The sequence below is a fragment of the Flavobacterium glycines genome, assembly GCF_900100165.1.
Lineage (GTDB): Bacteria > Bacteroidota > Bacteroidia > Flavobacteriales > Flavobacteriaceae > Flavobacterium > Flavobacterium glycines.
The window spans coordinates 173,015-214,001 of record NZ_FNEO01000005.1 but is presented as its reverse complement, the minus strand read 5'-3'; the positions used below and the strand labels follow the sequence as shown (position 1 = coordinate 214,001).

Here is a 40,987-nt window from a genome sequence, read left to right as displayed (position 1 = left end):
CATTGCTCGGATGGTGAAATTGGTAGACACGCTGGACTTAAAATCCAGTGAACAGCAATGTTCGTGCGGGTTCAAGTCCCGCTCTGAGTACTAAAACTCCAATTAGCATTTTGCTAATTGGAGTTTTTTTGTTTTTTTCTTAGATGTTTTTATTAATTCTAAAATTAATTGGTTATTTAGAAAATAAAACGTTTCTGAGATACAGGCCTGTGGTATAGATTAAAGGATTTTATAAGCTATTAAAAAATAAGAGAGCTATTAATTAAATAGCTCTCTTATTTTGTGAAATTATGATTTATGTTTAGAAAATTGAATTGTCTTTATTCTTCAAATTTTGTTTGTAAATAGTTAAGCATTTCGTTTGTAATTGGTTTTGATAAAAAATCAATTACCATAGGGAAATTTTTTGATTTTTGATGATCTTCTGGATCAATAGTAGAAGATAGAACTACGATTTTTGTAGTAACTTCGGAATATTTAGGAGTGTTGAAGATGTTTAAAAAATCCCATCCATCCATTACAGGCATGTTTAAATCTAAAAAAACTAATTGAGGAAGTTTGTCTGTTTCTTTATTTAGAATAGAATCGAAATATTGTATCGCTTCTTCGCCGTTTTTAGCAGTAATGATGTTGTTTGAAAAAGAAGCTTTTGTAATTACTTTTTTACATAACATAAGGGTAATAGGGTCATCATCGACACATAGAATTAAATCTAACATGTTATTTGTTTTTAAATGTTAATGTAATTGTAGTTCCTTTGTTTACTTGACTCTCGATTCCAATAGTGCCTTTCATAGCTTCAACTTGTGATTTTACGAGGTATAATCCTAATCCTTTACTATCAGGGTAGTCATGAAATCTTTGATATAGTCCAAAAACTTTATCTTTGTTTTTAGTGAGGTCAATTCCTATACCGTTATCTTTAAAAATAAGTTTTATTGTGTTTCCAGTTTGTTGTGCAATGATTGTTATTTTTAATAAACGATCTTTGGAGCTATATTTTAAAGAATTGGTCATAAGGTTTAATAATATGCTTTCTAAATAAGCTTTATTAGTGTTTAATAGGCTTACACTGTCAAGGTCTAATCTTAAAATAGGTTTGTATAATTCTATTTGATTAGTTAATTGACTGAATACATTTTCAAAAATATCTTTTAGAGAAATATTTTCTTTTTGAATAGATGTATTGTCTTTGATTATCATGACTTTTGTTAAGTCTTCTATGGTTTCATTTAATAAATGGGTTGATTTATTAAAGCCATTGATGATTTCTTTTAGCTCAGGATCTTCTATCGGGATGTCTTCTATAAGATTTAGGAGTCCGGTTAAATTAGACATTGGAGCTCTTAAGTTGTGAGAAGTAATGTAAGAAAATTGTTTTAAATCTTTATTGTTTTGTGTTAATTCCTTGATTAACTGTTCTTTTTCTTTTTCTTGATTTTTTTCTTCAGTAACATCTCTTTGGATAGATACCCAATGTGATAATTCGTTTTCAGTATTGTAAATTGGAATCATTGTAAAACGTAGCCAAAATTCGGTTTTATCTTTTTTGTAAGCTTTAATTTCAAGTAATCCTTCGTCTTTATTTTCAATAATTTGAAAAATTCTTTTTAATACGCCGATTTCGGTATTTGGCCCCCTTAATATACTAAGAGAATTGTTTAATATTTCTTCTGGTTTGTAACCAGTCATGCTGGTAAAAGCCGGATTGACATAGATAACTTTTGGCAGAAGATTTTTATTTAAATTAGCTTCTGTAATAACAATAGATTCTTTGGTTTGTAAAATTACGGTTTCGAGTAATTTTAATCGTAATTCTTCTTCTTTTTGTTTGGTGATGTCCTGAAGAGCTCCAATCATTCGAATAGCTTTCCCGTTTTCATCTTTTAAAAGAAATCCTCTGTCTAAGACATATTTATAGGTATCGTCGGCACATTTAAAACGATATTCATCTTGCCATTTTTCTGTTTTTTGTTCAATAAAAGAATACAGTTTTATAGACATTTTGATGCTGTCTTCCGGATGGATATTTCCAAACCACCAGCTTGAACTGTCTCCAACCTGATCTTCTTCGTAACCAAAAACAGCTTTTATTCCTTTGCTCCAATTAAGTTTGTCTTCTTGAATTTTCCAGTCCCAAATGGTGTCGCTTGTCGCTTTTGCAACAATATCGTATTTGTCATTTGATTCCTTGATTTCGTTATTGGTGTTTTCTAATCTTTCAAAAATGATTTTATTTTTTTCTTCATTATTGATTAGGATAAATCTAATAGCAAATGCAGTAAGTAAGATTAAAATAAAATCTTTTATTAAATTAAAAAGAAGGTAATTTTCAGAGTTTAAATAGAGAGAAGAAAATTTATATAAAAAAGTTGCCAAAACAACGGCAATAAGTAAGTATATTATTGTTATTTGGTTCGTTTTTCTTTTCATTAACCAAATATAATTAATAATTGTTAAAAGCAAAATTTCTGTGAAAACTTATTTGTAAAAAGTCGATTATCCTAATGTATGCCTGTTCTTTTGCAATGAGAGTAAAGTATTTAAGAAATGTTTTTTATATCAAAATAAAGTGTACCTTTGCAGCCATTAAAAATCACAGATGGAAGCTATTAGAAACATTGCAATTATTGCCCACGTCGATCACGGTAAAACCACTTTGGTTGATAAAATTATGTATCATTGTCAGTTATTTCGTGAGAACGAAAATACTGGAGATTTGATCCTTGATAACAACGACTTAGAGCGAGAAAGAGGTATTACAATTACTTCTAAGAACGTTTCTGTTTCTTACAAAGGAACAAAAATTAATATTATCGATACTCCTGGTCACGCCGATTTTGGTGGAGAGGTAGAGCGTGTTTTAAACATGGCTGATGGAGTGTGTCTTTTGGTTGATGCATTTGAAGGACCAATGCCACAAACGCGTTTTGTATTACAAAAAGCGATTGATTTAGGATTGAAACCTTGTGTGGTTATCAATAAAGTAGATAAAGAAAACTGTACTCCGGAAGAAGTTCACGAAAAAGTTTTCGACTTAATGTTTGAATTAGGTGCTACTGAAGAACAATTGGATTTTCCTGCTGTTTACGGTTCGGCTAAAAATAACTGGATGTCTGAAGACTGGAAAGTTCAAACAGAGAACATTGAGCCATTATTAGATATGGTTATTGCTAATGTTCCGGCTCCTAAAGTTTCTGAAGGAACTCCGCAAATGTTGATTACATCTTTAGATTTCTCTTCTTTTACAGGTCGTATCGCTATCGGTCGTTTGGAAAGAGGTGTTTTGAAAGAAGGTATGCCAATTTCTTTGGTAAAAAGAGATGGTAAAGTAATTAAATCAAGAATTAAAGAATTACATACTTTTGAAGGTCTTGGACGTAAAAAAGTAGAAGAAGTTATAGCTGGTGATATTTGTGCGGTTGTAGGTGTTGAAGGTTTTGAAATTGGTGATACTATTGCTGATTTTGAAAATCCGGAAGCTTTACAAACAATTGCTATTGATGAGCCAACAATGAGTATGTTGTTTACTATTAATGATTCACCTTTCTTTGGTAAAGAAGGTAAATTTGTTACTTCAAGACATATTCGTGAAAGATTAACTAAAGAGTTAGAGAAAAACTTAGCAATGAGAGTTGCTGAGACTGATTCTGCAGATAAATTTATGGTATTTGGACGTGGTGTATTACACTTGTCAGTTCTTATCGAAACGATGAGAAGAGAAGGATACGAATTACAAATTGGTCAGCCACAGGTTATTATCAAAGAAGTTGATGGTGTTAAATGTGAGCCAATTGAGGAATTAACTATCGATTTACCGGAAAATCTTTCAGGTAGAGCTGTAGAATTTGTTTCTATCCGTAAAGGAGAAATGCTTTCTATGGAAGGAAAAGGAGAGCGTATGATTGTTAAATTCAATATTCCATCTCGTGGAATCATTGGATTGAGAAATCAATTGCTTACTGCTACAGCAGGTGAAGCTATTATGTCTCACCGTTTCATTGGATACGAACCATACAAAGGGGAAATTCCTGGACGTAATAACGGTTCATTGATTTCTATGGAAAATGGAAAAGCAATTCCTTATTCTATCGATAAATTACAAGATCGTGGTAAATTCTTTGTTGATCCTAACGAAGATATTTACGAAGGACAGGTAATTGGTGAAAACACTCGTAGTGATGATATGACTGTGAATGTAACTAAAACGAAAAAATTGTCTAACGTTCGTTCTTCAGGAGCTGATGATAAAGCGAGAATCATTCCTGCTATCAAATTCTCTTTAGAAGAAGCTTTAGAGTACATCCAAAAAGATGAATACGTAGAGGTTACTCCAAAATCACTTCGTTTAAGAAAAATTTACTTATCTGAAACTGATAGAAAAAGATTTAAAATCTAAAAGATTAAATCTTCAATAAAAAAATCCCAAATTCCTATCCCGAAAGCTTTCGGAAGGAATTTGGGATTCTTTTTTAGGACTATTTTTAATTGGAATTTAGAATTTAATGAATTGGATTTTTAGTTTAAGATTTGATATTGTATTTTGACATTGATATTGAAAATTTTAAAAGTTATCTCTTCAAGCTGAAATGTCCTTTAATTTCTTTTCCATTTTCAAGTTTGACAGTAAACCAATAATCATCAGCAGGTAGCTCATTACCGTTTAATGTTCCATCCCAACCCTGACTTTGAGGATTAATGTCTTTGATGAGTTTGCCATAGCGGTCAAAAATATGAATAACAGTTTTTGAATTAAAAGTAGAGTTGATTCCTTTGATTTGCCAATAGTCATTAAATCCATCATTGTTTGGAGTGAAAAATCTTGGAATTCCTAAAATTGCAATTGATTGATTGGCAATGCCGCAACCATTTTTATCTCTAATGTAGACTTTGTGTATTCCTGCAGCAACATTTTCAAAAAGGTTGGAATCCTGATAGTAGTTGTTGCTGTCGTCTAAGCTGTATTCATAATTTCCAATCCCTTCTACTGAAACTAAAATACTGTTGTTTTCACTTAATTCATTTACTTCAATATTGCTTACGCGAGCAATTTCTGAAGCAGTAACAGTTAATGTTCTTGTTCTGCTACAGCCTTTTTGTGATGTAACCGTTACGGTATATGTTCCGACAGTATTTACAGCCAGGGTTGAATTAGTTTTGTTTGTTAAAACCTGATTGTCTTTTGTCCAAACATAGCTGTAATTAGTAGTTGGACTTCCGTCAAGTATACCGGCATCTAATGTTACAAAAAAATTAGGTAAATTATTGCATACATAAACATCGGACAGATGATTAGCATTGATATCTATATTGGGTTTTGGATTTATATTGAGTGTTACATGGGGTCCAATACCAAAACAGCTGTTATCTAAATCATTATCAACTCTCACCCATATTTTTTGTTGATTAGGAGAAAGGGTGTTGCGATAGTTTGTTGTGCTTGTTATTTCTTTTGTTTCAGATAAAGCGTCTGCTTCTGTTCCGTAATATTTAATAGAATAATTTGTTTTTGGCGAGGGTAAAATTGCTAAAATGCTGTTTGTTGCGCTGCTAAAATCAAAAGTACTAATGCCATCATAGTCGTCATTTGTTGCGTCAATATAATCATCACAATTTTCGAAAATAAGATTAAATGCAGGTGGTATTTGAGTAGCTGAAACAATTAAATCAATTCTTGCTACGGAGAAACAGGTATTGGTATTTTCAACTCTGGCCCAGACAATTGTTCCGTTATTAGCAATATATGTTAGTGGATTTGCAATTTTTTTTGTTGAATCATTTGTGTTTGCAGCCACAGCAGAGGTAAAATAGCTAAAAGTCTCATTCAAATAATTGTTTGAGATTTCATTATTTTTAACTGTAAGGTTAAAAGAGCTTTTTGCATCTAAATCATCGTCACATTGTTTAATACTTATATTATTAACTACAGGTAAATCTAAGGTGGTTAGAGCAGTTTCATTTGAAATTAAACCACATGTATTGCCTATTCTATTAATAAAAACCCGGTATTTATATCCAATCATATTTTGAATAACCGAATTAATAGTTAATGTAGAAGAAGTTACTCCTGAATAATTACTGTTGTTATTTAAGTTATTCCAATTTGTTCCGTCAGTTGAAATTTGCCATTGGTAACTGTCTCCATTTGTAGTAATTGAAATCGAATTACTTTGGTTTAAACAATGTGGTATTGCGTTAGGTTGGTTTGTAATTACAATAGGAGCAGCTGTGTTATAATTAGAATTAGGAATAGTATAGCCATTGGTACGGCTTGTTACAAGTCCTTTTCCATCAACTGTAGGAGGAAAAGAAGTACCTAAAATATGATTGCCGGTGGTATCAGTAAATCCAGCTTCAAGTACATCATAGCAAGAATCACCATCACTATCAAGGTCTCTGAAGTTTTTTATTCCATCATTGTCGGTATCGGTATTATTGCTTCCTGTTTCAACAGAATCAAGTATACCATCGTTATCACTGTCTAAATCAAGATAATCAGGAATATTGTCGTTATCAGTATCATTAGGATTAAGTTTTGTTTCGAAAATATCGTATAATCCGTTTTTATTGACGTCTGTAGTGTTTAAAGTAAAATTATTGTCTTGACTTTCTGTTAAATCAGAAACATTATCGCCGTCACTATCTTTGTCTAATTGGTCTTCTATTCCATCAGCATCGGAGTCTTTTGGAACACAAACAGCAAAAAACTTTAAAGTACTTTTGTTTGCTTCGGTATCTAAAAGATTCTTATGTGTAAAGCTAAAAGAGTTGACTAAATGAGTTAGAAATTTGAAATGCGTTGTTCCGGCTGCTAATGGTACTATTCCGTTTATTTGGAATCGGATTTCGAAAGAAGAGAATTCAGTTACACCACTTTCGTAAATGCCATCGTAATTAGTGTCTATCAATAATTCATTATTTGGATTAAGCACGGTAACAGTTTTATCAATATCTGTAGAAATGATATATTCGGCATTTGCATTTAATAAATTGGCAGAATTAGCGGTGTTTACATATTCTATTCCAAGACTTATTGGTTTAGTAAAGGCTAGTGAATATTTTACGAAATTGCCTTTTCCGGCAGGAATTTCAGAGACAAAACTTCCATCGGAATTTCCTGAAAAAGGAGCGCTGCTGACAGCGACCGATGTGCTGACTGTTCCTGTAAAAGAGTTGGAATAATCACCAACTGTAATATTTCCGGAGTTTAAATTTGAAATATTGATATTTTGGTTGCCATAAGATTCTGTGCAGTTAGTTATGCCGTCATTATCATTGTCAAGGTCAATATTGTCATTAACATTGTCGTTGTCAATATCCGAAGGGCAATTGCTAACAGGTATAATATCCGATAAAATTGTAGTTCCACAACTGGTAATACCACCTCTTACTTTGTAGTATCCTGGTTGGTTAGGGGTAAATGAATTACTATTTGAATTACTAATTGGGGTGTCATTAAAATACCATAAAAAGTTGTCGTAATTTAATATAGAGCTTACTTCTAAAACAAGATTAGGGATGCAGGATGAAACACCAATGTTTAATTTGTCCAGAGCAATTTCAGGTTTAGCATCAAATCCTGAATAATATCCGCCATAAGTTGCAGCGTTATTGGTGCCAAAATAAGAAACGTATACCTGTTGAGTAGATTTTACACTAATATTACCTTTTAAGTTGTTTAAGGAATAGCGCACATAATTAGTGTTTCCTGTAATGTCGAAAGGAGTTGCATTTATTGGGTTATTATTTATTGTAACAACGGCATCTCTTTCGGTTATAATATTCATACCTCCGGTATAAGTTATACTTCCAATAAATTCTATTTGCGGTATGTTGTCTACAGTATTTGGTGTTGAACAATTTAGTGGAGGAACAAAAAATAAATTTTGATTTGCCGGTTTGTTTGTTCCACCTATACACTGATAAGCAAATACATTTTCGGTAGTTTTTACATAAAGATTATTGTTTATAAATTGAGCTCCATCAATTGTCGTATATTCTCCGGGTTGTAGTGTATAGTTTGGTGTTGTGTTTCCGTTTAAATAAACTTCTGTTTGAGGATTATGAGCAACCAGAATAATGCGTTCTATTTCGTTAGTTCCATTTCCTTTTGTGAAAATGTATTCTTTACCTGTTTTTTCTAAAGGAACGATTTGATCAAAACCAACATCTCTTCCTGTTGGACCATTATTGCTTAATTCGATACTGTTACTTCCTCCAAAAGAACCTGAATTGACTACAATTCCTTTGTCTGATTCTACTAAAGCACCAATCATTTTGGCACTATTAGAAGAAATAGAATTTGGAAAGTTTTCTAAAGCAATAACATAAGTCTCATTTTTATTTAAATTTATAGTAATTGGCCCATTTATTATAGTGCCATCAGTTAATATAGTTCCTATTGGAATATTAGAAATGGTAACTTGTGTGTTGTTTTCAGTTGCCAGTATAGAAGCAAAATTAAGTAGCGAAGCATCATATAATGGGTTAAGCATTGCGCCCAGCCTAAAGGTTGTTCCTATGGCACTATTTCCTTTAGAAACGAGTCCTCCCGCATGATTGTATTCGCCGGTGTTTTGGTTTAAACCGGCATTAACTCTAACACTACAATACACTAAATCATCTGCTTCGATGATGAAGCCTTTGTTTATTAATTTTCCAATTATAGTTTTTGGTGTGAATAGTTGGGTGTTGATTCCTACTCCTATTTTATAAATATAAGGACTACTGTTGTTTACAGTAGCATAAATGATTTGTCCTCCTATAGCTATTATTTTTAAGTTTACATCCTTGATGCTGGGAGTAGATATGTATAAATATTGGTCTTCTGCTTTTAGAGTTTGGTTTTGGTTTGCTATCGGTGGGATATAATGTGTTCTGCTAAATTGCGCAACACAATTTAGAGTGATTAAAGTTAGGCTTAGTAAAAATATTTTTCTCATTTGATAAATTTATAAATTATTGGCGATTTTTTATCTTTTTAATGAAAAATGGCCTTTGATATTTTTGCCATCTTCAAAAATTAGGGTAAACCAATAATCATCAGCAGGTAGTTGGTAACCGTTTAAGGTTCCATTCCAATTCAGGTTTGAAGAATTAAATTGTTTTATGAATTTTCCGTAGCGATCAAAAATATTTATGGTAGCCAGAGGAAGTAAATTTAAGTTTTTTATGGTCCAGGAATCGTTAATACCATCTCCATTAGGAGTGAAATAACGAGGGTAGTCTAAAATAGTAAAAGGAAAAGGAATCGATACGTTACATTGATTTTTATCCCGTGCATAAGCAATATGGTTTCCTGCAGGAATATTTGAAAATTCAGGACTGTCTTGATATAAAATTCCATCTATAGAAAATTCATAATTTCCGGAACCTGTATATTGTATTATTGCAGAGTTTTTATTGCCTTCAAAATCTTTAGTTTGAACAGCAGTTATTATTGAAATTGGATTTTGTGTGTTATTGTTAGAAAGATTCAGAGTTAATTCGGCATAATTAGCACAATTATAAGAGTTAGTTACTTTGGCAATCAGAGTTTGTGTCAAGGACTGGTTAGTGTAATAAGCAGGGTTGAAAATAGGATTACTGTTGTCTTTCGCATCCGTTAAATTCTCATAATAAGTAACATCGCTTAATGTAGAGTTGTTATTTTTTATTTCATTATCTGCTTCGGTCAGGTTAAAAATATCTTTTCCATCACCATCAAAATCACAATGTGTTAACGTACTATTGTTTAAAACAATTTCAGGAGTATATTCAATTTTTATCTGATTTGTGGCAATACAAGTAGAAGGATTTAATGTAACTTCAACTTTATAGGTTCCGGGAGCTGTAACAGTATAAGAAGGATTGGTTGCTGAAGATAATAAAGTACCATCTTTGTACCATTTATAGGTGTATGCCGAGGATAATTTTGTGTCTATTATATAGTTATCACCAAAACAAATTGCAGTGTTTGTGGCTAATAATCTATCTGTTCCTAAGTCGATTGCCGAATTAAAACTGGCGGCTTCTATGAAAATAGCCGAATCATAATAAGTATTTCTGTCATCGGCAATGACTAATTTGATGTGATAGGTAGTTCCCGGAATAACATTGGTTTTTGCATTTAAAACTTTGGTTTGACCGGCATAATTTATAGGACTGGTATTATTTGGTGTATTGTTGAACTGACCAAAGTAAGATTCGTTTTTAGCATCACAATATTTAGTAGGAGTGAAGGTGATTTTAGGATGGATATTGATGGATGAAATTGGAATTGTTGTATTAGGTATTACAGCTAAATTTTGATACGGATTAGCAGTTCCTTTTTCTTTTATTAAAAATGCAAAACCATCAGAATAATGGCAGGGATAGTCGTCCTGGTATTCATTAGAAGCAAAAAAATAATTGAAACTGATGCTGTTTGTTAAAGGGGTAAAATCAAATTCCAGTACTGTAGCGTTTACGGAATTGCTATTTAAAGTTTGATTTAAGTCGGTATCTCCAGGCCATGAATCACTACCTCCTCCAAAAGTTCTGACAAAAGGTCCTGCTGATTGTGTGCTGCTCCAGGTACTAAGGACTATACCAGATTGAAACGGAAAATTTGAAGCACTATTTGTAAAAGCTCCATAACTGTTTTTTCCAGAGCTAAACGGATCTCCTGTGACAGATTCATTGGCTATTTGTAAACAAGAACTGTACTTTGTTAACAGATTGATTAGTTCAACAGCATTTTTGGTATCGTCTACGCTAATGGCTTGTGCCCGCAATGGCGAGCTGATGATGTTTATCAAAAAGCAGAATAATATGGCTTTGCAGACTTTCATAATCATACAAAGTTAGTATAAATATCTGTTTTTTAACAGCTTGGTTTGAGCTTGTAAAACTTAATGAGAAACTTCGTTTTCAATGAGCAAAGTAGCTTGTTTGAGTTTGTCTGAGTTGAGTGGTTTTATGATATAATTTTTTACCGTTGGATAGTTTTTTGCCATTTCTAAATCAGTAGGGTCGATGGAAGAAGAAACCACAAAAATTATTATTTTTTTAGCAAATGTGATGAGTTTGAATTCATCCAAAAACTGCCAGCCATCAAGTATAGGCATATTTAAATCCAATAAAATAACATCCGGAAGATTTGAGGGATTTAGAGCGTTTTTAATTAGTTCATTCAGCGCTGTTTGAGGGTTGTGAAACGAAACGATTTTTTCGCAAAAATTATTTTTTGAGATAAGCATACTCATTAGTTTTACGGATAGTTTATCGTCGTCAATAATGTAAGTCAATTTATTTTTCATCAAAAAATAATTTAAAAGTACTTCCTTGTCCTTCTTTACTTTCTACTTCAATTTTACCTTTCATGGCTTCAATTTGATTTTTCACAATGAATAAACCAATTCCTTTTGCGTCTTCATTTTCGTGAAAGGTTTTATACATACCAAATAACTTGTTTTTATTCTTCTTAATATTGATTCCCAGACCATTGTCTTTAAAATAAAAAATATGATAACCGTCTTTGTTTTGATGGCTTATTTCTAATTTAGGAAATCGATTTGGAGATTGATATTTAACTACATTTACCAGTAGATTTTGGAGTATGTTTTCCAAATAAGTTGGAATTACATTTAAGTTTAAATATTCGGGTATGTTATGGGTAATACTAAGTTTATTTTGAAAAGGAATTAGACTTTTTTCTAATTCGGTTTTAAAATTAATAGTTGTTTTTAGAGTGTTGTTATTTTTTTGAATGGTAATTACCTCATTCAAATTCTCAATTGTTTCTGATAATTTTTCGGTACCTTCCTTGAACATTTCAATAAAACTTAGTTTCTCGTCAGTATCGTTAGTATTTTCGATAACGTCCAAAACCATGAGTAAGTTACTAGTGTGTGAGCGAATGTTGTGAGAAACAATATGTGCAAAATTTAAAAGCTTGTTGTTTTGTTGATTGGTAACTTCTAATATCTTTTTGAGCTCAGTTTCTTTTTTCTTTGTGGCGGTTACATCTCTGCCAATACCAATGAATTTGGTACAAATACCATCATTGTCAATTATTGGAGTGATGTTTAATTCCAACCAATATTTTTTATTGTGTTTGTTGAAATGGTGAAAAACAATTTTTATTCCTTTTTTGTTCTTGATAGTCTGGTTAATCTTATTTAGGATTTCGTTATTGTTTTTAGTCCCGAAACTAAGATAATTGGGTTGTTGGCCTATGATTTCTTCCAATGTTAAACCGGTAAGTTTCATGTAGGCCTGATTGACCCAGATAGCTTTTCCTTCTGAATTTAGTATGATAATGCTATCAGTGGTTTCAGATGCAACCAATGATAGTAAATTGAGATTTTCTTCTGTTTGCTTGTTTTCAGTAATGTCTTTGATGGAATAAACTAAGTAATCTTGATTGTCAATTGTAAACTTTTTTCCGGAAGTAATTTGTACCGGTATCAGATTGTCTTTTTTTGTTTTTAAAATGGTTTCTTTTGCAAAAAAAGAAGTGTTTAAGTCAATTGAACTGCTATCTTCTGTAGGGAATAATATGGTGTAAGGAGCGCCTACTAATTCAGTTATGGTATAAGAACTAAGCTTAAGCATTGATTTGTTGCAATCTGAAATTTGTCCAGTATTAGTATCAATAATAATTAAAGCTTCATGAATATCGGAGAATACAGAAGTATATTTTTGTATAACTGATTCTAATTTGATAATTCGTTCTTCTTCTGAACTTATATCTTTAACAAAACCGTAAATTCTATTAATTTTATTGAATTCAAAATCAACTTGGCAAATGCATTCCAATTGTTTGATTTTTTTATCGGCAGAAATGATTTTAAATTTACCGCAAACCGGGATTTTATTTTCTACTGCTTTATTGATAATTGATTTAAAACCAATCAGGTTTTTTCGGTTAAAAAAGGCAGTGGTATTTTTAAAGCTGGGAATAAAATATTCTGATACTTCAAATATTTCTTTGGTTTTTTTATCCCAAAAGAAGCTGTTTGTATTTAGGTTGATATCCCATTTTCCAATTTCAACGGTTTCTTTAATATAAAAATCCTGTTTAGTTTTCATAAATAGCCATAGTAAAGAATTGTATTAAAATTTGTTTTTTCAGGATGGTTGTGGTTGAAATATAGTTTTAAAAATAATTTTAAAATAAGCTTTTGTACTTACGTATTTTGTCTAAAAAAAATAAAAATACTTAAGAAAGTAAACCCGTACAAATAAAATCGATGAACAACACTTTTTTTTAAAAGCTGTTTATAGTGTAGAAAACATACTTATATTTAGTTGTTTGGTAGTCAGTATTTAAGTGAAAAAGGTTTTGTAAAGCCTTTTTTTGATAAAGATTGATTTTTATGAACTTCTTTGTTATTAATGCTTTCAAATAAATAACGTATTTTTGTGTAAATACACTTATGCATGAGCGAGATTTCTCCATTGTTTAAAAAACCAACTTATTCCATAAATCAATATCTGGTTGAATATTTGGAACGTTTTGACAGAATTTCAAAAGTGCCCATTTCTTATGAAGATTTGTTGCGATTTTCGGGTTCTATCAACGTTTATGATAAAAATGATAATGATACCTTATGGGCAAGGGTTTTTTATAGTGAATATGAAAGAAATGAGATTGATTTAAATTTGAAGAAAATCTATTCTCTGTTGCATTCCGATGGGAATTTGGATGTTATCAGATTCTTAAATGTGGATGCAATTGACTATTGTACTTTTGGAAATTCGAAACCTTTTAGGATTAAAGTACGTAATGTTCTGAACGATAATTATGTTCATTTTTACATAAAAAAAGCCGATGCTTCCCGTATTTACGGATTAGAATTAGAACATATTTTATCTCCGGATAAAATTAACTTTTTGGTTTACAAGGACACTCTGATTGAAGAGCATATAATAGGTATTCCCGGAGATGTTTTTATGGAAACCTTACTTGAAAGTTGTACAGAAACCGAGAAATCTCAAATTGCAAAAGAATTTGTTAAATTCAATGAACGTTGTATGATTCGGCTTTTAGGAGATATGCGGGCATATAATTATGTAATTGTTCCTATTCATGATTTTGATCAGGTGGTTTATAAAATTAGAGCTATAGATTTTGATCAACAATGTTATGAGGGGAATTTCAAGATTTATCGTCCTCAGTTTTTTAAAGAAAACTTTCCGATGATTAAATTAATCAAAGATAAATTACAAAAAAGCTCCATAGAACAATACAAGCATGAGGAGCGTGCTGCTTTAGCCAAAAGAATTCTTTCTGCCGAAACCCGAATTCAAAAAATACTTCGCATTATGTCTCACGATACAATTGCTCCGGAAGCACATATTCAACAATTGAAATTAGAATTGTATCGTTATACCAATGATTTGAATTTTAAAAAAGCGACTTCAATGGGGTATGTTTTAAGTGCTGCTTTTAAATTCGTTACCAGAAACTTCAAACATCCGGATTTGTTTAAACCCGGTTCTTAAAGTTAATTTTGAAATGAAAAAAATAATATCCTTCCTTTTAATGTCTTCTTTGTTTGCTTTTTGCCAAAGAGAATCAACTGTTTTAAAAGAACTTTATGTTTTGCCGAAACATTTAAAAGAGGTATCCGGAATTGTTTTTAATGGAAATTCTAATTTAATTTGGATGCTCGAAGACAGCGGAAATGCAAATGCTATTTATGGAGTTGATGACAAAGGACAACAACAACGAAAAGTAACCATTGCTCAGACTGAAAATGTAGATTGGGAGGATATAACTAAAGATAATGAAGGCAATTTATACATTGGCGATTTTGGGAACAACGACAATGAAAGAAAAGATTTGACTATTTATAAAATTGCCAAAGATTCTTTGAAAAATGAAAGTGTAATTCCTTCTTATAAAGTCAGTTTTGCTTATCCTGAACAAACGGAATTTCCTCCTAAGAAAACCGAGTTGTTCTATGATGTGGAAGCTTTTGTCGTGTACAAAAATAATTTTTATCTCTTTACTAAAAACAGAAGTAAAGGTTTTGACGGAACAACATTCTTATACAAAGTTCCCAATCAGGCAGGATTCCATCAGGCACAATTACTTGGGCAATTTAAAGCCGAAGGCGATTTTCAAAATGCAGCAATAACCAGTGCTGGTATTAGTCCGGATGAAAGAAAAGTAGTTTTGCTGAGTCATAGTCAAATATGGATTTTTGAAAATTTTACTTCCGATAATTTTTTCTCAGGAAATGTAAACAGAATTAATTTGCATCATTTTTCTCAAAAAGAAGCTATTTGTTTCAAAGACAATAAAACAGTTTTGATTGTTGATGAAAAAACGAAAAAAATAGGAGGTAAGCTTTATCAATTGGACTTAGATTCATTAGATTAAAATCCAAATCCCAGTCCAAAAGCAATTCTGGCCTCATCATCTGCAGTTGCTTTAAAATAACTTAATCTCGCGGTCAGGGTATTGAGCCCATTAAGCCATAAACCACCTCCCAGGGACTGATGCCATTTGTTTGAGTTTTCATTGTTTAGCCAAACTCTGCCATAGTCATATCCTCCAAAAAAGCCATAAGACATTGGAACAATACTTTCTTTGATTTTTCCAAGGGTAATCCGAAGATCACTACTTTGAAAGAAAGATTGATTCCCAATGAAGCGTTGGTTTCTAAATCCTCTTAAATCATAATCCCCGCCTAATGTCGCTGCCTGATAAAATTCGAAATTATTATTCAGAATTGCTTTGGCTTTTATCAAAGTAGCCAATACAATTTTTCCCTGATGATCTATTTTATGATTGAAATTGATTTTAGATTCTAAGGTTGGGAAATTTTGTTGGCTGTTGTTAACATTCATTTTCCAATTAGCCGAAACCAAAAATCCCATTCCCATAGAGGGTAGCGAAGCATTGTCGTAATTTTCATAGGCGTATTCAGCTGTTGCTCCTGCAAATTGCTGATGATTGAAAATTTCAGGATTGACAATATTAGGAATCGAAATAAATCGTCCCGCAGTATTTTCTACATCGAAATTCTCATAAGCAAGTTGGAAACTTACACGACTACCTAATCGTCCTGTTTTTTCGATTTTAGGCGCAAATTTTAATATTCTGATGCGGACTCTGTTGTAGTCCATTCCATTGATTTCATCTGAATTGGCGGTATTATTTCCATAACCAAAATAGTTTATAGCAAAGTTGGGACTGGTAAATTGCGAGTCAAATCCGAAATTCCATTTTCTAATTAATTTGGGAGCATCCAAATGATAATTAAGCTCGAAACCATCCGTAGCAAAATAGTAATTGGCTTTAAAAATATGTTTTAAGGTATAAGGATTCTGCTTGAAATGATTCACAGTATAATTGGTTTGCAGACCTAATTTTATTCCGTCATCGGGATTGTAGCCTATTGACGGTAAGCCTGAAAACGCATTGTATTTTGGTTTTTGATAATTGTAATAATTGGTTTCATAATCATCGGTTAATAATTTTTTAGTATTAGAAGCAATATCAAAACTGTTCTTTTTGGTTTTAAAATCAATGATACTAATGTTTTTTCCGTTAGAAATGGTATAGCTGTCATTATTTTGACCTCCAATCAATTTTATTTTAATAGCCGATTTTTGAGCGTTTTGTAAATCAAAAATATCTTCGTCGTCTAAACCGTAAATCCAGATGTTTTTAGTTGCATGCTTATCAAATGTTTTGGTGGAAACTAATTCTTCCCCCTCTTTTTTTATTCTAAAAACTGAAATTGTAACTTCATTTTTAGAAATAGGTTTGATGTCAAAACGGTCTTTTTTATTAGTACCTGTGATAATGACTGTTTTTTGTAAAACCTTGTTGTATTGGCTTGCATAGTTGATTAATTGTCCTTTTCTGTTTTTCAGTTTTTCTATAATTGACAAAATAGTCTCGTCCTGAACTTCTTTTGGCAGATTTTTAAATGCTGTTTCAATATCCGAATCGGTTAAATTTTCCTGAATGAATTTTGTCTGAGCAATCCAATCTTTTTCTTCTGTATTTTTAAGTAGTGCCAAGTCTAATGGATAAGGCTCCCGGTTAAACCATTTTACATTTTTAATATCGTTTTTAAAACTTTGCATATGCCGAAGAGCAGGAATATTCATTATCAACGACAGCAAAGTGCCATCGTATTTTGAAAAAGCCTGGTCACGATCCCTGGGAATAGGTTTGTAAATTATTTTGTCTCCCATTTTGTATTCCGCCCAGCGCCATTGGTCATAATGTCTGTCCCAGTCGCCAATAAGCATATCAAATAAGCGTGCTTTGATGTATTCGTTTTCGTCAACAACGTATTTTTCGTCTTTTTGTAAATTTTTCAGAAGTTCATCAGTTCCAATTATAGCTTCAGATTTGCCAAAATTTTTCAAATCTTTTTGACTGTCCGAAGGTCTTTCTTCAACATAGTAGAGTTCGTCTCCAAAATCAGTGTTGAATTCTCCCAGAGCTTTTTGTTTTGGAATATAATACAACTGAGGATTGCTGTGAAAAATGCCAATTTGCTCTGCCAAATTACCTACCGCCAATGGCGTATAAGGGTGAGAGGTGGTGTAAAAATCATATAGAAAGTGCTCAGCATAAGTGTTTTCAAATTGATTTTCGACATATTGGTCTTTGAAAGCTACATTTTGTAAAAAGCGGCTGACACTCTTCTTTAAAGCCCGCATCACATACTCTTTGTCATCTTTTGAATCAAGTCGCAGGGATTTAGATTGATGTCCGCCACCGGCTCTTACAGGGGAAAGTCCACCATAAAGATCATCCAGACTAACAACAGGAACATCAATTAAAGTACTGTAATATTTTCGGTAATGCTTGCCAAAAAGGAAGTTATGAATCATGCTTTTGCTGGTCATCTCATTGTTGTAAATGGATGATTTTGTTGTTTTAGGAAATGAAACAGCATAATTATTTGTGATTGCTTTTTGAGGTTCTAAAAGTGTTTTTTGGAAAAGAATTTTGGGTTCATTGTTTTCAATTCCGTAAAAATCAACTACTGTTTTTCCATTGGTATATAATGTTAAAGTGGCAAAACCATTTTTGCCATAAGAAAAATCATTAGGATAAATAGCTCTTGCAGCCTCCGATTTTGAACCTGCTCCGCTGATAATTTGTTTGATATTTTCGTTTTCAATGTATTGCAAATTATGGTCGTGACCCGAAACTACAATTACATTATCCTGATTTTGTAAAAGCGTTTTTAGGCGTTTTACTAAAAGTTGGTATTGTTTGTTTTGAATATCTTGCGGACTAACTCCGGATGTTTTTCTTAAAAAATTGACAAAAGATCCAATTATCGGTAAAGGAATTTTTTGTTCTAAAGGAAATAATTGTTTTTCAAGTGAAAATTGTCCGCCATGTGTTCCATTACTCATCAATGGATGATGAATTGCTAAAATGATGGTTTTGTCTTGGTTTTTGTTTAGGATATTTTCGAATTCAGCAAAAAAGTCTTCGCGGGTTTTTATGCTGCAATTGTCATTAATGGTTGGGATTCGATCCCAATCTTCTAAAAACCATTCGCTATCAATCGTTATCAAACAAAGTTGGTCGTTTATTTTTTTATCATCAATAGGACAGCCATTAGCAGGAAGAAAAGCCTTTTTTTCGCCAAGGTAATTGTTTACTATCGTTTCCTGTTGTTTTAATCCGCTAATTCCTGAATACCAATCGTGATTTCCGGGAATAAATATGGTTTTTCCTTTAAAATTTTTAGAAAGCGCAAGTTGAAGTTTTATTTTTTTCAGCGCAATATCGTATGCGGTTTTGTCTTTTTCATCAGGTATTCCTTTGGGATAAATATTGTCTCCCAGAAATAATAAAGTAGCTTTTTTATCCGATTGATGAAGTTGTGCTTGTAAAGCATTTAGGATTTTTTGAGCATTTTCTTCATCAGCATTTCCGGCATCGCCAATTAAAAAAAAACGATGGGCAATTTTTGCTGTATCCTTGTCGTTTGTAAGAGTGTTTTTTTTCGAATCTTTTCCTAATTGCAAATGATGAGTGGCACAAGAGAAGAGTGAAAAAAAGACAAGACAGGAGAGACAAAATATTTTGATTTTTAAGAATCGCATATCCGAAAACAATTTCATAATTTAGTAGTATAAAAATTTACCTATGGATCTTATCGAGCAAGCACAAGATTTTGTTTATAAATTACTCAAAGATAAACTTTCTGATTCATTTATTTATCACAATTTGAACCATACTTCGGATGTGGTTGAGGCTGTAAAATTACTTTCAGTACAGGAAAATTTAACTGAAGAAGAGCTTGAAATACTTATTGTAGCAGCATGGTTTCATGATACGGGGTATATTTACGGAGTTGAAAATCACGAAGAAAACAGTGTGAAAATTGTTGCCGATTATTTAGAAAAACAAGGGAAAACGTCCGATTATATAGCTCAGGTAGATGCTTTAATTCGGGCAACGAAATACCATCATATTCCGCAAACTATTTCAGAAAAAATAATCAAGGATGCCGATTTTTATCATTTTACCAAAGAAAATTACTGTGACAGCTGTGAATGTTTAAGATTGGAATGGAAAATTGTCAAACAAAAACAAACTTCTGATTTAGAATGGGCTCAGGAGAATTTAAAAATGCTGACAGAATGCCATCAGTATTATACCGATTATGCTAAAGCCAATTGGCAACCGTTAAAGGAAAAAAATGTGGTTTTGATTCAGGAAAAAATTAAAAAATTACAGCAAGAGAACGAGGTGAAAAAACAAAAAAAAGATAAATCATTAAAAGTCCCTAAACCTGACCGTGGAATTGATACTTTGTTCAGAGTCACCTTGAGTAATCATACCCGTTTAAGTGGTATTGCCGATAGCAAAGCCAATATTTTATTGTCAGTAAATGCAATTATTATTTCTATTGCTTTGTCTTCGATAGTTCCTAAATTAGACAGTCCGAGTAATGCACACTTGGTGATTCCAACTTTTATTATGTTGATGTTTAGTGTGATTTGTATTGTTTTTGCAATTCTTTCAACAAGACCAAAAGTAACCAGTGGCACTTTTACCCGAAAAGATATTGAAGACCGAAAAGTTAATTTGTTGTTCTTTGGTAATTTTTACAAAATGCCTTTGGAAGAATACGAATGGGCGGTAAATGAAATGATGAAAGACAATACTTATTTGTACAATTCCATGATTAAGGATTTGTATTATTTAGGCATTGTTTTAGAAAAAAAATACAAATTACTGCGTATAACCTATACCATTTTCATGGTAGGAATCATTATTTCATTTCTCGCTTTTTTCTTTGCATTCAATGCTACACGTCTTTAATGCAAAGAACTTAGTAATTCCTTGTAAGTGTAATTTGTCTCCAAATTTTCATCAGTATTCATTACTTTGATTCGAATAGCTTTTAAACCATAAACGCCCTGTAAATCTTCGACTTCAAATTGTTCGATTTCTGATTCCAATATGTTTTTGAACTGAAGAAAATGAATGTATTTTAAATACTCAATTTCTTCATGTTGATGAGAATAGACAATGGTGATTTTTTCTTTTTGGGTGATTCTTTCTTTAGTGCCTTTAATATTGGCTTTGTCAATGCGTTTTTTGACCACTTCGTAGCGTGCGTTGTAAGTGCCGTCAACATCAAAGCGTTTTTCGTCCATTCTAAATCTAATGGAAATGGGAGAACTGAAAACTAAAATCAGCGAACTGACATCCAGATTATAAGGTAGTACTTTTTTTAGTCGATGATGTTCTAATTCCATTTTGCATAAGGTTTGCAATTGCCATAATCTAAGATTATTCAAATACATAACATCAAAAGATTGATTAGGAGTTATGGATGAACCAATGTATAAATTATGTTCGACACCATCAGTTTTAAAACGTTCGTAATAATGTGGAAAGATATTTTGAGCCTCATTTTGTTCTGCATCTAAAACATCTGCCATTTTTTTGTTGATAATGGCCATGGCTTCGTCAAACTGTTTTCGGGCATGATAAAAAAGATGTGTTTTAGCATCCAGATTCTCAAAATAGTTATCAATCAAAAAATGGTCTTCTTTATCTACAATGGATTTGTTTAATAAAGGATGAATTTCCTTTTCTATATAATTTTGTATTTGCTGTTCGGTATCGGCTTTTAATTCCTTTTCTAATTCAGCGAAGAATGAATTCAATTCAAATTTTCGTTGTTCTAATAAAGGGATTTTGTTTATGGATTTCGATTTTTCGAAAATAGCCAATAAGCTTAGCATTTGATGTTTTAAATCCTCTTTTACGGTATTGTTACGATGCTCGGATGATCCATTAATATCTATTTGGCCATAAAGGGGATACACTTCTTTAAAGACAATCTCTTTAAAATTATAGTCTTTGTTTGATTCGCTGGTTTGTAAATATTTCTGAGCTTCGGCTTTGAATTTCCAATAGACACTGGAATGAATAGCTGTATATTCACGTTGAATTATAGCTCCAATTTGATTTTGGAAATCGGTGTCGTAGCGTTCTAAAGTATTGACAATATTAGGTAGTATTAAATTGAGATTGTTAGCATTAATGCTGTTTAATTGTTTTGGAGTAGCCGAAACAAGTTCAATTATCCCAAGTAATTTTTCTTCTTTTACAATAGGTGTAAAAATGCAGCTTTTGATATTTTGTTGTAATAAAGCTTGCGCAAATTTTTCATTTCCCGGAATTTCACCAAAAGACTCCACATTTGAAATAGTAAAACATTCTTTAGCTTCCAGAAGTTTGTTTACAGGGCAGCCAAGGAAAGCGCTGCAGGATTCCATTTCATTTGCATTTTGGAGTATAAAACTTCCAATTTTGGATTTCTCATAAGGTAATTTCGTGAACTTTTTTTCATCATCGTTATAAATGCTGATACCTATTCGTAAATCGGGAATTTTAAAAAAAGATCTGAAAATGCTTTCTATTGATTTTTCATCATCTTCCGTTTTTTTGTCTCTTTTTAAAAGATTGCTTTTTAGATTTGAAATGGCAGTTTCTTTAGTAGCGTCAAATAAACTAATGACACCAAAGCCTTTTAAAACCCAGCTTTCTAAAGGGAATTTTTCCTTCCATAAAGCCACATTGTCAAAGTTATCCATTAATTCATCAATGTCTTCGATGCTTAAAATTGGAGCTTCTTTTAAAGGGTAGATTTCTACAAAATCGGCATTGTAAAGAATGCGATAATGGTACATTACACCATTAGCATCCGGAATTTCATAATATAATGGTTTGTTGTAATCAAAGTTTTGGTTGTAATAGGCATTCAAAATAAGAATACAACTAAGTACGTAGAATTGCTCCTGATTGAAATCACCAATGGTTAAATCAAAATCTCCTGCGTTTTTAAGGATTTTTTTGAATCTTTTAGTATAGTTGAAAGTCGTGTTCTGAAAAGGTATCGCAACCGCTTTAATTTCATTATTAGTGAGTGCTGTAGGGAATAAATCGGCAAGCAGGTTTCGAATAATTTTTTTATTATCAGTAATAATCGAAAAATCTTCAATTCCGGTTCTTAGTTCAGGAATAGATTCAATTTCTTTCAGTAAAGATTTTGCATAGTTAGAGCGATAATCAACATCTGATAGCGCAATTTCTTCTAATGCCTCAATTAGTTTATGGAAAGAAATTAAGGTTTTAAAGGGACTCTCTTTAAACAAAGGATCATTCATCTTACTTTTTGTTTAGTATACAAAAATAGTGAATTATCTTGGTTAGATTGTTTGTAAGGAAAGGTAGGAGTTTAAAATTATTAATGCTGTTTGGCTAAAAGTTTTTTTTGATAAAATGAAACTAAGGCTTCGTTTACTTCTTTTAACTCAGGAGTGAGGTAGGTGATGTATCCTTCTTCGTCATTCGTTAATTCCATTTTGCATACTGTACATCTATATTCTTTTAAATGATTGGTAATGTTTCTGGAGGTTACTATTTTGTGGCCAAAAATGGAGCATACAATTTTTTTACTGATAATAGTTGCTTTGATTTCTTTTAAATCCATAATAAATGTAGGTTTCTTATGTTTGGGGATTATAAAAGTATTAAAACATAGATAAAAATACTTAAAAAATCGATTAAGTACGTATTTTTTAAAAATAAATAAGTTTAATCTTTCTTTTTTGTGGTTGTTTAAAAAAAAATCTCCAACTGTTTAAACAATTGGAGATGAATTAAGTAGTGAAATCAAAATTTTTACTTGCTATGATTTTTGTTCTTTGTTGAAATATACTAAGTAATAATACATTTGTTTTTCTTCGTCCCAACCTTTTTCTACAAATTTTTCAGCGCTTTCAGGATTAATAAAATCCATTTTGATTTGAATATTAGTGTCTAAGTTGATTACGTTTTTGATTGATTTTCTGGCATCACTTACTGCAGCATTGGCAATTGGGAATGAAGTAACATCTTCAATACTGTATTTTTCTCCTTTATCAACTTTGTAGTTTTTAAATTCCGGAATCAAATCAGGATTGTCTAAAACTTCGTTTAAGAATTCAGTTTCTTCAAATTCGTCATTTTTGGCAAAATAATTCACCGAACGGTTCATGAACATTACTTCTTCTTTTTTGTCTTCGGCAGGGAAAACCACATCTTTGGCAAAGTTTTGACAGAATTTTAAATATTTTTTAGTGATGAAATTTTCATCTTCAAAAGCATCAACTGACAGGAAGTGTTCTAACCAATAACGGGCATCGTAGCGGTTACTGTCAACAGTTAGGATTTTGTAACCTTCTTCTTTTTTGTGATTGAAGATTAAACAGCCTTTGTCTAATTTGTTTAGATTGATTCCTTGTTGTAAAATCATTTCTAAATTAGATTCTTTTTCTTCAAACTGTAAAAAGTCACTTTGTAACTCACTTTTGAAAATTCCAATGGCATCAACAGCTGTGTTGTCAATATTAACGTTAGTTAAATGGGTCACATAAACTTCACCGTTTTTAATATGCGGATGATTGGATTGTTCAAATAAATGTTTAGTAATTTTTTTTGAAACTTCGTGTAGATTAGCCGGATTGTCAAAAATTTCAGTAGCGTACTTGTACATGTCATTGTAATCCAAATCCACTTCATGAGCAAATTGAAAATAGTTTTCTTCTTTTTCTCTAAAAGGTTTCAAGAAGAATTCTTTGATAAGCGGAACAATTTCATCTTGTAAGCTAAAAGGTTGCTCCGATAAAAAGATAGCCTCATTTCGGCTTTTATTTCCTACTCTGTGAATAGAAAGTGTCTCGATGTGTGCGTTGAATAAGTTGATCATTTTTTGAAGTGGCTGAGGTTCTAAGTTTCTGAGGATTTGAGTATGCTAGTTTCGTTCTTTTAATTTTTTGATGAAAGAAACTAACATACGCTCAATTTCTCGACTGTCCTCAAATATATTATTAAATTCGTTTTCGTTTAAATAGTTAATATTCTTTGCAATCTCCAATTGTGTTTGGAATTCAAATAAAGAGCCAATGGAAATATTTAAATATCGTAAGAAGTCCTGTTTGCTTTCCCGTCCAAAACCTTCTGCAATATTACTTGGAATAGAAATAGCACTTCTTCTGATTTGTGAAGTTAAGCTAAAAATTTCTTCTTTTGGAAATTGATTTGTTGATTGGTAAATTTGGGTGATTAAGGTCATTGATTTTTGCCAAATCAAAAGGTCTTTAAATGTACTCATATTTCTTAAAATTTAAATTTTATTAAATATAAGAAAAAGTTTAATAAAAAAAGTTTTGAAAAAACTTAGTAACTCAGAACCTCAGAACCTTTGTATCTCAAAAAAACTAATTCCAATTTTCTTCAAAGCCGTAATCTTCGTAGCTGTCGTCTCCTTCAAACATATCCATGTCGTCATCATCTAACCCATCTTCAAATTCATCGTAAAAATCATCTGCATTATCTGCTTCAAAATTTTTCTCTAAAGCTTCATCAGGCATTTCCCCGTGAGCGAAAAGTGTTTCGGGATAAGTAGATCCGGCAGTCTGTTCTTCTATAGCTGCAAGTTCTACTAAGAAAGTCCACATATTGATAAAATCATAGACATAGATGATTTTAGTATTTTCCTCATCTAGAATATCTGAAAGTTTATAATCACTCATGATTCGTTGTTCTCCGAGAACGTCTCCGGTATCAAAAAGTGAAATTTCATCTTCCTGATTCCAAGTGTCATCACAAGTGTAAAAAGAAGCGACTTCCATACCATCAAATCCAAAAGAATTAAAGATAGCATTGTGTAAATCTTCTAAAGTATCGTCTTCAAGTATCGCGATATCTCTGAAAATATCTTCTTCGGCGTCTAAGATTACTCTAAATTTATAAACCATAATCGTTGTTTTTGTAAAAAGTTCAAAGGTACATTTAATCCTTTTTAATCCCAATGCGATTTATGAAATTTTATCAAAAAATAAGATTTGGTTTGATTATGAATGGGTTGGTTTTATCAGACGCTTTATTTTTCTCAGATAGCGCTTGTGATAAGTACTATTAGCTGGATAGTTGCGACTTGTGGTCATGTTGTTAAATAGTAAAGCTGTAAACAACAAGATTAATACCCCGGTTAATACAGGAGATAACACATACCAATATCCTAACGCTTTTATTTTTTGAGTTCCAATAACAGCTATTAATGCCGTTGCTCCTCCCGGAGGATGGAGTGTTTTGGTTATTTGCATCATTACAATCGATAAGGAAACGGCCATAGGTGCGGCAAGATATAAGGTATCGGGAAGCAGTCGATGTACAGTTACACCTATAAAAGCAGAAATAAGATGTCCGCCAACCAGATTACGAGGTTGTGAAAAGGGACTTTCAATAATTCCATAAACTAATACACTCGAGGCTCCAAAAGAACCAATTAAATAAACAACATCCTGATGAGAAAAATGTTGACTTTGAAAATAAGCAATGAGTCCAATTCCTACGAATGATCCTAAAAAAGACCAAAATTGTTCTTTGTAATCAATTAGGGTTTCTTTATAGAGAATGTATCTGGTTTTGCGATAGCTCCTTTTTATTTTGTGAGTGGGCATGATTATTAAATTTAAATACTTGGAACAAAAGTGTACACCGTGTTGGGATAAATCATTTTGGCTGTATATTTAGAAATAAAGCAAGCGGCTAGTATTGGGAAAAACAGAGTATAATTATTTGTTAAGCCACAAACCAAAAAGATAGCGGTAAGTGGAGCATGAATGCTGGCGCTTAAAACGGCGGCCATACCAATAATCATGAAATTAACCGGGATAATTTGAGTATCAAAAAAGGTATTAAGTACAGAAGCGACTAATAAGCCTAAAAAAGCACCGATAAATAAGCTGGGAGCAAAAACACCACCATCACCACCGGAGGCAAGAGTAACAGAGGTTACAATAGGTTTTAGAAATAGAACTCCTGCAAAGCTTAAGCCAAGAGTAAGGGTTAAAGGAATTTCGTTATTGGTATTGATGATTGTTTTTATAGCATGGTAACCTTCGCCGTATAATTGAGGAAAGATAAAAAGCGAAATGCTTAAGATTATTGACCCCAAAATGATTTTGTGGTAATGTGTTTCGATTTTAGCAAATTGACTTTTGAAAAACAATACACTTTTAGTTAAGTACACGGAATTGATTCCGGCTAAAATACCCAACAAAATAAAGTACGGAATTGCTCTTAAATGCCAGGTGGTTATAGTAACAGTAAACAGGGGTTTTTCATTTAAGATAGCCAATAACCCAAAAGCGATGGATACTGCAATTAGATTGGAAATTACAAAAGCTCGGGTTACTTTTCTGGAGATGACTTCCAGGGCAAATAAGATTCCGGCAATCGGGCTGCTAAATAAGGCTGTGATTCCGGCAGCTACACCTGCGCAAATTAGTTCTGTTTTGTATTGACGGAAAACATTTTCTTTTTGATGTGCTACCGAACCGATAGTGGCAGTGGCAACCACGGTAGAAACTTCGATTCCGGTTGAACCTCCAAAAATAACTGTCAATATCCCGTTGATAGTATGCGATGGAATTTTGTAAGACGGAAGATTTTTGGTTTTAGAATTGCTGCTTTCAAAAACTTCTTTGATGCCTTTGTTTTCTTTTTTCTTAAAGAGGTATTGTCTTAAAAAGTAAATTACAGACAATCCAAAAACAGGAAAAAGAATATAGAAAAACGGATTCAAATTGGCTTGGTGAAAAAAGAGTTCTTCGTAGTATTCAGTTATTTTCTTTAAACTAATACCTAAAAAGGCAGAGAGGAAACCAATTAATATAGAAACGATAACAAGTTTTCTAGTTTTAATGAATTGATGATTTTTTTTGATTTGCGCCGTTTTGTTCATCAGAAGATTAAAATTTACAACATAATGTTAAAAAGAATTGCAAATTTACCTAAAACAAATCGAAATTTAAAAAATCAATCGCTTATTGTTATAATAAAATTAAGTTAAAAGTATTAAATCTCATAGAATTCGATGGGTAAGTCGTCGGGATCAGAAATAAAAGTAAAGCGTTTGTCGGTAAATTCGTCTATACGAATAGGTTCGGTATTGATGTTTTTAGAAATTAAGAAAGATACTGTTTGTTCTAAATTTTCAACGGCAAAAGCCAAGTGTCTTAATCCGCTGGCTTCAGGTTTTGAAACTCTTTTGGGAGGATTTGGGAAAGAAAATAATTCAATACAATAGTTGTTGTTTAGTGCTAAATCGAGTTTGTATGATTTGCGTTCGTCCCGATATACTTCTCGAATAATCTTTAATCCAAGAATCTCGGTGTAAAATTGTTTTGATTTTTTATAGTCAGAACAAATAATGGCAATGTGGTGAACGTGGCTGAGTTTGAGCATTGTTATTATTGGTTTAATTTTCGAATGACTTTTGCCGGGTTTCCAACAGCGAGAGAGTTATCAGGGATGTTTTTGGTAACAACAGAACCTGCTCCGATTACACATCCGTTTCCAATTGTTATACCGGGACAAATTATCGAATTGCCGCCTATCCAGCAATCGTCTCCGATAGTTATTGGTAAGGCGTTTTCAAGTGTCTTTCTTAGTTCGGCATCGAGCGGGTGGGTGGCAGTATAAAGTTGAACTCCGGGAGCAAAAAATACATTGGAGCCAATGGTAACTTTTGCGCAATCGAGTACAACACAATTAACATTGAAATAGACATTTTCGCCGCAATAAATATTGTATCCGTAGTCGCAGTGAAAAGGAGGTTCGATATATAAATTGGTGTCTGCATTTGGGATGAGTTCTTTTAAAATTTCTCTCGCTTTTTTTGTTAGTCTGTATTCAGTTATGTTTAAACGATGCAATAAGTTTTTAGCTCTTCTGCGATCTTTTACAAGGATAGAATCGCCTGCTAAATAATACTCTCCGTCAATCATTTTTTCTTTCTCTGTTTTCATGTTTTTATGATGGTTTTTAAGGCTATTTTTTTAGTTGTTTTTTAGTCTGAAAAAGCTAAGTTTTTTTCTTGTTTTTTCAGCTTGAAATTAGGGTGAAAAAAGCGCTGTTGTTTTGGCTTTTTTTTTGTGATTTTACTTCATGTAAATATAACTTAAAAAAACAAAGTTGAAATTTTTAAACAAAAAAAATGTAAAAAGGAATGGGTAGAGGTGTTGGTATAGGTTCCTGGTTTTGCTTTTTTTTTAAACAAAAAAGATGTCTGACAGGGGAGTTTTTAAGTGGTGAAGTGTCTTGTTTAAGGCTTCTTTTTTGAAGTGTTTTTAGTTAAAGTAATTATTTAGGTAAAATCACTTTTATGAGTTGTTTTTCTTTGTGTTTTTTAGAAATAGGGTTTTTTATATTGTTTTTTAAAAGAATCTGAATTGAAATTTTATATTTAATTCTAAGGTTTAAATTGTCATATTTAAATTACTGGAAATAAATATTTTAATATATTGTTATAGATTATTTCTATGGTTATTTTTTAGGTGTTTTTTTGGGATTTTTAGTGTTTTTTGAATGAAAACATGTTGGTTTTGCTATTTTTTTGATTTTGTAAAAATAATGATAAAATTTAATTTACATTTTTTTAATTGTATTTTATGTTTTTAGTTTTTAATTGTTTTTTTTGTGATATTAAAGTTGTTTTTTTTGAGATGGTTGACTCATTGAAAAAGACTTTTTCCAAAATCTTTTTGATGAGATTTTTATTGTCTGTTTTTTGCGTTCATTTTTTTGAGACTGAAATCGGGTGTTTTTTGGTGTGATTTTAGAAGGTTGAAAATGATGTTTTTTCTCTTTTTTAAATGTGTTTTTGGAAATGACTTTTGAAGTTTTTTTAGTGATTGCTACTAATAATTTTTTGTTAAGGGAAGTAAGAAAATGATTTAAAGATTGTAAATTCGTTAGCTTCAGAATTCAAAATAATGGTTATGAAATATTATGTTTGCTTAATGGTTGTGTTTCTTTTTTCGGTGCAAATTCAAGCTCAAAAAGTAGCTGTTTTTGATTCTTATTCTGATTTGGAAAAGGCAGTTTTGAGTGATGAGAATACAACTTATGTGGTGAATTTTTGGGCTACCTGGTGCCTTCCTTGTGTGAAAGAATTGCCCTATTTTGAACAACTCAATTCAGCGAATAAAAACCTAAAAGTAGTATTGATAAGTTTGGATTTTAAGAATCAATATGAGACAAAACTGCTTCCTTTTTTAAAAGAAAATAATATCAAATCGGAAGTAGTTTTACTCACCGATAAGGATTATAATACATGGCTTTCTGTGGTGGATAAAGATTGGTCGGGATCTATTCCTGCCACTTTAGTAATCAGTAAAAGGAAAAAAAAATTTGTTGAAAAGATGTTTTCGGACTACGAAGAATTAAATCAATATGTCAATTCAATTATTAACTAACAATTTTAAATTATGAAAAAAATTTCAGTTTTATTATTATTTGTTGCTTTTATCGTTACTGCGGCTTTTACTTCGATTGCGCCAACACCATATAAAATAGGTGATGTTGCTACTGATTTTAAATTGAAATCAGTTGATGGGAAAATGTATAGTATGTCGTATTATAAGAAAGCAAAAGGTTTTATAGTAGTGTTTACGTGTAATCATTGTCCCTTTGCTAAAAAATACGAAGACCGTATTAATGATTTGGCTAAAAATTATAAATCCCAAGGTTATATCTTGTTAGCAATTAATCCGAATGATCCCGAGGTGGAACCTGATGATAGTTATGAATTAATGCAACAAAGAGCTAAAGAGAAAGGATTTGTATTTCCTTATTTGTTAGATGAAGGACAAAAGATATATCCGCAGTACGGAGCAACTAAGACGCCTCATGTGTTTTTGTTGGATAAAAACCGAGTGGTGAAATATATTGGAGCGATTGATGATAATGTGGATAGTGCAGCCGAAGTAAAGGTAAAATACCTTGAAAATGCTATTGCAGCTTTAGAAAATGGAAAAAATCCTTCCCCTGAAATGACAAAAGCAATTGGATGTAGTATTAAGAGTAAAAAATAGAATTGTAAATTTTTAATGAATAGAAAAGAGTAGGCTTTTAGCTTACTCTTTTTCTTTTATGTATATTTTTCTAATACTAATCAAAATGGGGATTAATAATGAATAACCAATGAAGAAAGGAATGATAAATTCAGTCCATTTTAATAGTAGCATTAAACAAATTAGTAACAGCTGAAATCCTAAGCCGTATAGGGAAACTAAAGTCATGAACCAGTGTGGAAATGTCTTTAATTTTGGAGCCGAATTGTCTAGTTTTTGGATGATTTTGTCAAAACCACCATAGACTATTTTGTAAGTTTTGAATAAAATGGAAACCCATTTTTGACTTTCGCCTGCTAAAGCTTTTGGAGTTTTGTTTTCGAAAATTTGACTTGTTTTGTCGGCTCCGCTACACTTAGATCTTAAGATTACATAGTAATAGTTGTATAAAGTTCCTTGTAATTGGATACAGAAGAATGCCAGTAGTGTGGCTTTAAAACTGCTGTTGGAAATTGTACAAATGGCTGTCAGGAATAAAAAATTGAGGATGAAATCAAACAAGCTGTCTAAATATCTCCCTGTATAGGAAGGTGTTTTTTTAATTCGGGCTAATTCGCCATCTGCAGCGTCAATAATTGATTTTAATATAATTAATATGCAGGCCCAATAATGATAATTGTTGAGGATACAATATATAGCTATAAGTCCAATTATTCCAAAAAGCAACGTGAGATGTATAGGGGTAAATCGCGTGTTTTTTAGTGTATTGGCAATTTGCGTTCCTGCTGTTCTTCCATAATCAGAGAAATCAAGAAATTTGTCCTTTGCAGCCAGTTTAGACATTTATATAAATGAAATAAGGGAATGCGACAATATAGTCTATAGTAAATATAGTCAAAAAATACTACTTAGACAATCGGTGCAGGCTGTATGTCATTGCTGAAAGCAGGAAAAAAGCATTAACCTGGTGAATTAGTCCCAACCATAACGGAACTCCATAAAGCAGTGTAAAAACACCCAGAGCAAATTGAACAAAGACAAGGAAAACCAATGTTTGGATTCCTTTTTTCTGATTATAATCTAAATTGAATTTTCTGCTTTTAAAATATAAAAAGAGTATTAAAGCTACAACGACATAGGCTAGAGTCCTGTGAATAAATTGTACGCCGCTTTTGCCTTCGGTAAAACTTAATAAAAGACTGTCTTGTTCCAGGAATACACTATCGTGAATGAATTGTCCGTCACTCATTAAGGGCCAGTGATTGTGTATTAAACCTGCATTTAAGCCTGCAACAAATCCTCCGTAGATAATTTGTAATAACAAAAAGAATAACGCATATCGGGCAATGCTGCGCAGTGTTTTTTCAAAATTTCTTTTTACGGGATAAATTAAATCTAAGGCTACCCAAAAAGTATAAGCAAAGGTGATAAAAGCGGTGGTCAGGTGTAGCGCCAGTCTGAAATGACTTACATCCGGATTGTCGATTAATCCGCTTTTTACCATAAACCATCCAAAGAACCCTTGTAAACCTCCTAATCCTAAAAGGATAAGGCATTTTTTTATAGTTGCGTTGTCAAGTCTTTTTCTAATTAAAAAATAGATGAAAGGAATAATGAAAACCATTCCAATGGCTCGACCAATAAAGCGGTGAAACCATTCCCAGAAATAAATGAATTTGTAGTCAGAAAGTTGAAAATCATTGTGAATATTGATTTTTTGGTATTCGGGAAATTTCTTGTATTGTTCGAAAGCTTCCTGCCACTTGGCTTCTGTAAGAGGAGGAAGGGTATCTGTGATAAGATGCCAGTCGGTCATGGATAGACCGGAGTTAGTCAGTCTGGTGATTCCACCTACAACAACCATTAAAAATATTAATAAACATCCTGAAAGGAGCCAGATAATAACGGCTTTATTTTCTTTTTTCATTTTATGTTCGGTATTATTTTGGAACTTATTTTACTTTTTGTAAACCTAGTTTTTCGGCACGTTTTAAAACAAATTGGTAAGCTGCCTCATATTCATTTGCTATTTCTCCTTCTAAAATGGCTTCTTTTACTGCTTCTTTTAAAATACCTATCTCTCTCGATGGTTTTAAATTAAAGATTTCCATGATTTGTTCCCCGGAAATAGGAGGCTGAAAGTTACGGATGGAATCTTTCTCTTCCACTTCGACTATTTTTTTACGTACTATTTGGAAGTTTTTATGGTATTTTTTGAACTTTGCAGGGTTTTTAGTAGTGATATCGGCCTCACAAAGAATCATAAGGTTTTCGACATCTTCTCCGGCATCAAAAACCAATCGTCGCACAGCTGAATCAGTTACAATATCTTGAGAAAGTACAATTGGTCGCGAACTCATGATAACCATTTTTTGAACAAATTTCATTTTTTGGTTCAAAGGCATATGCAGGCGTTCAAATAGTTTTTTGACCATTTTTCCGCCTAAAAATTCGTGTCCATGAAAGGTCCATCCTTGTTTTTTATTGAAACGTTTCGTTGGTGCTTTACCAATATCGTGCAACAATGCTGCCCATCGTAACCAAACATCATCAGTATTAGGGCAGATGTTATCTACCACTTCGAGAGTATGGTAAAAATTGTTTTTATGGGTTTGTCCTTCAATTTCTTCTACCTGATTTAAAGCGGTTAATTCAGGGATTAAAATGTCTAAAAGTCCTGTTTTGTATAAGTGTAAAAAACCAATAGAAGGCTTGTCTGTAGCTAAAATTTTGTTTAATTCGTCTACAATTCGCTCTCCGGAAATGATTTTAATGCGTTCTGCATTTTTTGAAATAGCCTGAAGTGAATGTTCTTCGATGTCAAAATTCAATTGGGTAGCAAAACGAATGGCACGCATCATACGCAACGGGTCATCAGAATAGGTGATGTCTGGATTTAAAGGGGTTTTAAGAATTTTATTTTCCATGTCCCTCAATCCGTTAAATGGATCTGATAAATCACCAAAATTCGATTCGTTTAATGATAAAGCCAAAGCATTGATGGTAAAATCTCTTCTGTTTTGGTCGTCTTCTAAAGTCCCGTTTTCTACAATTGGATTGCGGCTATTACGGGTATAGGATTCTTTTCTGGCTCCAACAAATTCAATTTCGGTATCTTCAAAGCGAAGCATTGCTGTTCCGTAGTTTTTAAATACCTGAACTTTTGGTTTTTTGGGAAGTAATTCAGAAACTTTTAGCGCTAATTCTATTCCGCTTCCCACAGCGACAATGTCGATGTCTTTCTTAAAATCACGTCCTAAGATCAGGTCTCTTACAAAACCACCTATAACGTAGCTGTCAATATTAAGTTCCTGAGCAGCTTGAGAAATAATTTTGAAAATAGGATGATGTAAGGATTCTTTGTAGTTCATTTATTTTTTTGTGTTTTGCCATTTCGGCGAAGGAGAAATCACATAGTTTGAATTTCTTGATGGGATTTTTCCTTTGTCGAAAACAACAAATAGTAGAAAATTTATTTTCTTATAATCTTTACCTGAGAATCATTAGTTAACTTAATGATAGTTGACGGATTCTGGCAAATTTTTTCGCGATGCAAATTTACAACATAGTCTACACCTTTTATAATTTCGGGACTGATTTCTTTGAAGGATTTAGGTGTAGTTGCACCTGAGATATTTGCCGAAGTAGATACTAATGGTTTTTTCATTCGTTCTAATAATTTATAGCAAAAAGGTTCTTTTACTAATCGAACAGCCAGAGTATCGTCTGTAGCAATTATATTTTTGGCTACATTTCTAGGTTGATCTAATATTAAAGTAGTTGGTTTCTCAGATAAATCAATGATTTGCCAGGCTACTTCAGGAATTTCTTTGAAAACATTGTAAATCATTCTTTCGCCGTTTACTAAAACAATCATGCTCTTTGTTTCCTCTCGTTGTTTTAATTTGTAAATCTTCGCTATTGCTTCAGGATTCGTTGCATCACATCCAATTCCCCAAACTGTATCGGTAGGGTAAAGGATAATACCTCCTTCTTTAATGATTTCGAATGCTTTGTGTACTTCTTCGTTAAGATTTTCCATTTGTATTCAGAGTTGAGTAGTCGTAAATTCAAAGTACAAAGTAACAAATAATAATTTTGAAAATTATAGCAGTTTTGTAGTTTGAGTTTTTTTACATCAAAAGCTATTATTATGAGTTCTGTTTTAGTGATAGGAATAGTTGTATGCAATGTCTATATTTGTTTCTCTAAAAATTTAATTAGGAATGATTATAAAGATTGATTCTCATTTTCTAAAATTCGCTCCGAATTTGATGCGAATGATTGAAAATTTTAAAACTTCAGGAGTTCTTTTTGGTGATGGTAAGCGAAATACAATCAAGCTTTTTGAATTAGATGATAAAACGATTAATATCAAGTCGTTTAAAGTTCCGCATATTGTTAATCGAATTGTTTACAGGTATTTTAGAAAATCTAAAGCCAGGAGGTCTTATGAATATGCGGTTAGACTGCTGGAGAATGGAATAGGAACCCCACAACCGGTGGCTTTTTTTGAAAATTCAAATTGGTTAGGATTAAAAGATAGTTATTATGTAAGTGAACATCTAAGTGTTGATTTGACTTACAGAGAATTGATAACTATTCCGGATTATCCCGATTATGAGAATATTTTACGTCAGTTTACCCGTTTTTCTTTTGGTTTACATGAAAAAGGAATTGAATTTTTAGATCATTCTCCCGGAAATACATTGATAAATAAAGCGGAAGAAGGGCAATATAGGTTTTATTTGGTTGATTTGAATCGAATGAATTTTCATTCCTCTATGGATTTTGAGCAGCGAATGAAAAATTTAAGCCGACTCACACCAAAAGAAGAGATGGTTGTTATTATGAGTGATGAATATGCTAAATTGTATTCGTCAAAAAGTCCGCGTGAGATATTTGATAAAATGTGGTACGAAACCAGAAGTTTTAGAGAAGGATTTGAAAGAAAAAAACGATTTAAGAAACAATTGAAGTTTTGGAAATCTTAAGTTTTTTTAAATTGGAATTTGATACTTTTTTTTGATTCTATAAGAATATGTAAGTAAGATTTTATTTGCTTTTCATGCTTTTTATTATGTTATTTGCAACTGAATAATTTTAAAAAGATGCCATATGAGGTTAATACAATTTACGGTCTCAGATGGTTGGAGAGGGCATGAGCAAAAAATAGTCTATCTATATGAGGCATTTAGAGATTTTGGATATGTTGAAGAACAATGCATTGTATGCAGAAAAAAGTCCAAAATTTATGAGGTCGCAAAATCCAAAGGCTTTAATGTTGTAGGATTGGATTTTGATTCGGAATTCGATTTAAGAGTTGCTTTTAAATTGAAAAAAATATCGGATAAATTTAAATCAGATGTAATTTTTATACATAGCAGCAAAGCTCATACGATTTCAGTTATAGCTTCTTTACTTTTTAGAATGAAAACCTCATTAGTAGTTTGCAGAACGAGAATAAAGCCTATAGATACTAATTTCTTAAAAAAGTGGAAATATAATTACAGAGGAGTAAAAAAAATTATTTGTGTTTCTCAAACTGTAGTAGATGTTTTAAAAGATTCTATTGATGATCAGTTAAAATTAAGTATTGTAGGCAGTGTAGTTGATGTGAAAAAGTTCGGAAAAATTAAAAAAGACGGACAACTTCATAAAGAATATAATATTCCTTCAGATTATAAGATAATTGGTAATATAGGGGCTCTTGATCCTGTTAAAGATATTCCAACCTGGATAAAAGCAATAAAAATTCTTGTCGATAAAGGAGTTAAAGCCAAATATGTTTTAATTGGCGACGGTCCTTTGGAAAAGGAAATAAGAAACATGATTGGTAAATCAGGATTAGATAAACATGTTATTTTAACCGGTTTTAGAAATGATATTCCCAATTGTTTGCCTGAATTTGATATTTTTCTTTTTACTTCAAGTAATGAAGCAACAGGTGGTGTAATTTTAGAAAGCTATGTTTGCAAAGTTCCTGTTGTAGCGGCAAATGCGGGCGGAATTCCAACTGTTGTTCAGGACGGGGTTACGGGATTGTTAGCTGAAGCAGGGAATCCTGATGATTTTGCTGAAAAAGTAATAAATCTGTTGGAAAACAGTGATAAACAAGTTCAGTTAGCTAAAAATGCATATCAGTTTTTTCTAGAAACATCGACTAAAGAAGTCATTGCAGAAAAAATGATTAATGAGCTGAAAAGCAGCTTGCTGATTTAGTGGTTTTTATAGCTGTGTGATGATGGATTGTTTGTGGTTTAACAGCTGTATTTTTAAAAAATAAATTTATCCTTACCTTTGTCTTAATAAAAATAAATAGATGAAAGCATCAGTAATAATGAGTACTTATAATGCCGAAGCCTGGTTAGAAAAAGTACTTATAGGTTTTAGTGTTCAAACAGAAAAGGATTTTGAAATTATTATCGCTGATGATGGTTCAAGACCTGCAACAAAAGAATTGTTAGATAAATTACGTAAAGAAATTTCAATTCCTATTGTTCATGTTTGGCATGAAGATAATGGCTTTCAAAAGTCACAAATTTTAAACAAGGCAATTGTGGCTTCTAATTCCGACTATTTGATCTTTACAGATGGAGACTGTATTCCGAGAAGAGATTTTGTTGAGGTTCATTTGAATTATCGGGAAGAAGGGTGTTTTTTGTCAGGAGGCTATTTTAAATTACCTATGGATATTTCTGAATTAATTTCGAAAGAAGATATTCAGGAGCAACGTTGTTTTGATCTTAACTGGTTAAAATTACATGGGTTAAAAGACAGTTGTAAAAATAATAAGTTTACTGCCACTGGAAAGATGGCTGTTTTTCTTAATTGGATTACTCCAACAAAAGCAACTTGGAACGGACATAATGCATCCGGATGGAAAAAAGATTTAGTGGCTATAAATGGATTTAATCAGGAAATGCAATATGGAGGGCAAGACCGTGAGTTAGGCGAGAGATTGTTTAACTACGGATTGAAATCTAAACAAATTCGCTACAGTGCTATTTGTGTACATTTAGACCATAAAAGAGGATATGTAAATGAAGAGACCTGGAAGAAAAATTATGCTATCAGAGAAAATACACGTAAAAATAAAGTTGTAAGAACACCAATAGGAATTGATTCTAATATTTAATTGATTTAGTTAGTCGAATGATATTGTTAAAATATGCTGTTGTTCATTTTTCTTATATCAAAATCAAAGCAGTTTGTTTGCACTTTGAGTTTTTTTTGAGGCGAAAAATAAATAAACAAATTAAAAATACTAATGTTACTTCATTAAAGAATACTGATTTTGTTATAATAGCAAATAATTGTTTTGGCGGGCAAGTTTATAAAAGTTTTGGACTTCCTTATAATACACCTTTCGTTGGAATGTTTTTATACGGCCCTTGCTACTTAAAATTACTTCAAAATTTTAAAACGTATATAAGAAAAGATTTAGTTTTTATTCAGCAATCAATTTATGAGGATAGAGAAAAGACTTATCCTGTAGCGAAATTAGGTGATATAGAGTTGCATTTTTCACATTATACAAGTGAAGAGGAAGCCTCGGAAAAATGGTATCGCAGAAGAAATCGAATGTTGAAAAATTTTGACTTTGATAATTTTTATTTTGTTATTAGTGACCGCGAACGTGTTGACAATAAGATAATTCAGGAATTTCATAAATTACCTTTTAAAAACAAACTTTCGTTTGGAGCAAAAACAATTAACAATTTGAGTCCTTTAAAGCATGTTGCGCTTTTTGAAGCTTTTAAAAGAGATCAAATTCAGGTTCCTGGAGGAACTAAGTTGTTTAAAATTTCTTCTTTGTATTTTGACTTTGAAAACTGGATTAATAATAAAGAAATAAAAAGAACAAGATTTGTCTACTAGATATTTATTCGTGTAGGTTAAGTTTGAAATGTTCAATAAGATTTTCCATTTGTTTGACATTTTGATTTTGTCCAACATTGGCTTTCTTTAAAGATATTTCCTGAGTCCCAAAAACAGGAATAGGTTCTTTTGGAGGGTTTTGAGCCAAAGTAATTTCGGTATTATTTAAAATCGCCATAGCTTTAAACCACAAATCATCTGCTTTAGGAGTTAGTTTTAGGAATAATTCACTGTCAATAGCTATAGGAAGAAAAGCTTTTGGCGGGTATAAAACACCTTCAGAACCAATAGCTAAAACCGTTTTGTTTTTTTTGATGTCTGATAAGTTCCAGGATTTGTAAGGAAGTAATTTTTTATTATTGTCAAATTGAATTTGTCTTACTTTGAGAGCAATAATATTATTTGGATGTTTTAGATGTTCTTCCGATAGACGTTTTAACCAATTTCTATCGTAGATAAAATCATCGTCACAAGTAACAATGCATTCTTCAGGAAACTGTTCAAGTGCGTAAACTAATTTGATATGTGGGCAATTTAGTGTTACATATTTAATATTGAAAATTGAGCCTTCAAGCTTTAGTAAACTTTCAGGGACATATTTTTTATCAGATTCATTTAACCACAATATGATTTTCTTGGGTTGTAGTTTCTGATTTAAAATACTTCTTACGGTTATATGTACTTTTTTAAGTCTTGAAGGTATAGTAGTAAAAGATACAATAATATCTGAATGATTCGATTTTACATTCTTTAATTTATTTGAGTTTAATGATTTAAGATATAACTCTGAAAATAATGATAATGGTATTTCTTTTAGTTTCATAAATATAGATTGTTAAATCTTCAATTATTGTGCTTTTATAATGAATATATGTGTATTTCCTTTAAATATCTTTTTCGAAATAATATTTGAGATGAGCAGGAATATATTTTTTTATCATGACATATTTAGTCTGTATCCCATATTGTCGGTTATATACTGTTTACAGGGGATACATTTTTGGCAGGGTTTTGTGGTTGAGCCATGACAAAACCAAGTTTGGTTCATTATATCGATGAAACCATTTTCTTCGGCATACTTTTTCATGTCAACTTTTGAAATATTAGCCAGTGGAAATCTAATATTTTTAAAAATTTGCCTTCTAAAGAAATCTGTTTTCTTTGGATTTACAATCCAATTCGGATGTTGTGTTTCATCTTTGATTTCTATAAGATCTTCAAAATTGATTATTTGTACACGGTCTGCTCTGTGAAAACCTTCTTCTAAATGGTTGTATTTTTTTGATAAGCAGGCCAGCCAATAATATTGTTTAGCAATTTTACGTTGTTTTTTAATTATTTTGAAGACTATTTTTAAATAGAGATTAAAAGGAATGTTTTCTCTCTTTATTAATTTTAAAGGTAAAATTTTACCTTTTGAATTTGAAAATTTTTCTTCAATTTTAGCAGAAAGCATTTCAATGGTTTCGATTTCCTTTGTTGTGGAAGGTCTGTTTTTATCGATAACATAAATGGGTTGAAGGCAGATTCCACGATTATAAAGTTGGATAATTCTAAACGTGGAATCCCAACCTCCAGTCCATAAAACATTTTTAACTTCAGTCATATTACACCGCTACGTCGTACTCTCTTAACGCATTGTTTAATGACGTTTTCAAGTCAGTAGAAGGTTTACGAGTACCAATGATTAGCGCACAAGGCACTTGGTATTCACCGGCAGCGAATTTTTTAGTATAACTTCCAGGGATTACTACTGAACGGGCAGGAACGAATCCTTTCATTTCAACTGGTTCTTCACCTGTGATATCGATAATTTTAGTTGAAGCAGTCAAACATACGTTAGCTCCAAGAACAGCTTCTTTTCCTACGTGAACTCCTTCTACTACAATACAACGAGAACCTATGAAAGCACCGTCTTCAATGATTACAGGTGCAGCTTGTAATGGTTCTAAAACACCACCAATACCAACACCACCACTCAAGTGAACGTCTTTACCAATTTGAGCACAACTACCTACAGTTGCCCAAGTATCAACCATTGTACCAGCATCAACATAAGCACCAATGTTTACATAACTTGGCATCATGATAACACCGCTTGAAATAAATGAACCATAACGAGCAGAAGCTCCAGGAACTACACGAACACCTTTTTCAGCATAGTCTTTTTTCAATTCCATTTTATCATGGTATTCAAAAACTCCAGCTTCCCAGGTTTCCATTTTTTGAATAGGGAAGTACATCACTACCGCTTTCTTAACCCATTCGTTTACCTGCCATCCGTCACCTTTTGGTTCAGCAACACGTAATTTTCCTGAGTCTAATAATTCAATAACTTCTCTAATCGCGTTAGTTGTTGTTTCTTCCTGCAACAAAGCTCTGTTTTCCCAGGCTTGTTCTATAATTGTTTGTAAATTATTCATCGTTAATTAATTTTTGGCAAATATATGTTTTTAATGCAAAAACAGAAAGTCAAATTAATTTAATATCTTAGAAAAGAGAATTGATAATGGCAATGACAAAAATCAATAGCAATGACAATTTTAAAAAGATTAATAATGATTAGTTATGAAAGATAATTTTTCGAAACAGGCTTCCGGATATTCAAAATTTCGTCCGCAATATCCAGATGAATTGATTGAATATGTGGTTTCTTTTGTCAAAAAGAAATCGCTGGCACTTGATATTGCAACGGGAAACGGACAAGTAGCAAGTAAACTTT

The 40,987-nt window shown here is 32.0% G+C and carries 34 protein-coding genes and 1 tRNA gene (1 of these 35 only partly in view); 12 read left to right on the top strand and 23 right to left on the bottom strand.

All coding sequences use genetic code 11. The annotated features are described in order from the left end of the window. The first annotated feature begins 4 nt into the window (after nt 1-4). Nucleotides 5-90: transfer RNA gene (locus BLR17_RS12685), tRNA-Leu, on the top strand. A 230-nt stretch (nt 91-320) separates the two neighbouring features. Here the strand turns inward: BLR17_RS12685 and BLR17_RS12680 are convergent. Further along, entirely contained in the window at nt 321-719 is a 399-nt protein-coding gene (locus tag BLR17_RS12680) for a response regulator (RefSeq protein ID WP_066330214.1), read from the bottom strand. Between the two features lies 1 nt (nt 720). Continuing rightward, nucleotides 721-2,433 carry a PAS domain-containing sensor histidine kinase gene (locus tag BLR17_RS12675; protein ID WP_066330210.1) on the bottom strand — a complete coding sequence of 571 codons (1,713 nt, stop codon included), beginning with the start codon at nt 2,431-2,433 and terminating at the stop codon, nt 721-723. Nucleotides 2,434-2,602: 169 nt separating this feature from the next. Between BLR17_RS12675 and typA the strand changes: the two genes are divergently transcribed. Next, nucleotides 2,603-4,399, top strand: coding sequence for a translational GTPase TypA (gene typA, locus BLR17_RS12670; RefSeq protein ID WP_066330205.1), 1,797 nt, complete (start codon nt 2,603-2,605; stop codon nt 4,397-4,399). 172 nt (nt 4,400-4,571) lie between these two features. Here the strand turns inward: typA and BLR17_RS12665 are convergent, their stop codons facing one another. Genes BLR17_RS12665 through BLR17_RS12650 form a run of 4 tightly spaced genes read right to left on the bottom strand, consistent with a single transcriptional unit; the run spans nt 4,572 to nt 13,053 of the window. Next, nucleotides 4,572-8,942: a T9SS type B sorting domain-containing protein gene (locus tag BLR17_RS12665; protein ID WP_066330204.1), complete on the bottom strand. Its 4,371-nt coding sequence runs from the start codon at nt 8,940-8,942 to the stop codon at nt 4,572-4,574. 30 nt (nt 8,943-8,972) lie between these two features. Continuing rightward, the gene (locus tag BLR17_RS12660; RefSeq protein WP_066330202.1) at nt 8,973-10,811 is read right to left on the bottom strand and encodes a T9SS type B sorting domain-containing protein; all 1,839 of its coding nucleotides are present in this window, start codon (nt 10,809-10,811) and stop codon (nt 8,973-8,975) included. 60 nt (nt 10,812-10,871) lie between these two features. Next, complete coding sequence (locus tag BLR17_RS12655) at nt 10,872-11,279, bottom strand: response regulator (RefSeq protein WP_066330201.1); 408 nt, start codon at nt 11,277-11,279, stop codon at nt 10,872-10,874. Next, the gene (locus tag BLR17_RS12650; RefSeq protein ID WP_066330199.1) at nt 11,269-13,053 is read right to left on the bottom strand and encodes a PAS domain S-box protein; all 1,785 of its coding nucleotides are present in this window, start codon (nt 13,051-13,053) and stop codon (nt 11,269-11,271) included. The genes BLR17_RS12655 and BLR17_RS12650 overlap by 11 nt, the downstream gene beginning before the upstream one ends. Before the next feature lie 351 nt (nt 13,054-13,404). On the opposite strand from BLR17_RS12650, the gene BLR17_RS12645 reads away from it, so the two are divergent. Further along, nucleotides 13,405-14,469 carry a hypothetical protein gene (locus BLR17_RS12645; protein WP_066330198.1) on the top strand — a complete coding sequence of 355 codons (1,065 nt, stop codon included), beginning with the start codon at nt 13,405-13,407 and terminating at the stop codon, nt 14,467-14,469. 13 nt (nt 14,470-14,482) lie between these two features. Next, nucleotides 14,483-15,352: a hypothetical protein gene (locus BLR17_RS12640; RefSeq protein WP_066330197.1), complete on the top strand. Its 870-nt coding sequence runs from the start codon at nt 14,483-14,485 to the stop codon at nt 15,350-15,352. Here the strand turns inward: BLR17_RS12640 and BLR17_RS12635 are convergent. Then, nucleotides 15,349-19,080 carry a metallophosphoesterase gene (locus BLR17_RS12635; protein ID WP_066330196.1) on the bottom strand — a complete coding sequence of 1,244 codons (3,732 nt, stop codon included), beginning with the start codon at nt 19,078-19,080 and terminating at the stop codon, nt 15,349-15,351. The two genes, BLR17_RS12640 and BLR17_RS12635, sit on opposite strands and share 4 nt — an antisense overlap. A 25-nt stretch (nt 19,081-19,105) precedes the next feature. Here BLR17_RS12635 and BLR17_RS12630 point away from each other — a divergent pair, with 25 nt between their 5' ends. Further along, nucleotides 19,106-20,287, top strand: coding sequence for a Pycsar system effector family protein (locus BLR17_RS12630; protein ID WP_066330195.1), 1,182 nt, complete (start codon nt 19,106-19,108; stop codon nt 20,285-20,287). Here the strand turns inward: BLR17_RS12630 and BLR17_RS12625 are convergent. The 9 genes from BLR17_RS12625 to BLR17_RS12585 form a co-directional block, all read right to left on the bottom strand. Beyond that, nucleotides 20,284-22,647, bottom strand: coding sequence for a GAF domain-containing protein (locus BLR17_RS12625; RefSeq protein ID WP_066330194.1), 2,364 nt, complete (start codon nt 22,645-22,647; stop codon nt 20,284-20,286). The two genes, BLR17_RS12630 and BLR17_RS12625, sit on opposite strands and share 4 nt — an antisense overlap. 80 nt (nt 22,648-22,727) lie before the next feature. Next, nucleotides 22,728-22,973: a hypothetical protein gene (locus tag BLR17_RS12620; protein ID WP_066330192.1), complete on the bottom strand. Its 246-nt coding sequence runs from the start codon at nt 22,971-22,973 to the stop codon at nt 22,728-22,730. Nucleotides 22,974-23,171: 198 nt separating this feature from the next. Then, nucleotides 23,172-24,230: a nucleoid-associated protein gene (locus tag BLR17_RS12615; RefSeq protein ID WP_066330191.1), complete on the bottom strand. Its 1,059-nt coding sequence runs from the start codon at nt 24,228-24,230 to the stop codon at nt 23,172-23,174. Between the two features lie 45 nt (nt 24,231-24,275). Further along, nucleotides 24,276-24,635, bottom strand: a complete 360-nt coding sequence (locus BLR17_RS12610) for a four helix bundle protein (RefSeq protein WP_066330190.1) — start codon at nt 24,633-24,635, stop codon at nt 24,276-24,278. A 106-nt stretch (nt 24,636-24,741) separates the two neighbouring features. Continuing rightward, on the bottom strand, nt 24,742-25,281 hold the full coding sequence (locus tag BLR17_RS12605; protein WP_066330189.1) for an IS1096 element passenger TnpR family protein: 540 nt from the start codon (nt 25,279-25,281) through the stop codon (nt 24,742-24,744). A 96-nt stretch (nt 25,282-25,377) separates the two neighbouring features. Next, nucleotides 25,378-25,986, bottom strand: a complete 609-nt coding sequence (locus tag BLR17_RS12600; RefSeq protein ID WP_066330187.1) for an HPP family protein — start codon at nt 25,984-25,986, stop codon at nt 25,378-25,380. A gap of 11 nt (nt 25,987-25,997) precedes the next feature. Further along, nucleotides 25,998-27,272, bottom strand: a complete 1,275-nt coding sequence (locus tag BLR17_RS12595) for a chloride channel protein (protein WP_066330185.1) — start codon at nt 27,270-27,272, stop codon at nt 25,998-26,000. Between the two features lie 113 nt (nt 27,273-27,385). Further along, nucleotides 27,386-27,775: an SMU1112c/YaeR family gloxylase I-like metalloprotein gene (gene gloA2 / locus BLR17_RS12590; RefSeq protein WP_066330184.1), complete on the bottom strand. Its 390-nt coding sequence runs from the start codon at nt 27,773-27,775 to the stop codon at nt 27,386-27,388. Nucleotides 27,776-27,780: 5 nt separating this feature from the next. Then, a complete protein-coding gene (locus BLR17_RS12585; protein ID WP_066330182.1) occupies nt 27,781-28,338 on the bottom strand; it encodes a sugar O-acetyltransferase in 558 nt (185 codons plus the stop codon). A 972-nt stretch (nt 28,339-29,310) separates the two neighbouring features. On the opposite strand from BLR17_RS12585, the gene BLR17_RS12580 reads away from it, so the two are divergent. Both BLR17_RS12580 and BLR17_RS12575 read left to right on the top strand, forming a co-directional pair. Further along, nucleotides 29,311-29,787: a TlpA family protein disulfide reductase gene (locus tag BLR17_RS12580; protein WP_066330230.1), complete on the top strand. Its 477-nt coding sequence runs from the start codon at nt 29,311-29,313 to the stop codon at nt 29,785-29,787. Between the two features lie 12 nt (nt 29,788-29,799). Next, complete coding sequence (locus tag BLR17_RS12575) at nt 29,800-30,405, top strand: thioredoxin family protein (protein ID WP_066330180.1); 606 nt, start codon at nt 29,800-29,802, stop codon at nt 30,403-30,405. A gap of 42 nt (nt 30,406-30,447) precedes the next feature. Here the strand turns inward: BLR17_RS12575 and BLR17_RS12570 are convergent, their stop codons facing one another. The 4 genes from BLR17_RS12570 to BLR17_RS12555 form a co-directional block, all read right to left on the bottom strand. Next, nucleotides 30,448-31,227: a CDP-alcohol phosphatidyltransferase family protein gene (locus BLR17_RS12570; RefSeq protein ID WP_066330178.1), complete on the bottom strand. Its 780-nt coding sequence runs from the start codon at nt 31,225-31,227 to the stop codon at nt 30,448-30,450. Between the two features lie 61 nt (nt 31,228-31,288). Continuing rightward, nucleotides 31,289-32,311: a COX15/CtaA family protein gene (locus tag BLR17_RS12565; RefSeq protein ID WP_066330177.1), complete on the bottom strand. Its 1,023-nt coding sequence runs from the start codon at nt 32,309-32,311 to the stop codon at nt 31,289-31,291. Nucleotides 32,312-32,336: 25 nt separating this feature from the next. After that, nucleotides 32,337-33,755 carry a CCA tRNA nucleotidyltransferase gene (locus BLR17_RS12560; protein WP_066330176.1) on the bottom strand — a complete coding sequence of 473 codons (1,419 nt, stop codon included), beginning with the start codon at nt 33,753-33,755 and terminating at the stop codon, nt 32,337-32,339. Between the two features lie 101 nt (nt 33,756-33,856). After that, nucleotides 33,857-34,426: an L-threonylcarbamoyladenylate synthase gene (locus tag BLR17_RS12555; protein ID WP_066330175.1), complete on the bottom strand. Its 570-nt coding sequence runs from the start codon at nt 34,424-34,426 to the stop codon at nt 33,857-33,859. Between the two features lie 184 nt (nt 34,427-34,610). On the opposite strand from BLR17_RS12555, the gene BLR17_RS12550 reads away from it, so the two are divergent. The 4 genes from BLR17_RS12550 (at nt 34,611) to BLR17_RS12535 (ending at nt 38,265) form a co-directional block, all read left to right on the top strand. After that, nucleotides 34,611-35,378 carry a lipopolysaccharide kinase InaA family protein gene (locus tag BLR17_RS12550; RefSeq protein WP_066330173.1) on the top strand — a complete coding sequence of 256 codons (768 nt, stop codon included), beginning with the start codon at nt 34,611-34,613 and terminating at the stop codon, nt 35,376-35,378. Between the two features lie 124 nt (nt 35,379-35,502). Then, entirely contained in the window at nt 35,503-36,606 is a 1,104-nt protein-coding gene (locus BLR17_RS12545) for a glycosyltransferase family 4 protein (protein ID WP_066330171.1), read from the top strand. Nucleotides 36,607-36,706: 100 nt separating this feature from the next. Beyond that, the gene (locus tag BLR17_RS12540) at nt 36,707-37,522 is read left to right on the top strand and encodes a glycosyltransferase family 2 protein (RefSeq protein WP_066330170.1); all 816 of its coding nucleotides are present in this window, start codon (nt 36,707-36,709) and stop codon (nt 37,520-37,522) included. A gap of 17 nt (nt 37,523-37,539) precedes the next feature. Beyond that, on the top strand, nt 37,540-38,265 hold the full coding sequence (locus tag BLR17_RS12535) for a DUF1919 domain-containing protein (RefSeq protein ID WP_066330169.1): 726 nt from the start codon (nt 37,540-37,542) through the stop codon (nt 38,263-38,265). Between the two features lie 4 nt (nt 38,266-38,269). Here the strand turns inward: BLR17_RS12535 and BLR17_RS12530 are convergent, their stop codons facing one another. From BLR17_RS12530 to BLR17_RS12520, 3 genes are all read right to left on the bottom strand, one after another. Then, a complete protein-coding gene (locus tag BLR17_RS12530) occupies nt 38,270-39,088 on the bottom strand; it encodes a glycosyltransferase (RefSeq protein WP_066330168.1) in 819 nt (272 codons plus the stop codon). 114 nt (nt 39,089-39,202) lie between these two features. After that, nucleotides 39,203-39,871 carry a hypothetical protein gene (locus tag BLR17_RS12525; RefSeq protein WP_066330167.1) on the bottom strand — a complete coding sequence of 223 codons (669 nt, stop codon included), beginning with the start codon at nt 39,869-39,871 and terminating at the stop codon, nt 39,203-39,205. Nucleotide 39,872: 1 nt separating this feature from the next. Beyond that, nucleotides 39,873-40,688 carry a 2,3,4,5-tetrahydropyridine-2,6-dicarboxylate N-succinyltransferase gene (locus tag BLR17_RS12520; RefSeq protein ID WP_066330166.1) on the bottom strand — a complete coding sequence of 272 codons (816 nt, stop codon included), beginning with the start codon at nt 40,686-40,688 and terminating at the stop codon, nt 39,873-39,875. A 145-nt stretch (nt 40,689-40,833) separates the two neighbouring features. On the opposite strand from BLR17_RS12520, the gene BLR17_RS12515 reads away from it, so the two are divergent. Next, a protein-coding gene (locus tag BLR17_RS12515; RefSeq protein WP_066330165.1) for a class I SAM-dependent methyltransferase crosses the window boundary here: on the top strand, nt 40,834-40,987 show its start. 581 nt of this gene lie beyond the right edge of the window; the window shows 154 of its 735 coding nt (coding positions 1-154); it begins with the start codon at nt 40,834-40,836; the stop codon falls past the right edge of the window.

Bases quoted from the DNA above. Each gene is read 5' to 3' on its own strand.
- BLR17_RS12605 (WP_066330189.1), bottom strand. From the start codon at position 25,281: ATGGTTTATAAATTTAGAGTAATCTTAGACGCCGAAGAAGATATTTTC.
- BLR17_RS12535 (WP_066330169.1), top strand. From the start codon at position 37,540: ATGATATTGTTAAAATATGCTGTTGTTCATTTTTCTTATATCAAAATC.
- BLR17_RS12625 (WP_066330194.1), bottom strand. From the start codon at position 22,647: ATGAATGATCCTTTGTTTAAAGAGAGTCCCTTTAAAACCTTAATTTCT.
- BLR17_RS12525 (WP_066330167.1), bottom strand. From the start codon at position 39,871: ATGACTGAAGTTAAAAATGTTTTATGGACTGGAGGTTGGGATTCCACG.
- typA (WP_066330205.1), top strand. From the start codon at position 2,603: ATGGAAGCTATTAGAAACATTGCAATTATTGCCCACGTCGATCACGGT.
- BLR17_RS12570 (WP_066330178.1), bottom strand. From the start codon at position 31,227: ATGTCTAAACTGGCTGCAAAGGACAAATTTCTTGATTTCTCTGATTAT.
- BLR17_RS12655 (WP_066330201.1), bottom strand. From the start codon at position 11,279: ATGAAAAATAAATTGACTTACATTATTGACGACGATAAACTATCCGTA.
- gloA2 (WP_066330184.1), bottom strand. From the start codon at position 27,775: ATGCTCAAACTCAGCCACGTTCACCACATTGCCATTATTTGTTCTGAC.
- BLR17_RS12600 (WP_066330187.1), bottom strand. From the start codon at position 25,986: ATGCCCACTCACAAAATAAAAAGGAGCTATCGCAAAACCAGATACATT.
- BLR17_RS12680 (WP_066330214.1), bottom strand. From the start codon at position 719: ATGTTAGATTTAATTCTATGTGTCGATGATGACCCTATTACCCTTATG.
- BLR17_RS12635 (WP_066330196.1), bottom strand. From the start codon at position 19,080: ATGAAATTGTTTTCGGATATGCGATTCTTAAAAATCAAAATATTTTGT.
- BLR17_RS12540 (WP_066330170.1), top strand. From the start codon at position 36,707: ATGAAAGCATCAGTAATAATGAGTACTTATAATGCCGAAGCCTGGTTA.
- BLR17_RS12565 (WP_066330177.1), bottom strand. From the start codon at position 32,311: ATGAAAAAAGAAAATAAAGCCGTTATTATCTGGCTCCTTTCAGGATGT.
- BLR17_RS12545 (WP_066330171.1), top strand. From the start codon at position 35,503: ATGAGGTTAATACAATTTACGGTCTCAGATGGTTGGAGAGGGCATGAG.
- BLR17_RS12650 (WP_066330199.1), bottom strand. From the start codon at position 13,053: ATGAAAACTAAACAGGATTTTTATATTAAAGAAACCGTTGAAATTGGA.
- BLR17_RS12530 (WP_066330168.1), bottom strand. From the start codon at position 39,088: ATGAAACTAAAAGAAATACCATTATCATTATTTTCAGAGTTATATCTT.
- BLR17_RS12550 (WP_066330173.1), top strand. From the start codon at position 34,611: ATGATTATAAAGATTGATTCTCATTTTCTAAAATTCGCTCCGAATTTG.
- BLR17_RS12645 (WP_066330198.1), top strand. From the start codon at position 13,405: ATGAGCGAGATTTCTCCATTGTTTAAAAAACCAACTTATTCCATAAAT.
- BLR17_RS12520 (WP_066330166.1), bottom strand. From the start codon at position 40,688: ATGAATAATTTACAAACAATTATAGAACAAGCCTGGGAAAACAGAGCT.
- BLR17_RS12595 (WP_066330185.1), bottom strand. From the start codon at position 27,272: ATGAACAAAACGGCGCAAATCAAAAAAAATCATCAATTCATTAAAACT.
- BLR17_RS12615 (WP_066330191.1), bottom strand. From the start codon at position 24,230: ATGATCAACTTATTCAACGCACACATCGAGACACTTTCTATTCACAGA.
- BLR17_RS12585 (WP_066330182.1), bottom strand. From the start codon at position 28,338: ATGAAAACAGAGAAAGAAAAAATGATTGACGGAGAGTATTATTTAGCA.
- BLR17_RS12580 (WP_066330230.1), top strand. From the start codon at position 29,311: ATGAAATATTATGTTTGCTTAATGGTTGTGTTTCTTTTTTCGGTGCAA.
- BLR17_RS12560 (WP_066330176.1), bottom strand. From the start codon at position 33,755: ATGAACTACAAAGAATCCTTACATCATCCTATTTTCAAAATTATTTCT.
- BLR17_RS12675 (WP_066330210.1), bottom strand. From the start codon at position 2,433: ATGAAAAGAAAAACGAACCAAATAACAATAATATACTTACTTATTGCC.
- BLR17_RS12620 (WP_066330192.1), bottom strand. From the start codon at position 22,973: ATGGATTTAAAAGAAATCAAAGCAACTATTATCAGTAAAAAAATTGTA.
- BLR17_RS12555 (WP_066330175.1), bottom strand. From the start codon at position 34,426: ATGGAAAATCTTAACGAAGAAGTACACAAAGCATTCGAAATCATTAAA.
- BLR17_RS12660 (WP_066330202.1), bottom strand. From the start codon at position 10,811: ATGAAAGTCTGCAAAGCCATATTATTCTGCTTTTTGATAAACATCATC.
- BLR17_RS12640 (WP_066330197.1), top strand. From the start codon at position 14,483: ATGAAAAAAATAATATCCTTCCTTTTAATGTCTTCTTTGTTTGCTTTT.
- BLR17_RS12575 (WP_066330180.1), top strand. From the start codon at position 29,800: ATGAAAAAAATTTCAGTTTTATTATTATTTGTTGCTTTTATCGTTACT.
- BLR17_RS12610 (WP_066330190.1), bottom strand. From the start codon at position 24,635: ATGAGTACATTTAAAGACCTTTTGATTTGGCAAAAATCAATGACCTTA.
- BLR17_RS12630 (WP_066330195.1), top strand. From the start codon at position 19,106: ATGGATCTTATCGAGCAAGCACAAGATTTTGTTTATAAATTACTCAAA.
- BLR17_RS12665 (WP_066330204.1), bottom strand. From the start codon at position 8,942: ATGAGAAAAATATTTTTACTAAGCCTAACTTTAATCACTCTAAATTGT.